The following is a 57251-nucleotide window of genomic DNA, read 5'->3' on the forward strand; positions in this document are numbered from 1 at the left end:
CTGGGGGCTTATCGAAAACTCGCGCGGGCCGGGGGCCGGTGCAGGGGCGGGACGGGCGAACCCCCCGCCGGCGGGGGGGGGGGCCCCCCCCCCACGCCCATTTCGGGGAAATCGTCGGAATGCGGATGGGCGTTACACCGGACTTCGGTCGCCACGACTTCGGGTGACAAGTGTGTGACAACCCGCTGTCGGGGTGCTAGCGTTGACCGCGGTTGCAGTTTTGGTTCCCAGAAGTACTAAAAAGTGCCTGCGAGACAAGTGTGGCGCAGGCGCTTTGTTGTGCCGGAGGCCATTCGGCCCGGGTGATCATCTCGGCGACTTGGGGTTGACGCAGTGTCGGCCCTGGCCATCTGAAGTAGGAGTAAAGAGAATGGCTACCGGTACCGTTAAGTGGTTCAACGCTGAAAAGGGCTTCGGCTTCATCACCCCCGACGGGGGTGGATCCGATGTGTTCGCCCACTACAGTGCGATTGACGCCTCCGGTTTCCGCACGCTGGACGAGAACCAGCGCGTGGAGTTCGAGATCGCCCAGGGCCCGAAGGGTCCGCAAGCTTCGCAGATTCGCGGCATCGCCTGAGTCAAGCCGATAGCGAGAGGCCCACGCCTGCCAGGCGTGGGCCTCTCGCATGTTCGTCGTGGGCGCCGGCCGCGACGCGGTAGGCTGCCCACCCCGCTGAAGTCGATCTTTGCGAGGTTCCGGGTGTCCCTTCGTGTGTTCGTCGCCGGAGCCACCGGCGTGGTCGGTACGACGCTGCTGCCGAAGCTGCGGGAACGCGGGCACCACGTGACCGCGCTGCTGCGCACCGCCGGCCGCGCGCAGGGCGTGACCGGTGCCGACGAGGTCGTGGTGGCCGACGTGCTGGACCTGCCGCGGCTGCGCCAGGTGCTGCAGCGCGCGGAGCCGGACGTGGTGGTGGCGCAGGTGTCCGGCTTCCGCGGACCGGACTTCGACGACGCGCTGGCCCGCACCTCGCGGCTGTGGGAGCAGGGCACCGGGAACCTGGTCGAGGCGGCGGCCGATGCCGGGGTGCGCCGCGTGGTGGCGCAGAGCATGGTCGCCGCGTACTGCCCGAACGGCCACGACGTGCTGGACGAGGACTCGCCGCTGTGGATCGACGCCCCGGGGCGCTGGGGCGAGGTGGTGCGGGCGGTGGCCGACATGGAGCGCGCGGTCGTGGAGCGCACCGACCTGGAAGGCGTGGTGCTGCGCTACGGTTCCCTGTACGGGCCGGACACCTGGTACGCGCCGGGCGGACTGGTGCACGAGCAGGTCCGGGGCAGCGCGCTGCCGCTGGTCGTGGACGGGGTCGGGCTCACCTCGTTCACCCATGTGGAGGACGCGGCCAGCGCCGTCGTGGAAGTGCTGGAGGCAGGGGAGACCGGCACCTACAACGTGGTGGACAACGAACCCGCGGAATACGCCGAGTGGTTACCGGCGTACGCCCGGATGATCGGGGGCCCGGCGCCGTTGTCGCTGACGTTGGACCAGGCCAGGGCGCAGCTGGATTGGCTCACCGTGCACCGGCTGACCGAGCAGCGGGGGGCGACGAATTTTCGGCTCCGGGAGACGTTGGGCTGGCGTCCGGGATGGCCCAGTTGGCGTGAGGGATTCGCGACGATGTTCGGCCTCTGGCCGGGCTGAGCGCCGGGGCGAGTTCGCACTGGAAATGGCGAGTTGCTTTCGCGCGTCCGGTGGCGCGGAAAGGCCGGGATCGCTCGTTCCAGGCGGTGCAGGTGATCGTGGTTAAGCTACCGGGTTCCGGAATGGTGCGGGGCAAGTTCTAGGAACTTTCCGAAAAGAACTTGACCTCCGTATCGGGTGCGACTAATGGGTCCGCAACGCGCCGCGCGCCGGAATCCGGCATTCGTCGTGATCGGCGCGCGGCGCGCGGGGATCCCGTCAGTCGCGTTCGTAGTCCTCGTCATCGGGGACCACCAGCTGCTGGTCCGCGAGATCGGCCGGATCGGCCTCCGCGGACGATTCGGCGGGGACGGTGAGGTCCTCGCCCGCGGTGTCCTCGGCGGGACGGTTCTGATCGGCTGCGTCGGCTTCCGGAGTCTCGGAGTTCACGGCGCTCCTTCCGCGGATCGGGCTTCTCGACGCCACCGTATCGGTCCCGGCCGCGTTCAGCCCCCGAGCGGCGGGAAGTCCGGCCGGCGCCGCTCGTGGAAGCTGCGCACCCCCTCGCGCACGTCGGGGCGGCCGAAGGCGGTGACCATCCGGTTGTTCGCGTCGGCCCGGGCCGTCTCCAGTCCGCTGTCCAGGCCGGAGTAGATCTGCTCCTTGATGTCGGCCAGCGACGCGGGGGAGCACTCGGTGGCCAGCACGTGCGCGTACTCCAGCGCCGCCGCCAGCACCTCCGAGGCGGGCAGCACCCGGTCCACCAGTCCCATCCGGTGCGCCTCGGTGCCCGGCAGGGTCCGGGCCGAGAGCATCAGGTCCAGCGCGGCGCCCGCGCCCACCAGCTTCGGCAGCAACCAGGAGATGCCGTGCTCGGCGACCAGGCCGCGCCTGCTGAACGCGGTGGTGAACTTGGCGTCCTCGGCCGCGAAGCGCACGTCCGCGAACAGGGCCGCGACCAGGCCGATCCCGGCGACCGGCCCGTTGATCGCGGCGATGATGGGTTTGCGGATCCGGATCGACAGCGAGATCGCCCGCTCGTCGACGTCCGGCTCGGGGGTGTCGCCCAGTGCGGAGAGGTCCGTGCCCGCGCAGAACCCGCGCCCGGCACCGGTGACGACCACCGCGCGCACGGACGGGTCGGCGTCGGCTTCTTCCAGCAGGTCGAAGTAGCGCCGCCGCATGCTCGGCGTCCACGCGTTGAGCCGGTCCGGCCGGTTGAAGGTCAGCAGCAGCACCGCATCCCGGTGCTCGACCAGGATCTCGTCGTCCTCCGGCACCTGATCACCTCCGTGGCGAGTGCTTTCGGAAACTACCGAGCCGCACCAGGGGGTTCAACCGGCGATCGAGCGACCCGGACGGGCGAGCAGAGATCACCACCCGTGATCGCTCCGGCGCGGACGAGATGCTCGGTCTCCGCGGTCGCCGACCACGTCGCGCCTGATGAAGTCGTGCAGGACCTGCCGCATCCGCGGGACCGAACGTTCCGGGCGGCCGGTGAGGACTCCGATGCCGAGTCCGTCGATCAGGGCGGTCAAGCGCACCGCGAGCTCCTCGGCGTCACCGCCGGTGAACACGCCCTGCCGCTGCCCCTGCCGGATGGTTCGCGCGATCGTGTCGTGCCACCGGGTGTAGGAATCGCCGTGCAGCCCGCGCAGCTCGGGGCGCAGCGCGCTCTCGTTCCACACCTGCAACCAGATCGACCACTCGCGGCGCAGCTCCGGGGAGCCGGGCAGCTGGAGCTCCACCAGGCGCAGCAGCCGCCGGTGCGCGTCGTCGATGCTGTGCAGCTCGGCGACCTGCCGGTCGAAGGCCTGGCGCACCGAGTGCCGCAGCGCCTCGGTCAGCAGGTCGTCGCGACCCGGGAAGTGGTAGTGGATCGCGGCCGCGCTCACCCCGCACGCCTCGGCGATGTCGGCGACCCGCACCGAGTGGTAACCGCGCTCGGCGATGAGCTCCCAGGCCGCGTCGAGGATCTGCTGGTAGCGGTCGCCGCCGGACCGTTCCGGTGGACGTGCCGCCCGCCGCGGTGCCGCGGCCACCGTCTCCGCGTCGTCCTGGCCGTTGATCAGCCAGTTCACCGTCACCTGGCCGAGCTCGGCGATGCGGGTGAGCTCGACCGGCGTGAACCGCCGGACCCCGCTCAGCGACTTGGACAGCTTGCTGGCGTCCAGCCCGATCCGGTCGGCGAACTCCCGGTGGCTGCCCTGGTGTGCGGCCACCACCTCGCGAACCCTGGCGCGCAAGGCGGCGGGTCCGGCGTCTTCGGGCGGTTCGGAGGTCATCGTCTCGTGCGGTCGTGGGGTCGGGGAGTCAGGCGCGGCGCGCGGGCAGGACGCTACCAGCGCCGCGGAAACCCTCGAACTGCGTGCGCGGCGGTTCCGGACGGTGACCGGGGACCGTTCCTTAGCACCTCACGGTCCGCTTGATCGGCCCCCCTCAGCCGAGACGAGCCGTCGGTGCACCGTCAGGATGTGGGAATGACGGGAACTACCGCCTCGACGACGACGCAGCGGTGGCAGGCGCTGGGGGTGTGCCTGCTGGCGGGATTCATGACCCTCCTCGACGTCAGCATCGTCAACGTCGCGCTGCCGTCCATGCAGCAGGGGCTGGACGCCCCGCCGGTGGCGCTGGGCTGGGTGGTGTCCGGCTACGCGTTGACCTTCGGGCTGGTGCTGGTGCCCGCCGGGCGGCTCGGCGACGACCGCGGGCGCAGCCGGATGTTCGTGCTCTCGCTGCTGCTGTTCACCGCGGCCAGCGCGGCCGCCGGCTTCGCGCCGTCGGCCCTCTGGCTGGTGGTCGCCCGGCTGGTGCAGGGCGTCGCGGGCGGCATGCTCAACCCGCAGGTCCTGGGCCTGATCCAGCAGCTGTTCCAGGGCCCCGAACGGGCGAAGGCCTTCGGCATGTTCGGCGCGGTCATCGGCGTGTCCACCGCGATCGGCCCGCTGCTGGGCGGGCTCATCATCGAGTTCGCGGGGAGCGAGCAGGGCTGGCGCTGGGTGTTCTTCGTGAACGTGCCGATCGGGCTGTTCGCGCTGGCGTTCGCCGCGAAGGTGCTGCCGAAGGACGAGGTGGAGGAAGGGCCGCGCAGCCTCGACCTGGTCGGGGTGCTGCTGCTGGCCGGGGCGTTGCTGGCGGTGCTGCTGCCGCTCATCCAGCAGGAGAGCGGGGCGGGCACGCCGTGGTACCTGCTGGGCGCGGCGCCGGTGCTGCTGGTGCTGTTCGTGCTGTGGGAGCGGTACTACCGCGGCCGCGGCCGGGAACCGCTGGTGGACCTGGGGCTGTTCAGCATCCGCAGCTACAGCTTCGGCACCGCGCTGGGGATGCTGTACTTCGCCGGGTTCACCAGCATCTTCTTCGTGCTGGCCCTGTACTTCCAGCGCGGGCTGGGGTATTCGCCGCTGCAGGCGGGGCTGGCGATGACGCCGTTCGCGATCGGTTCCGCCACGTCCTCGGCGTTGAGCGGGCGGCTGGTGAACAGGTTCGGCCGGTCGCTGGTGGTGCTGGGGCTGGTGGGGGCGCTGGCGGGACTGGTGGTGACCGATCTGCTGCTGTCGACGGGGCCGGGGGCGGCCGCGGGCCTGGTGGTGGCGGCACCGCTGCTGCTGGCCGGGGTCGGCAGCGGGCTGGTCATCTCGCCGAACCAGACCGTCACGCTCTCCAAGGTGGACGCGGCCCGGGGCGGGACCGCGGCGGGCGTGCAGCAGACGGGGCAGCGGCTCGGCACGGCCATCGGCACCGCCACCGCGTCCGGGTTGTTCTTCGGCGCGATCGCCACCGGCGGCTACGACGCGGCGATCTCGATCGGGCTGCTCGTCGCGGTCGGGTTCGTGACGCTGGCGCTGCTGCTGGCGGTGGCCGAGCAGCTCATCCTGACTCGGCGTCGCTGACCGGTTCGGCGGTGGCCAGCCGGGACTTGCGGTACCCGTAGAGCAGGTAGATCGCCAGGCCGACCACGAGCCACACGGCGAACCGCAGCCAGGTCAGCACGCTCAGGTTCGACATCAGGTACAGGCAGGCGACGGCGGTCAGCACGGGCAGCACCGGGGACCACGGCATCCGGAACGGGCGCGGCAGGTCCGGTTCGCGGCGGCGCAGCACCGGGATCGCGATGGCCACGATGACGAAACCGGACAGCGCGCCGATGCTGACCATGTCGGCGAGCTCGGAGATCGGGATGAACCCGCCGAGCAGCATCACCAGCACCGCGCCGCCGATCGTCACCCGGTGCGGGGTCCCCCACTTCCGGTGCACCTGGGAGAGCTTCGGCGGCAGCAGCCCGTCCCGGCTCATCGCGAACCCGATCCGGCCGATGGTCACCAGCTCCACCATCATCACCGAGGTCAGGCCGGTGACGGCGCCGAGCGCGATGAGCGCGGCGACCCAGTGCGCGCCGACCGAGTGGAAGGCGGCGGCCAGCGGTGCGGCTTCGTCGATCTGCCGGTAGTCGACCATCGCGCTGAGCACGAGCGCCACCAGCACGTACAGCACGGTGCACACGATCAGGCTGCCGAGCAGGCCCACCGGCAGGTCCCGCTTGGGCCGCTTGGTCTCCTCGCCGAGGTTGGCCAGCGCTTCGAAACCGGTGTAGGCGAAGAAGACGATCGCGGCCGCGGTGAGCACCCCGCCGAACCCGTACATCGACTGCTCCATGCCGAGCGCCGCGGACACCAGCGGCTGCTCCAGCACGCTCGCGCCCTGCTCGGCGGGCTGCGCGGGCGGCACGAACGGGGTGAGGTTCGCGCCGGTGAAGAAGAACAACCCGGCGATGACGACCAGCACGCAGACCGACACCTTGACCACGACCAGCACGTTGGTCAGCCAGGACGACTCGCGGATGCCGAGCACGGCCACGATGGTGAGCACGCCGATGATGAGGACGGCGCCGACGTTGACCGTCGCCTCCTCGCCGAACCACTCCGGCGGCAGCCCGAGCAGGCTGGAGACGTAGCCCGACCAGCTGCGGGACACCACCGCGGCGCCGAGCGCGAACTCCAGCAGCAGGTCCCAGCCGATGATCCAGGCGAAGATCTCGCCGAGCGTCGCGTACCCGTAGGTGTAGGCGCTGCCCGCCGTCGGCACCGCCGCGGCCAGCTCGGCGTAGCAGAGCGCGGCCAGCGCGGCGACCACGCCGCCGATCAGGAACGCCACCACCACCGCGGGCCCGGCGTGCTCCTTGGCCTCGACGCCCGCCAGCGTGAAGACACCGGTCCCGATGATGATGCCGATGCCGAAGCCGACGAGGTCGACACCGGACAGCCGCCGCGCGAGGCCGCTGCGTTCGGTGCGGTCCAGCACGTGCTGGACGGGAAGAGTTCGCAGAACACCCACGGGCAGCACGGTAGAAGCTCGCGGAGGTGAAAGCGAAACATCCGGCGCGGCGTGATGGACCTGGTACCGGAGTGGGACCGATCGGCGCAGCGCGGCGACCCGTGCGGGCCAGCGGCTGCGCCGATCGGGGGCTCAGGCCACGACCTGGGTGGTGTCCCGGTCCCACGCCCGGTGCCCGGCGAGCACCGCGGCGAACTCCTCGATGAACTCGGCGGGCAGTCCCGCGCCGCCGGGCACCGCGGTCACCACGCCCTGGTCGCTGACCACGTTGTCGCCCTCGCCGGCGTGCCGCACGAAGTCCAGCCCGGCGCGTTGCAGTAGGGCGAGCCCCTCGTCGCTGGCGCCGACCGGCTTGGCGTGTTTGAACGCCTCCGCCACGAAGTGCGCCGCGTAGCCGTCCTTGGACAGCGCCTGCACGCTGTCGGCGCCCCCGGGCACGATCACCGCGTCGTAGACCGCGGAGGACACCGTGGGGATCGCGCGGTCCACCTCGACCTGGCTCTCGTCGGCGCCGCGCACGCTGCCGTCGCGGGTGCCGAGCACCTCCGCGACCGCGCCGCGCTCGGCGAAGCCGTCGCGCAGCTGCGCCACCTCCGCCTGGTCGACCCCGTCGGAGACGAGCAGCGCGATGGTGCGGGTGGCGATGGTGTCCTGCACCGAGTTCGCCTGGCTCAGCGCGGGAGAGCGGTCGTCGTGGCCCGGTCCGGACGCGGCCTCGGGCGGGGTCACACCGATCCCCTCGGCGACGGCGACGGCGAGGTCGTGGTCGATGTGGTTGATCTGCGCGACCGCGCCCTCCCGCACGTGCATGTGCTCGACCTTGCCGAGTTCGAAGCGGAACGCGGCGATGATGTGCTCCCGCTCCCACCAGGCCATGCTGTTCCAGAACAGCCTCGCCTGGGTGTAGTGGTCCTGGAAGCTCTCGCTGCGTTGGCGGATCTTCGCGCCCTCCACCTTCTCCTGGTAGTGCTCGAAGGCGCCCTCGCCGGCCCCGGCGAGCACCGGGCAGCCGCCGCCGAGGCTGTTGTTCGAGTAGCTGGCCTGCCCGCGGTGGATCCGGTGCTGCTGGAACCCGTCGCGCTGGTTCGTGGAGACCTCCGCGACCGGCCGGTTCACCGGGATGTGCGCGAAGTTCGGTCCGCCCAGCCGGATCAGCTGGGTGTCCAGGTAGGAGAAGTTCCGCGCCTGCAGCAGCGGGTCGTTCGTGAAGTCGATGCCGGGCACCACGTTCGCGGTGTGGAAGGCGACCTGCTCGGTCTCGGCGAAGAAGTTGTCCGGGTTGCGGTCCAGCACCATCCGGCCGACCGGGCGCACCGGCACCTGCTCCTCCGGGATGATCTTCGTCGCGTCCAGCAGGTCGAAGTCGAAGTCGTGCTCCCGGGACTCCTCGACCAGCTGCACGCCCAGCTCCCACTCGGGGAAGTTCCCGGACTCGATGGCGTCCCACAGGTCGCGGCGGTTGAAGTCGGGATCCTTGCCCTGCACCTGCTGGCACTCCTCCCACACCAGCGAATGGGTGCCCAGCTTCGGCTTCCAGTGGAACTTCACGAACGTGCCGGTGCCCGCGGCGTTGACGAACCGGAACGTGTGCACGCCGAAGCCCTGCATCATGCGGTAGCTGCGCGGCAGCGCCCGGTCCGACATCAGCCACATGATCATGTGCAGCGTCTCGGGCTGCAGCTGCACGAAGTCCCACAGCGTGTCGTGCGCGGACTGCGCCTGCGGGATCTCGTTGTGCGGCTCCGGTTTCACCGCGTGCACGAAGTCGGGGAACTTGATGCCGTCCTGGATGAAGAACACCGGCATGTTGTTGCCGACCAGGTCGTAGTTCCCCTCCGCGGTGTAGAACTTCGTGGCGAAGCCGCGCACGTCGCGCACCGTGTCCGCCGAACCGCGCGAACCCGCGACCGTGGAGAAGCGGACGAACACCGGGGTGCGCCGCTGCGGATCGGTGAGGAACTTCGCGGCCGTGTAGTCGGCGAGGGAGGAGTCGTAGGCCTCGAAGTAGCCGTAGGCGCCCGCGCCGCGCGCGTGCACCACCCGTTCCGGGATGCGTTCGTGGTCGAAGTGGGTGATCTTCTCCCGCGCGTGGAAGTCCTCCAGCAAGGTGGGTCCGCGCGCGCCCGCGGTCAGCGAGTCGTCGGTGTGGCCGACGCGGACACCCTGCTGAGTGGTGAGGTAGGTGTCCTGCGGGTCGTGCCGCACTTCGTCGAGCTGGTCCTGCTTGTCGCGGTGAGAAGTCATGCCGAGCCTCCGGGAACGGGTAGTCCGTGCCCGATGGGTGCCCGCCCGGGCGGACCGGCATGCATCCGTGGCGGCGTCAGCCGAAGAACGGCAGCTGGTGGATGATCTCCGGGGCCGCCGCCAGCACCAGGAAGTGGATGGCGCGGCCGGCCAGGCTCACGCCGAGGAAGCCCAGCAGCGGCAACCCCGCCGCGCCGGAGAGGAAGCACAGCACGGTGAACGGCGGGAAGCTCGCCACCGCGCTCACGAACAGCACGCCCAGCCCCCACCACGGGTGCTGCTCGGTGCGGGCGTGGAACTTCTCCAGCCACGCCGCCCAGCGGCCGCCCTTGCGCGCCTCCGCCATCCGGCCGAGCCGGGTGCCGAGGCTGAACCCGCCCCGGCCCGCCAGGTAGAACAGCGTCTTGCCGGTCATCTGCCCGACCGCGGCGGCCAGCGCCAGCGCCCACCAGTTCAGCCCGTCCACGGTGGTGAGCACGCCGACGAGGTACAGCTCGATGTTGGCCAGCGGGAAGACGCTGCCCAGCAGCGCGGTGCCCGCCGTGGCCAGCAGCCACCCGATCATCGCGGGAACCCGGAGGTGGGTGCGCGCCTGCTGCCGAGGCGAGGGCGAGCGGGCATCGGGACGTACTCCACGGAACTCGGGCGCGGGACGGACCTCGAACGGGGACGGACCTCGAACGGGGGAACGGACCTCGAACGGGGGAACGGGCCGACCTTACCGGGCGGCGGATCGGCGCCGGTCAGCCCGGTTCGTCGGCGTCCGGGTTCCAGGAGAGCAACCGGACCCGGCTGACCGTGCGCAGGTGCCTGCGCATCGCGGCGGCCGCGGCCCGCGGCTGCCCGGCGCGGATGGCCTCGGCGATGCGCTCGTGCTGGGCCAGCGACTTCGGCGGGCGGTGCGGCTGGCGCAGCGATTCCTGGCGGCTCTCGGCGATCTCGGTGGCGATGGTGCGCATGAACTCGGCGAGCATCGAGCTGTGCGCGGCGGCGGTGACGGCCGCGTGGAACCGGCGGTCGCCTTCCCCGCCGAGTTCGCCGCGCTCCACCTGGGCGCGCATGTCGGCCAGCGCCGCGTCGATCTCGGCGAGGTCGGCGGTGGTGCGGCGTTCGGCGGCGAGCTCCGCGAGCTTGGTCTCCAGCCCTTCGCGGGCGTCGAGCACGTCCGGCAGCCGGTCGCGGCGGGCCACCAGCTCGTCCACCGGTTCGCCGTCCAGCTCGCGGCGCGCCAGGTAGGTCCCGCCGCCGTGGCGGACTTCGACGAGGCCCTGCACCTCCAGCACCACGATGGCCTGGCGCACGGAGGCGCGGCTGACCCCGAGCCGTTCGGCGAGTTCGCGCTCCGGCGGCAACCGGTCGCCCACGTCCAGGCCGGAGGCGGCGACGTGCTCGCGCAGGCGCAGCACGACCTGCTCGTAGAGCCTCGGCCTGGTCAGCGGCCGCAGCGCGTCGGACACCGGCGCCTCCCTCCCGCTTCGGCGCGGAATGGCCAGGTTAGCACCGGGAAAGCGGTCCAGTGGTCCGCGCGCCGGACCACTTCGGGTCTTGACGCCCCGGGGGCGTCGGCGCACAGTGGTCCAGCCAGTGAACCACTGTGTCCGGGCTCACCCGAGGCGCATGGACGGTGAGGAGACAACGGTGTCGCCCGAGCTGATATCCATCTACGCGCTCGTGGCCTGCTTCGTGCTGGCCACGACGATGTCGGTGAACATGGGGGTGCTGTCGTTCGCCGCGGCCTTCGCCGTCGGCAAGCTCGTCGGCGGCCTGTCCGACGACGACATCTTCGCCGGGTTCCCCGGCGACATCTTCGTGGTGCTCGTCGGCGTCACCTACCTGTTCGCGATCGCCCGCGCCAACGGCACCACCGACTGGCTGGTGCACTGGGCGGTGCGGCTGGTCGGCGGCAGGCTCGTGGTGATCCCGTGGGTCATGTTCGGCATCGCGGCGCTGCTCACCGCCATCGGCGCGGTCAGCCCCGCGGCCTGCGCGATCATCGCGCCGATCGCGCTGAACCTCGCTGCCCGGCACGGCATCAACCCGCTGCTGATGGGGGCGATGGTCGTGCACGGCGCGCAGGCAGGCGGTTTCTCGCCGATCAGCGTCTACGGCGTCATCGTCAACGGGGTCGTCGCCGACAACGCGCTGCCCGGCAGCCCGCTGGTGCTGTTCCTGGGCAGCTTCGCGCTGAACCTGCTGATCGCGGGCGTGGTGTTCGTCGTGTTCGGCGGGCTGCGCACCGCGCGGGCCGGTTCGCAGCCGGACGACGCCGCCGACGAACCGGAGGTGCTGCGCCTGGACCGGGACCGGATGCTGACGCTGCTCGGACTCGCCTCGCTGGTGGTGTGCACGCTGGTGTTCGAGCTCGACGCGGGCCTGGTCGCGATGACGGTCGCGGTGGTGCTGACCGTGCTGTCGCCGAAGGTCGCCGCGAACGCGCCCGCCGAGGTCACCTGGCCGACGGTGCTGCTGATCTGCGGCGTGCTCACCTACGTCGGGGTGCTGCAGGAGATGGGCACGATCGACTACGTGGGCCACGCCGTCGCCGGGGTCGGGCTGCCGCTGCTGGCGGCGCTGCTGCTGTGCTACATCGGCGGCGTCGTGTCGGCGTTCGCCTCCTCGGTCGGGTTGATGGGCGCGCTGATCCCGCTGGCGGTGCCGTTCCTGGCGACCGGCACGATCGGGCCGATCGGCGTGGTGACGGCGCTGGCGGTGTCGGCGACGCTGGTGGACGTCAGCCCGTTCTCCACCAACGGCGCGATCGTGCTCGCCAACGCCAAGGGCGTGGACCGCGAGGTGTTCTTCCGCCGCCTGATGGTCTACGGCGGGGTGGTGGTCGCGGTGGGCCCGCTGCTGGCGTGGCTCGTGTTCGTCGTCCCCGGACTGGGGTGACATGGAACCGGAGGTAGGCATGGAACTGTTCCCGACGCTGCGCAGGCCGGAGGAGAAGGAGGCGGTGCGCTTCGGCGACCGCGCCCTCACCTACCCGGAGCTGGCCGCCGCCGCGGCGGGCGTCGCCGAGCGCGTCGGCGGTGCCCGGCGGGTGGCGGTGTGGGCCACGTCGGAGCTGGAGACCGCGGTGGCGGTGCTCGGCGCGCTCGCTGCCGGTGCCGCGGTGGTGCCGGTGAACCCGAAGGTGGGGGAGCGGGAGCTCGCGCACATCGCCGGGGACAGCGAACCGGAACTCCTGCTCGCCGCGCCCGGTTTCGAGATCCCGGCGGCGCTGGCCGAGGTTCCGCTGCACGAGGTGGACCTCGCACCCGGCGGCGAGCTGCCCGCCGAACCGGACGAGGAGCAGCCGGCGCTGATCGTCTACACCTCCGGCACCACCGGCCCGCCGAAGGGCGTGGTGCTGCCGCGGCGGGCCATCCGGGCGAACCTCGACGCGCTCGCCGACGCGTGGGAGTGGACCGCGCAGGACGTGCTGGTGCACGCGCTGCCGCTGTTCCACGTGCACGGGCTGATCCTCGGCACCCTCGGGCCGGTGCGGCTCGGCGGGACCGTGCACCACCTCGGCCGGTTCTCCTCGGCGGCGGTGGCCGCGGAGCTGGCCGGCGCGGCGACGATGCTGTTCGGGGTGCCGACGATGTACCACCGCCTCGCCGACGACGCCGAACGCGATCCGGAGCTGGCGGCGGCGGTCGGCCGTGCCCGGCTGCTGGTGTCCGGTTCGGCCGCGCTGCCCGCGGTGGAGCACGAGCGGATCTCCCGGCTGACCGGGCAGCGCGTCGTGGAGCGCTACGGCATGAGCGAGACGATCATGAATTCGGGCGTGCGCGCCTCCGGGGACCGCAGGCCCGGCTACGTCGGCCTGCCCTTCGACGGGGTGGAGATCAAGCTCGTCGACGACGCGGGCGCCGACATCGAGGTCAGCGACGACGAGACCGTCGGCGAGATCCTGGTCCGCGGCCGGAACCTGTTCACCGGCTACCTGAACCGGCCGGACGCCACCGCCGCCGCGTTCGCCGACGGCTGGTTCCGCACCGGCGACGTCGCCACCCGCGCGCCCGACGGCTACCTGCGGATCGTGGGGCGCAAGGCCACCGACATCATCAAGAGCGGCGGCTACAAGATCGGCGCGGGCGAGATCGAGAACGCGTTGCTGGAGCACCCGGTCGTCGCCGAGGTCGCCGTCACCGGGCAGGCCGATCCGGACCTGGGCGAGCGGATCCTGGCCTGGGTGGTGCCGACCGCGGAGCCCGCGGACGCGGACGAGACCGGCCGCGAGCTCGCCGAGCACGTGGCCCGGCTGCTCACCCCGCACAAGCGCCCGCGCGAGGTGCGGTTCGTGGAGTCCTTGCCGCGCAACGAGATGGGCAAGGTCATGAAGAAGGCGCTGGGGTGATCCGGTGGGCGCGCGCGAGCTGATCACCGCGGTGTGCGCGGACTTCACCGAGTTCGCGCCGCGCCGCACCGGAACCCGCCCGGTGGACGGCCCGCTGGGCTGGGACGGCTACGGCGAGCAGCGGCGCCGGGCCGCCGAGCGCACCGGAGCGGCCGAATCCGTGCTGTGCGGGCACGGCGCGGTCGGTTCCGGTCGCGCCGTGCTGGTCGCGTTCGAGTTCGGCTTCCTCGGCGGTTCGGTCGGGGAGGAGACCGGGGCGCGGGTGGTGGACGCCTTCGACCGGGCCCGGGAGCTGCGGCTGCCGGTGGTCTCGCTGGTGGCCTCCGGCGGAAGCCGGATGCAGGAGGGGATCCGCGCGCTCGCCCAGCTGCAGACCATCGCGCGGGCCTGCGCGCGGACCAGGCGGGCGGGCCTCCCGCACGTGGCGGTGCTGCGCGATCCGACGACCGGCGGCATGTGGGCGGCGCTGGGCGCGGGCGCCGACGTGGTGCTCGCGGTGCCCGGCGCCGAGGTCGCGTTCGGCGGCAGCCGGGTGCGCCCCGCCGCGGAGTCCGGAGCGGCGTTCACCGCGGCCGGGAAGTTCGCCGCCGGCCAGGTGGACCGGCTGGTGGCGGAGGACGAGCTGCCCGCGGTGCTCCCCGGTCTGGTGGACCTGCTGCAACCGCGCCGCGCCGTCCCGGAACCCGTCGCGCCGCCCGTCCCGCCGCGGCCGGGCCCCGCCCCGGGCAGCGGGTGGGCGGCGGTGCGGCGCGCCCGCGCGGCGGAGCGCCCGCGCGCGACCGACTACCTGGACCGGTTCTTCACCGGCCGGTTCGCGCTCAGCGGCGACCGGGCGGGTGGTGCGGATCCGGGGATGCTGTGCGGGATCGGCGAGCACGAGGGCCGTCCGGTCGCCTACGCCGCGCAGACCGGTACCGCCAACACCCCGGCCGGTTTCCGCACGGCGGCCCGGCTGGTGCGGCTGGCGGACCGGCTGCGGCTGCCGGTGCTGACGCTGGTGGACACCCCGGGCGCGGCGAACGGCGCGGCCGCCGAACTCGCCGGGGCCGGGCCCGCGATCGGCGAGCTGTTCACCGCGGTCGCCGAGGCGCGGGTGCCGATCACCACGCTCGTGATCGGCGAGGGCGGTTCCGGGGGAGCGCTGGCGCTGGCCGCGCCCGGCTCGACGTGGATCACCGCGGACGCCTACTTCGCGGTCATCGCCCCGGAATCGGCCGCGTCGATCCTCAAGCTCCCGCCGGAGCAGGTGCCGGAGCTGGCCGAGTCGTTGCGGCTGCGCCCCCAGGACGTCGTGGACCTCGGTTTCGCCCGGGGCGTCCTCGGCGAGCCGCCGCGGTGACCGACGGCGGTCGCGCGCTCGCAAGAGAGCCAAGAGGGCAAGGCGGTGCGAGGTGTGATGGTCATCCCCTACCGAACCTCGCTGTGGTCAGGTTAGCCTAACCATACAGGGCTGAGCCGGTCTCGGTACAGGAGAGCGCGCCCGGTCGTGGCAGCAGTCGAGGGGAAGGACGAGATGGACCGCAGTGGCATCAGCGGCCGGGTCGCCGTGGTGACCGGCGCCGCCCACGGTATCGGTACCGCTGTGGTGCACGCGCTCGGGGAGCTGGGGGCGACCGTCGTCGCCGTCGACCTCGACGCCGAGGAACTCGCCGGAGTCGCCTCGACCGCGACCGGCAAGGGCCGCCGCGTGCTGGCCTGCCCCGCCGACGTCGCCGACTCCGCGGCCGTGGAATCCGTGATTGAGCGCGCCGAACGCGAAGCGGGACCGGTGGATCTGCTGGTCAACGTCGCGGGCATCCTGAGCCCCGGCACCGTGCAGGAGATCGACGAGGCGGACTGGCACCGCACCTTCGCGGTGAACACCACCGGCGTGTTCCACCTGTGCCGCTCGGTGTCGAAGCGGATGATCCCCCGCGGCCGCGGTTCCATCGTCACCGTCGGCTCCAACGCCGCGGGCGTCCCGCGCCAGGGCATGGCCGCCTACGGCGCGTCCAAGGCGGCGGCGACGCTGTTCACCAAGTCGCTCGGCCTGGAGCTCGCCGAGCACGGCATCCGCTGCAACGTGGTCTCGCCGGGTTCCACCGACACGCCGATGCAGCACCGGCTGTGGGACGAACGCGGACCCGCCCCGGTGATCGCCGGATCGCTGGAGACCTACAAGACCGGCATCCCGCTGGGCAAGCTGGCCACGGCCGAGGACGTCGCGGAGGCGGTCGTCTTCCTGCTCTCCGATCAGGCCGGGCACATCACGATGCACGATCTGTACGTCGACGGCGGCGCGACGCTGCGCGCCTGAGCCGCCCCTCGACCACCGCCCACGGAAGGCACACATGACCACGGACAGCGATACCACCATGCGCGGAGAATCCGACGATCTCGGCGAGCGCCTCACCCCGGGCGCCCTGCTCGACCGGTATTCGGCGGGTTCCTCGTTCTTCTTCGCCTCGCCGCGCGGTTCGATGCTGGCGCGCGGCGTCGACGCCGTGGTGCCGAAGGCTACCTGCTCCGGGGGGCGCGACCGGCTCCCCGGCCAGGTCGCCGAATTTTTGCGCCACGCCGAGGAGTTCGGCCGGGTGAACCCCGTCGTGGTCGGTGCCGTGCCGTTCGGCGACAACCTGCCCGCGCACCTGGTGCTGCCCGCCGCGGTGGACCGCGCCGAGCCGCTGTCCGAACCGGTGGCCGCGCCGGACGCGCCCCGGGTGGACTACGAGGTGAAGCACGTCCCGGCTCCCGCCGAGTACGAGCGCGCGGTGGAGCGGGTGCTCAAGCGGCTGCGCGACGAGGAGATGAGCAAGGTCGTGCTGGCCCGCTCCCTCGAACTGTCCACATCGGAGCCGGTGGATCCGGGGCGGATGCTGCGCAACCTCGCGGGCACCGATCCGGGCGGTTTCACCTACGCCGTGGACCTCCCGCGGCGCGGCCAGGACGGCACCCGCGACTCCTTCGGCGAACGGGCCGAGACGGGCCGCACCCTGCTCGGCGCCAGCCCGGAACTGCTGGTGTCGCTGGACGGCACCCGGGTGCGCTCCAACCCGCTTGCCGGTTCCCGGCCGCGCAGCGCGGACCCGGACGAGGACCGCCGCCGCGCCGAGGAGTTGCAGCACTCCGAGAAGGACCTCCGGGAGCACGCCGCCGTCGTCGACGCCGTGGTGGCCGCGCTGCGCCCGCTGTGCCGCGACCTCGTCGTCCCCGACGGGCCCTCGGTGGTGCACACCGCCGCCATGTGGCACCTGTCCACCGAGATCACCGGCGAACTCCTCGACCCCGGGACCACCTCGCTGCAGCTGGCCGTCGCGATGCACCCGACGCCCGCCGTGTGCGGCACCCCGCCGGAGGACGCCCGGGTCGCCATCGCCGAAGCGGAACCGTTCGAGCGCGGTTTCTACACCGGGATGGTCGGTTGGTGCGACGCCACCGGCGACGGAGAATGGGTCGTCACGATCAGGTGCGCCGAGATCGAGGACTCCGCGATCCGCTTCTACGCCGGCGCCGGGATCGTCGAAGGTTCCGACCCGGCCGACGAGCTCGCCGAGACCTCCGCGAAGTTCCGCACCGCGCTCTCGGCGATGGGCTGGACGGACGCGCTGTAGCCACCGGCCGCCCCTGCCGACCCCCGAACGAACAGGAACGACGATGCTGCCCGGATGCCCAACCTGGCCCGAGAAGGACGCCGCCCGGTACCGCGAAGCCGGGTACTGGCGCGGGGAGACCTTCGGCGAGATCCTCCGCGTCCGCGCCGCCGAGCACGGCGACCGGGTCGCGGTCGTGGACGCCGAGCGCTCGCTGACCTACGGCGAGCTCGACACCCGCGCCGACCGGCTCGCGGCCGGGCTGCGCGAGCTCGGCATCGGCGCGCAGGACCGGGTCGTGGTGCAGCTGCCGAACATCGCCGAGTTCTTCGAGGTGTGCTTCGCGCTGTTCCGCCTCGGCGCGGTGCCGGTGTTCGCGCTGCCCTCGCACCGGCTGACCGAAGTGGCCTACTTCTGCGAGTTCGCCGAGGCCGCCGCCTACATCACCTGCGACGTGGAGGCCGGGTTCGACCACCGCGCGCTCGCCGCCGAGGTGCGGGCGAAGGTGCCCGGGCTGCGCCACGTGCTCATCGCGGGCGACCCGGGGGAGTCCGGTTTCCCCGCGTTGTCCGGGATCGACGCCGAACCATCCGATGTGGACGGTCCAGGTCCGGGGGACATCGCGTTCCTCCAGCTCTCCGGCGGCAGCACCGGGGTGCCGAAGCTCATCCCGCGCACCCACGACGACTACGCCTACTCGTTCCGCGCCAGCAACGAGATCTGCGGCGTCACCGCGGACACCGTCTACCTGGTGGCGCTGCCCGCCGCGCACAACTTCCCGATGAGCTCGCCCGGCACCTTCGGCGTCCTGCAGGCCGGCGGCAAGGTGGTGCTCTCCCGCCGCCCCAGCCCCGACGAGGTCTTCCCGCTGGTGGAGCGGGAACGCGTCACGCTGCTGGCCGCGGTCCCGCCGCTGGCGCTGGTGTGGCTGGACGCGGCCGCGAACACCGCGCACGACCTATCCAGCCTGGAGGTGCTGCAGGTCGGCGGCGCCAAGTGCAGCGAGGAGGTCGCGCGCCGGGTCCGCCCGGTGCTCGGCGCCACCCTGCAGCAGGTGTTCGGCATGGCCGAAGGGCTCGTCAACTACACCCGGCTCGACGACCCCGAGGACGTCATCGTCACCACCCAGGGCAGACCGATCTCCCCGGACGACGAGGTGCTCGTCGTCGACGACGAGGACCGGCCCGTCGCCCCCGGCGGCACCGGCCACCTGCTCACCCGCGGGCCCTACACGATCCGCGGCTACTACCGGGCCGAGGAGCACAACGCCAAGGCGTTCACCCCCGAGGGCTTCTACCGCACCGGCGACGTCGTGCGGTTCACCGCCGAGGGCAACATCGTCGTCGAAGGCCGCGCCAAGGACCAGATCAACCGCGGTGGCGAGAAGGTCGCGGCCGAAGAGGTGGAGAACCACCTGCTGGCCCACCCCGCCGTGCACGACGCCGCCGTGGTGTCCATGCCCGACCCGTACCTCGGCGAGCGCACCTGCGCCTTCGTGGTGGCGCGCGGCGAGGCGCCGAAGGCCCGCGAGCTGATCAAGTTCGTCCGGCAGCGCGGCCTCGCCGGCTACAAGGTGCCCGACCGCGTCGAGTTCGTCGACGCGTTCCCGCAGACCGGCGTCGGCAAGGTCAGCAAGCGCGACCTGCGCGAAGCGATCCAGCGCGACCTGGTGCCGGGACTCGAACGTCGTTGACCGGCCGAGCGGCCCCGCGCGAACGGGGCCGGCCCGGCGATTCCCGGCCGGGGCGGCCCCGGACCGGACGTGGAGCAGGACAGGAGGACGCACAGGTGGGGTTGCCGACGATCGCGCCGTACCCGGTTCCGCGGCAGGACGAACTGCCCGCCAACCGGGTGGACTGGCGGCCGGACGCGGACCGGGCCGTGCTGCTCGTGCACGACATGGAGCGGCACTTCGTGGGCGTCTTCGAGCCCGACGCCGAACCGCTCACCGAGGTGGTGCCGAACATCCGCAGGCTCGCCGCGGGCGCCCGCGCCGCCGGGGTTCCCGTCGTGTACTGCGCCCAGCCCAGCGGGCAGACCCCGCAGCAGCGCGGTCTCCAGCTGGAGTGGTGGGGCCCCGGCGTCGCCGACGCCGAGCAGGAGGCGATCATCGACGAGCTCGCGCCGGAACCCGGCGACGTGCGCCTGACCAAGTGGCGCTACAGCGCCTTCCAGCGCACCGAGCTGCGGGAGATGCTGCGCGGCTGGGGCCGCGACCAGCTGATCATCACCGGCATCTACGCGCACATCGGATGCCTGATGACCGCGGCCGAAGCGTTCCAGCAGGAGGTGCAGGCCTTCCTGGCCGCCGACGCCGTCGCCGACTTCTCCGCCGAGGACCACCGGATGGCGGTGCAGTACGCGGCCAAGCGGTGCGCCGTGGTGGAGTCGACGCAGCGGCTCGTCGACGCGCTGGCGCCGCAGCCTTCCGCGGTGGCATGAGCGCCGCGACGAACGGACCGGGCTTCGCCGAAGCCGGTGGAGAACGGGTGCAGGAGGAGAACATGAGCGGGAAGCTGACCCTCGACGACGTGCGGGCCGACGTGGCCGAGCTGCTCTACGAGGACCCGGCCGAGATCAGCGACGAGGAGAACCTGCTGGACTGGGGCCTCGACTCGGTGCGGATCATGAGCCTGGTGGAGCGGTGGCGCACCAAGGGCGTCGAGGTCACCTTCGCCGACCTGGCGGAACGCCCCAGCCTCGCCGAGTGGTGGTCGGTGCTGGAGCCGAAGGCGGGCTGACCTCCGCCGCCCCGCGGCCGCGGCACCCGCTGCGCGACCCCGGTCAGGCCGGGTCGTGCAGCAGCCGGTGCAGGCGGGCCGCGACCGTGGGGCGGCGCCAGTCCTGCGCGGGCAGCACCACCAGCAGCGCCTCGTGCACCTCGATGTCGTCGCGGCCCGCGGCCCCGTCGGCCAGCCGCCACAGCAGTTCCGGGTCGCGCGCCGAGAGCACCGCGCCGCGCAACCCCGCCAGCAGGTCCTCCCGCTCCTCGCGGACCGCCGGTGCCTCCGAGCTCGGCAGCAGCGCTCCTCGGTGCAGCTCCAGCGCCGGGTCCAGCCGGCCCGCCCGCAGCGCGGCGCGCAGCTGCAGGAAGTCCGCGTCCACCTCGGCGGCGATCCGGTACGGCTTCGTCTGCACCACGTCGTGGCCCAGCTGGGTGCGCAGCCGGTGGATCTCGGCGCGCACGGTCACCGGGTTGCCCTGCTCGCCGTGCAGGGCCAGCGCCAGCTGCTCGGCGTTGAGGCCGTCGGGGGAGAGCGCGAGCACCGCCAGCAGCTCGGCGCGGCGCGGGCTCAGCGACACCTCGCGACCGCGCAGTTCCGCGGTCGGCCGGGAGGTGAGGAAGCGCAGCCGCAGCGTCGGCGGGAGCTGCCCGTCCCGGCCCGCGGCGGTCGACGACCGCGCACCGGTGGCGGCGGCCCGGGGAGCCCGCAGCAGGTAGCCGTCGTCCAGCGGCTCGATCCGCGCCTCCCGGCCGCCCAGCAGCAGCGCGCCCTCCGGGCGGTCCAGCTCGACCCGCTCCGGCAGCGCCAGGTCGCCCGGCTCGGCGGCGACCACCCGCCCGGTGGCGCTCAGCAGCGCTCCCGGCTCACCGCGCAGCGCCCGCAGCGCGCCCATGTTCCGTTCCCGCAGCCGCTCGTCGCGCCGGGCCATCCACTCCCGCAACGTGCTCTCCACCAGCGTCGTCGCCGCCGCGACCAGCGCCGCCAGCGCCGGGTGCATCGTGTGCAGCGGGCCGCTGATGTCGATCGAGCCGAGGATGCGGCCGGTCTCCGGGTCGTGCACCGGGGAGGCCGCGCACGTCCACGAGTGGTAGCGGCGCACCAGGTGTTCCGCGGAGTGGATCTGCACCGGACGCCCGGTGGCCAGCGTGGTGCCCATCGCGTTGGTGCCCATCGAGGTCTCCGACCAGGTGGTGCCCTCCGACAGCCGCACCCGGTCCGCGGCCCGGCACACGTTCGGATGCCCCTCGCGCCAGAGGATGTTCCCCTCCGCGTCGGTGATCACCATGATGTGCGTGGTGCCGTCGGCGGCGTCGAGCAGCGTGCGGCGCAGCAGCGGCACGCAGGCCGCGATCGGGTGCGCCGCGCGGATCTCCGCGAGCCGGTCCACGTCGAAGCTCATCGGCGGTTCGACGCGGTCCGGGTCGACGCTGGCCGCCAGCGAACGGCGCCAGGACTCGAACACCACCGGGCGCGGGGCGTGCGGCGCGCGCTCCCCGGCGAGCACCGCGCTGTGCACCCGCCGCAGCAGGCGGGCGCGTTCCATCGGATCGGCGGGAATGTCGTCGGTGCGCTTCATGACTCCGTGCTCACAACCGGGACGGGGCGGCCCACCGCCGGGGCGAGGGCCGCGGACGGGGCGGGGTCGACCGGAGCGGGCCGCGGGGGACGGGAGCTGCCGGGCGCGACGGCGTGGCCGGGTGCACCCCGCCGCGCGGGTGCGACCAGGCCGGGCGATGTCCGGACGCCACGGTGGACCAGCGTCGTCTCCTCTCCCCGCCGGGCGCCGCGGCCCGGCACCGCCGCTCGCGCGGCGATCGCATCGCTGAAGATCCAGAGCCGGTACGGTACCCAACCGCTCGCGCGCGGTCACGCTCGGAAGCTGCTCCACCGGTGCGGCGGAGCGCGCCCGATCGGCCCATCCTGGACCGTGACGCGCGCAACAGGCAAGAACGCTCACCCCATTGCCGCCGCCGGCCCGGCGCGCGTGGGCAACGTCACTGCAACGTCGCCGCCCGTAACTTCGCGCCCAACACCGCACAACGTCGTACGGGAGGCACCAGATGACGCTCTACGCAGCTCCGGGAACCGCCGGCTCGGTGGTCGAGTACCGCTCGCGCTACGACCACTTCATCGGCGGCGAGTACGTGGCCCCCGCGAAGGGCGGCTACTTCGAGAACCCCACGCCGATCACCGGCAAGGTCTTCACCGAGATCGCCCGCGGCACCGCGGACGACGTGGAGCGGGCCATCGACGCCGCGGAAGGCGCCGCACCCGCCTGGGGCCGCACCGCCCCCGCCGAGCGCGCCGGGGTGCTGCTGGCCATCGCCGACCGCATGGAGCAGAACCTGGAGAAGCTCGCGGTCGCCGAGAGCTGGGAGAACGGCAAGCCCGTCCGGGAGACGCTGGCCGCCGACATCCCGCTGGCGATCGACCACTTCCGCTACTTCGCGGGCGCGCTGCGCGCCCAGGAGGGCACCCTCTCGCAGGTCGACGAGGACACCGTCGCCTACCACTTCCACGAGCCGCTGGGCGTCGTCGGCCAGATCATCCCGTGGAACTTCCCGATCCTGATGGCGGTCTGGAAGATCGCCCCGGCGCTGGCCGGTGGCAACGCCATCGTGCTCAAGCCCGCTGAGCAGACCCCGGCGTCGATCCACGTGCTGCTGGAGGTCATCTCCGACCTGCTGCCGCCGGGCGTGCTCAACGTCGTCAACGGTTTCGGCGTCGAGGCGGGCAAGCCGCTGGCGTCGAGCTCGCGGATCCGCAAGGTCGCCTTCACCGGTGAGACCACGACCGGGCGGCTCATCCTGCAGTACGCCAGCGAGAACATCATCCCGGTGACGGTGGAGCTCGGCGGCAAGAGCCCGAACATCTTCTTCGACGACATCGCCGCCCAGCGCGACGCCTTCTACGACAAGGCGCTGGAGGGCTTCGCCATGTTCGCCCTCAACCAGGGCGAGGTGTGCACCTGCCCGTCGCGGGCACTGGTGCAGCAGGGCATCTACCGGGACTTCCTGGCCGACGCGGTCGCCCGCACCGAGAAGATCAAGACCGGGCACCCGCTGGACACCGACACCCAGATCGGCGCGCAGGCCAGCAACGACCAGCTGGAGAAGATCCTCTCCTACATCGACATCGGCAAGCAGGAGGGCGCCAAGATCCTCACCGGTGGCGAGCGCATCGAGCACGGCGGCGAACTCGCCGGCGGCTACTACGTGCAACCCACCATCTTCGAGGGGCACAACAAGCAGCGGATCTTCCAGGAGGAGATCTTCGGGCCGGTGCTGTCGGTGGCCTCGTTCACCGACTACGACGAGGCGATCAAGACCGCCAACGACACCCTCTACGGCCTCGGCGCCGGCGTGTGGTCCCGGGACGGCTCCACCGCCTACCGGGCGGGCCGCGACATCCAGGCGGGCCGGGTGTGGGTGAACAACTACCACGCCTACCCGGCGCACGCGGCCTTCGGCGGCTACAAGCAGTCCGGCATCGGCCGCGAGACCCACAAGATGATGCTGGACCACTACCAGCAGACGAAGAACCTCCTCATCAGCTACTCCCAGAGCGGTCCGGGGTTGTTCTGATGGGGGACGAGGACACGGGCACTCCCGCACGGGTGGCCGTGACGCCGGAGGCGGCGGATCTGATCCGCCGCCTCCGGGCGCAGCACGGCCCGGTGATGTTCCACCAGTCCGGCGGGTGCTGCGACGGCAGCGCCCCCATGTGCTATCCGCAGGGCGAGTTCCGCACCGGGGTGTCCGACGTGCACCTGGGCGACCTCGCGGTGGCCGACGAGAACGGCGACCCCGACCCGGTGCCGATGTGGATGTCCGGCGCCCAGTTCGAGTACTGGAAGCACACCCACCTCACCGTCGACGTGGTTCCGGGGCGGGGGAGCGGTTTCTCCTTGGAGGCGCCCGAAGGCGTGCGCTTCCTGATCCGGTCCCGGTTGCTCACCGACGAGGAGTGGGCCGGGCTCGGCGGACGGTGATCCGCGGTGCGGCCGGACGGGGGGCCCGGCCGCACCGGGATCGGCTCACGGCCAGTCGATCTGCGGGGAGCGGGTGAACCCGATGCCCGCCGCCTCCCAGCGCGGTCCCTGCTGTGCCAGCCGCGCCCGGAACGACTCCCAGTCGTGGGTGGCCGCGGGCGACCAGCCCAGCTCGGCGATCGCGGGCAGCCGCGGGAACGCCATCAGCTCGACGTGCTCGGAGGTCTCCAGCGTCTCCGTCCACATCGGAGCCTCCACGCCGTGCACCGCCTCGGCGGGCACGCCCGGCAGGTGCGTCGCCGGGTCCCAGCCGTAGGCGTCGGCCACCTCGACGTACCCGGCCCAGCTCAGTCCCAGCTCGGTGGACGCGTCGTACTTCATGTCCAGGTACGACCGGTCCGCGGGCGACAGCAGGATCCGGTTGCCGCGCTCGGCGGCCGCCGCCATCAGCTCCGCGTCGGCGCCCTCGGTGCCCCAGTACTGCACGACCGACCCGGCGGCCGGTTCGGCCTTGGCGTACTCGTGCCAGCCCACCGCGGTCTTGCCGTACTTGGCCACGATCGGCAGCGCGCGGTCCATGAACGCGCGGTACTGCTCGTCGGTGGTGGCGTCCGCCTCGTCCCCGCCGATGTGCAGGTACGGGCCGGGGGTGAGGGCGGCGATCTCGCGGATCACGTCGTCCAGGAACTCGTAGGTCACGTCTTCGTCCACGCACAACGAGCTGAACCCGACCTCGATGCCGGTGTACAGCGGCGGCGCCACCCCGTCGCAGTTGAGCTCCGCGTAGGAGGACAGCGCCGCGTTGGTGTGCCCCGGGGTGTCGATCTCCGGGATGAGGGTGATGTGCCGGGACTCGGCGTGCGCCACGATCTCCGAGTAGTCCTGCTGGGTGTAGAAGCCGCCGGGACCACCGCCGACCTCGGTGCTGCCGCCGTGCTCGGTCAGCCGCGGCCAATCGGTGATCTGGATCCGCCAGCCCTGGTCGTCGCTCAGGTGCAGGCGCAGGAAGTTCACCTTGTACCGCGCGAGCTGGTCGATGTAGCGCTTCACCGAGTCGACGTCGAAGAAGTGCCGGGCCACGTCGAGCCCGGCGGCGCGGTGCTCGTAGCGCGGCCGGTCGGTGATCTCCCCGCCGGGCACGGTCCACGGCACGTCCTGCACCTGCGGGCTCTCGATCTCGGCCGGGAGCAGCTGGCGCAGCGTCTGCACGCCGTGGAACAGGCCGGTGTCGGTGGCGGCGTGCAGCGTCACCGCGTCCGCGGTGACCTCCAGCCGGTAGCCCTCCGGCCCGGTCTCCGGCTCGTCGAGGCGCAGCGCGAGGGAACCGCCGTCGGCGACCGCCAGCAGGAACCCGGTGGCGGGCCGCAGCACCTCGGCGAGGCGGTCGGCCACCTCGGTCGCGCCGCGGTCGGCGGTGATCGCGCTGTCGGCGGTCAGCTCGAACGCGACGCCGGGGGCTTCCCGCACCGCTTCGGGAGCCGGGACGACCTGGTGCAGCCGCGCCTGCGGATCCGCGGCGGCGGCGGGGGTGAGGGTGCTCAGGACTCCGGCGGTGAGCACGCCGGTCAGCAGGGCCGCCGTCGCGGCGCGCACGGGGGTGAGGGGCATCGGCAACTCCCGGTCGGAAACGAGGTCCTAAAAGGTATAGACCACCCATCCGGCGCGGACAGCACCCGAACGGACCCAAAACGCCGCCTGCCCGCCCCCGATCAACGCCGGATGAACGGCCTGCCCGCCCGGGCGAACGGGCCGATCAACTCGGTCGCTGCCCGCGCAGCGCGCTTCGGAGGGCGTCGAGCACCGCCGGGTCCTCGATGGTCGAGGGCACCTTCGCCTCGCCGGTGTCGGCGATCTCCCGCATCGACTTGCGCAGCACCTTCCCCGACCGCGTCTTCGGCAGCCCGTCCACCACGTCCACGTCCCGGAACGCCGCGACCGGCCCGATCTGGTCCCGCACCGCGGCCACCAGCTCCGCCCGCAGCTCCGCCGGGTCGACCTCGACGCCGGACTTGAGCACCACGAAACCGCGCGGCACCTGGCCCTTGAGCGCGTCGTGCACGCCGATCACCGCGCACTCCGCCACCGCCGGGTGCGCCGCGAGCACCGCCTCCATCGATCCGGTGGACAACCGGTGCCCCGCCACGTTGATCACGTCATCGGTGCGGCCCATCACGAACACGTAGCCGTCCTCGTCCACGTGCCCGCTGTCGCCGGTCAGGTAGTAGCCGGGGTACCGGGACAGGTAGGACTCGCGGAACCGCTCGTCGTCGCCCCACAGCGTCGGCAGCATCCCCGGCGGCAGCGGCTGCTTGATGCAGATCGCACCGTCCACTCCCGGCGGCACCTCCGCGCCCGCTTGGTCGAGCACCCGCACGTCGAACCCGGGCACCGGCACCGTCGGCGATCCCGGCTTGATCGGCATCGGTTCCAGGCCGCGCAGGTTCGCGCAGATCGGCCAGCCCGTCTCGGTCTGCCACCAGTGGTCCACCACCGGCACGCCGAGGGTGCGCACCGCCCACTGGTAGGTCTCCGGGTCCAGCCGCTCCCCGGCGAGGAACAGCGTGCGCAGCGAGGACAGGTCGTAGTGCGCGAGCTCGGCCGCCTCCGGATCGACCCGCTTGATCGCCCGGAAGGCGGTCGGCGCGGTGAACAGCGCCTTCACCCCGTGCTCGGCGATGACCCGCCAGAACGCCCCCGCGTCCGGGGTTCCCACCGGCTTGCCCTCGTAGACCACGGTGGTCGCCCCGGCCAGCAGCGGGCCGTAGACGATGTAGGAGTGCCCGACGACCCAGCCCACGTCGGAGGCGGTCCAGAACACCTCCCCGGGCCCGATGTCGTAGATGGCGCCCATCGACCAGCGCAGCGCCACCGCGTGCCCGCCGTGGTCGCGCACCACGCCCTTGGGACGGCCGGTGGTGCCGGAGGTGTAGAGCACGTACAGCGGGTCGGTGGCCGCCACCGGCACGCAGTCGGCGGGCTCGGCGGCCGCCAGCGCCTCGGCGGCGTCGGCGTCGTCCGGGCCGAGCTCGGCGCGCGCCCGGTCGCGCTGGAACACCAGCACGCCGCCGGCCGGGCGGTGCTCGGCCAGCCGCAGCGCCTCGTCGACGATCGGCTTGTACTCCACGACCCGGTTCGGCTCCAGCCCGCAGGAGGCGGCCACCACGATCGCCGGGCGGGCGTCGTCGATGCGGGCGGCGAGCTCCTTCGGCGCGAAGCCGCCGAAGACCACCGAGTGCACCGCGCCGATCCGCGCGCAGGCCAGCATCACCACCAGGGCTTCCGGGATCATCGGCAGGTAGACGATCACCCGGTCGCCCTTGCCGACGCCGCGCGCCCGCAGCGCCCCGGCGAAGCGGGCGGTGCGGTCCAGCAGCTCGCGGTAGGTCCAGCGGGACACCTCGCCGGTCATCGCCGAGTCCCAGATGACCGCGGCCTGCTCGCCCCGCCCGTCGCGCACGTGCCGGTCCAGCGCGTTGAAGCAGGTGTTGAGCACCCCGTCCGGGAACCAGCGCCCGGACTCGTCCAGCGCCCTGCTCGGCGCCCGGTCCCAGTCGATGCCGGTCGCGGCCTCCAGCCAGAACCCGTCGGGGTCGGCGAGGCTGCGCCGGTGCGCGTCGGCGTGGGCACCCATGGTCGAGACCTCCCGCGGTATGTGTGGGACGGATGCCGGTGGTCTACCCGAAGGGGGCCGTTCGCGCCAGCACCCACGCGGCGCCGGCGAGCGGTGGCGGCGACGCGCCGGGTCCGCGGACGTGGCGCCCGCGTGCCCGACAGTCCACAATGGTCGATCGACGGGAGGGGTGGTTTCCGGTGCGGCGACCGAAGATCGCGGGTTCCTGCGACGAACGGTCGGTCGCGCTTCGGCCGCGCCGAACCCGTGCACTTTCAAGATCATCCATTCGGCGTCGGGTCGCTTCCGCTGGGCGCAGGCCAGGCGGATTCGGCGGAACTCCCGGTCGCCGGTCGAACACAATGCGTGGGTGGGGAGGCGGTCGGTCGACGAAGGGGTCGGTCCGGCCGACGACCGTGATGGAGGTGTCAAGCTTTGACCAGCGTGGAGACGACTCACCGGGACGGCATCACCGACGGTGACGACGACGCGGCGGAACTGCCCACCACCCCGTGCAGCGTGGTGTGGAGCGGTGGGCACTCGTTCGTCCTCGAAGGCGTGGGCGGCCGCGCCCGTTGGGCCGGCGTGGACGACCGCGGCCGGGCCCGCTTCCTGACCGACGCCGAGATGCGGCGCCGCGGCTGGAGCCACGACCGCCGCTGACCGGCCGCGCACCCCTGGCCGCCCCGGCCACCGCGAGGGGGGTGTGGCACCCTGATCGGTGCGGGCGCCCCCGGGCGCCCCGGAGCCGCAGGCGCAGGTGAGCGCTTCGCGGCGGAACGCACAACCGCGTCAGGGGAGGGCTGTGGTGCAGGACGCCGACGGCACCACGGCCGGATCCGAAGGCCGAGGTGGAGCGGGCGATCCCGCGTCCCCGGAGCCGGACGGCCCGCGGATCGGCACCGGCGGGCAGCCCGGGACCGAACCGGCCGCGGAGCCCGCCGCGGGCCGGGGCGAGGACCCCGCCCAGCCGCCCGACCCGGGCATCGCCCGGATCAAGGAAGTCGCCGCGAGCGTCTGGGACGACCCGTGGCTCACCTGGCCCAACCTGCTGAGCGTCGTGCGGCTCGCCGGGGTCCCGCTGTTCCTCTGGCTGCTGCTCGGCCCGCAGTCCGACCTGCTGGCGCTGCTGGTGCTGGTGGTCAGCGGCGCGACCGACTGGCTCGACGGCAAGCTCGCCCGCTGGCTCGACCAGTACAGCCGCGTCGGCGAGCTGCTGGACCCGGCGGCCGACCGGCTCTACATCGTCGCCACCCTCGTCGCGTTCGTGCTCCGCGACGTGATCCCGTGGTGGGCCGCGGCCGCGCTCATCGGCCGCGACGTGGTCCTCACCCTGTGCCTGCCGGTGCTGCGCTGGCACGGGTTCGAGCCGCCGGAGGTGCACTACCTCGGCAAGGCCGCCACGTTCTGCCTGATGTACGCGTTCCCGCTGCTGCTGCTCGTGCAGGAGGACTTCGCGTTCGCGGGCGTGGCGCGGCCGATCGCCTACGCGTTCACCTGCTGGGGCGGCGCGCTGTACGTCTGGGCGGGGGCGCTGTACCTGGTGCAGGTGATCGCCGCGGTGCGCGCGGCCCGCACGCTGAAGACCTGATCGTTCCAGGTCCGGCCGGTCCCGACCCGATCACGCTCGGCCGCCTTGCGGCCGGGAGCGGCCCCGACCTAGGCTCGCCTGGCCCGTGGCGATCATCGCGCGGGTGCGGCGGCACCTCGCCCCGCCCACGGCACGACGAGGAAGGCGGGACCCCAGTGGCCCCGGACGGGATCAAGTACACCCAGGAGCACGAGTGGGTGCGGCGCACCGGCGACGACACCGCGCGCATCGGGATCACCGACTACGCCCAGCAGCAGCTCGGCGACGTGGTGTTCGTGCAGCTGCCCGAGGTGGGCGAGACCGTCGAGGCCGGTGGCGGCATCGGCGAGGTGGAGTCGACCAAGAGCGTCTCCGACATCTACGCCCCGCTGGCGGGGGAGATCGTCGCCCGCAACGACAAGCTCGACCAGGAGCCGGAGCTGGTCAACTCCGACCCGTTCGGCGACGGCTGGATGATCGAGATCAAGCTCTCGGACCCGGCCGCGATCGACGGACTGCTCAGCGAGAGCGACTACCAAGGCATCATCGACCAGGGATGATCGTTGATCTCGGGTTCGCGAACGGCGTGAGGTGGGAGTCCCGCGTCTGCGGCCTGCGACGGCACGGTACGTTTGAACGCACTTGCACGACCCATCCGCGCAGAGGAGAGCTCAGGTGAGCCAGAACGACGGGCCCGGCGGCGTTCCGCCGGAGCAGTCACCGGAGACCACCTCGGTCTTCAGGCCGTTCCTCTCGGAGCCGGAGAGCACCGAGAGTGCGACCCCGGAGCCAGCGGCCTCCGGGGTCGATGCGCTGCCCGCCGGGGCTGCCTTGCTGGTGGTCAAGCGCGGCCCGAACGCCGGGTCGCGGTTCCTGCTCGACAGGGAGACCACCAGCGCCGGACGCCACCCGGACAGCGACATCTTCCTCGACGACGTGACGGTGTCCCGTCGGCACGCCGAGTTCCGGCGAGAGGGCAACGACTTCGTCGTCGTCGACGTCGGCAGCCTCAACGGCACCTACGTCAACCGGGAACCGGTGGACACCTCGGTGCTGGCCAACGGCGACGAGGTGCAGATCGGGAAGTTCCGGTTGGTGTTCCTGACCGGTCCCATCGACGATCAGGGCCGCTGAGCCGGACGTTCCGCGGACAGAGCGCATCGGGGCGACGCCATCCGGCGCCGCCCCGATCGTTCTCGGCGGTGATCGTTGCGAGCGATCTTCGAGCCGGTGGTTCCCGCACTCCGGAACGGGTTCTGCGGGATGTGCTGCGGTGTATCGTGACGGGGGACATCGTTCGCGTCGCGAGCGGTCGGCGCCCTCCCGGGTGCCGGGCGCCCGGATCCGGGGCGGTCCGCGGCGGAAACGTCGCGGGAATCGCGTCCGGTGAGCACCTGCGGGTGCCGCGGAACCGGTGCGCAACGGCGTCAACGACCGCCCCGGCCCGGGGCGGACAACGGAAAGGCCCGGTACCGGCGACACCGTCGGTGCGAGGCCGGGAACGAGCCGGAAAAGCCGTCCACCGAGCGGAAAATCCGGGCGGGGACGACGGCCGGAGGTCGGCGTGTCCGCCGTATCGCGGGTAGCGTCAGAGGCGTCGGTGCGCGATCCTCGACCAAGGATGTCACGCTTCGGCGCGCTGGAGGAGGCGATGTGTCGATGAGCAGCGAAATGCGCGTCGTCGGCGTGCGAGTGGAACTACCAGCCAACCAGCCGATCCTGCTGCTGCGCGAGACCGAGGGCGAGCGGTACCTGCCGATCTGGATCGGATCGGTGGAGGCCACCGCGATCGCGCTGGAGCAGCAGGGCGTGCGACCCGCCAGACCCCTCACCCACGACCTGCTCAAGGACGTCATCGGCGCCCTCGGGCGGGACTTGGAGCAGGTGCGGATCACCGACCTGCAGGAGGGCACGTTCTTCGCCGAGCTCATCTTCGACGGGGACGTGCGGGTCTCGGCGCGGCCGAGCGACTCGGTGGCGCTGGCGTTGCGGATCGGGGTGCCGATCCACGCCGACGAATCGGTGCTGGACGAAGCCGGGTTGATCATCCCGGACGAGCAGGAGGACGAGGTCGAGAAGTTCCGGGAGTTCCTGGACTCGGTCTCGCCGGAGGACTTCCGCGGCGCGGACACCTGATCGCGGCGGGCGGGCGCACGACCCGCCCCGCCGCCCGCGTCGTCGTGAGGGGGCTCCTGGTGCAGCTCGCACCGGGAGTCCCTTTCGCATGCCGGGGCCCGCGCGGGTGCGGCTTCGGGTGCGGTGCGTGCGCGAAGGCGGGGCGTGCGTCACACCCGGGGTGGGCGGGCGTCCCCGCGCGTCGCGTTGACCCGCCCACCGGGCGGGCTTACCTTCGGAGTGCGCGAATCGCCCCGATGTGATTTTCCAGGTCGGGGAAGGTCAAACCCCCGGTTCCATGATCGTCCTCGCGCTCGGGTGATGATCATGCGACGAGCCGGGTTCGGTGGTTCGCCGGCTTCGGCCGGGCGGAGGGAGGCAGGCGTGGTGGAGCGAGCACCTGGCGAGGATGCCGCCGCGGAGGGGTCGAAGCCGTTCCCGGAGACCGCGCTGCCGGACGAGCTCGTCGGCTACCGCGGTCCCGCGGCGTGCCAGATCGCCGGGATCACCTACCGGCAGCTGGACTACTGGGCGCGCACCAAGCTGGTCGGGCCGTCGATCCGCGGCGCCGCCGGTTCCGGGTCGCAGCGGCTGTACTCGTTCAAGGACATCCTGGTGCTCAAGGTCGTCAAGCGGCTGCTGGACACCGGGGTCTCGTTGCACAACATCCGGGTCGCGGTCGAGCACCTGCGCCACCGCGGGGTGGAGGACCTGGCCCGCATCACGCTGTTCAGCGACGGCACGACGGTCTACGAGTGCACCTCCGCCGAGGAGGTCGTGGACCTGCTGCAGGGTGGCCAGGGCGTGTTCGGCATCGCGGTCAGCGGTGCGATGCGCGAGATCACCGGCACCATCCACGAGTTCCCCGCCGAGCGCGCCGACGGTGCCGAGCCGGACGAGCCGGTCGCCGACGAGCTGTCGCGGCGCCGGGACCGCCGCATCGGCTGATCGCCGAGGCGCGCTAGGCCCGCCGTGGCCGCCGTGCCGTCCGGCGCGGGTCCGGCGGTCTTGCCGCCAGCAGGTGCGCGGGCCACCTATCGACCCGATCGGCCGCTCTCGCCGTGCGCGGGCCACCGTTCGGCCTGTTCTGGTCCCGCCCGTCGGGCGCAGGCGCCGATCGGTCTATCCGGTCCCGCTCGCCGTGCGCGGGCTGTCGGCGGATCCGGCCAGGCCGTCCTGGCGCCCGCGGCCGTCGGGTCACCGCCCGTCGATGTCACGCCCCGTGCCGCTGGGATGATCGGGCGGGATGAAGATCGCACCGTTCGGCCGTCACCGGATCGGGTAAGCTGCTGTGCATCGCCGACCCCGCGCGGGAGAGTTCGCCGTTGACCTGGTCAGCGGCGGCGCCGAAGGAGCAAACCCTCCCCGACAACCTCTCAGGCCTGCTGGACCGCACGGGCGAGATACCTCTGGAAAGCGGGACCACCGACGTGGTTCCCCGCCGACGGTGCAAGTCCGGTCCACGGACCGGGTGAAGCTCTCAGGCGTTCGCGTCGCGGACAGTGACAGAGGGGGAGAGCAGCACACGTGCTGCCGCCCTGTCCGTCGCGATGAATGAGGTGTGGCGATGACGACCGAAGACCGTATCCCGCTGGCCGCCCTGGAACACGGCACTCCGTTCGCCGACCGCCATGTCGGGCCGCTGCCCGCTGAGCTGGCCCGGATGCTCGACGTGATCGGCGTCGGCTCGCTGGAGGAGCTGGGGCAGTCGGCGGTGCCCGACGGCATCCGCGAGCGGGACCTGCAGCTGGCGTTGCCGGAACCGGCCACCGAAGCCGAGGCGCTCCAGCAGCTGCGCGACCTGGCCAGGCTGAACAGCCCGCACACCGAGATGATCGGCCTGGGCTACTACCCGACGATCACGCCGCCGGTGATCCGGCGCAACGTGCTGGAGAGCCCCGCCTGGTACACGGCGTACACGCCGTACCAGCCGGAGATCTCGCAGGGCAGGCTCGAAGCGCTGCTGAACTTCCAGACCATGGTGGCCGACCTGACCGGCGTGCCGGTCGCGAACTCGTCGATGCTCGACGAGGCCACCGCGGCGGCCGAGGGCATGACGCTGGTGCGCCGCGCGGGCCGGGCCAAGTCGCCGCGGTTCGTGGTGGACGCCGACGTGCTGCCGCAGACCCTCGCGGTGCTGCGCACGCGGGCGGAACCGCTGGGCATCGAGGTCGTGGTGGCGGACCTGTCCGCGGGCGCGTCGGCGCTGCCGGACGGCGAGTTCTTCGGGGCGCTGCTGGCCTACCCGGGTGCGTCCGGAGCGGTCCGCGACCACCAGGCGGTCATCGACGAGGTGCACGAGCGCGGCGGCATGGTGGTGGTCAGCGCCGACCTGCTCGCGCTGACGGTGCTGCGCGCTCCCGGTGAGCTGGGCGCGGACGTGGTGGTGGGCACGACGCAGCGCTTCGGCGTCCCGATGGGCTTCGGCGGCCCGCACGCCGGTTACATGGCGGTGCGCAAGGGCATCGAGCGGCAGCTGCCCGGCCGGCTGGTCGGGGTGAGCGTCGACGCGGACGGGAACCAGGCCTACCGGCTGGCGCTGCAGACCCGCGAGCAGCACATCCGCCGGGAGAAGGCCACCAGCAACATCTGCACCGCCCAGGTGCTGCTCGCCGTGGTGGCGGGCATGTACGGCGTGTACCACGGTCCCGCCGGGCTGCGGGCCATCGCGAAGCGGGCGCACCGGATGGCGGCGGTGCTGGCCGAGCGGCTGCGCCGCGGCGGGGTGCGCATCGTGCACGCCGAGTTCTTCGACACCCTCGTCGCCGAGGTCCCCGGCCGGGCCGCCGAGGTGGTCCGCGCCGCGCGGGACGGCGGCATCAACCTGCGCCACATCGACGACGACCACGTCGGCGTCAGCTGCGACGAGACCACCACCCGGGAAGCGCTGGTGCGGGTCGCGGAGGCGTTCGGCATCGCCGGGGGTTCGCTGGCCGGCATCGACGAGCTGGACGCCGAGACCGACGACGCGCTGCCGACCGCGCTGCTGCGCACCTCCGAGTACATGACGCACCCGGTGTTCCACGCGCACCGCTCGGAGACCTCGCTGCTGCGCTACCTGCGCAGCCTGTCCGATTCGGACGTGGCGCTGGACCGCAGCATGATCCCGCTGGGCTCCTGCACGATGAAGCTCAACGCGACCGCGGAGATGGAGCCGATCACCTGGCCGGAGTTCGCCGAGCTTCACCCGTTCGCGCCCGCCCAGGACGCCACCGGCCTGCTGGAGATCGTGCACGACCTGGAGCGCTGGCTGGCCGAGATCACCGGGTACCACTCGGTGAGCCTGCAGCCGAACGCGGGCAGCCAGGGCGAGTTCGCCGGGCTGCTGGCCATCCGCGCCTACCACCACAGCCGTGGTGCGGCGGCGCGGGACGTGTGCCTGATCCCGGCGAGCGCGCACGGCACCAACGCGGCCAGCGCCGTGATGGCCGGGCTGCGCGTGGTCGTGGTGCGCTGCGACGACCAGGGCAACATCGAGCTCGACCACCTGCGCGAAGTCGTCGACCAGCACCGCGACGACCTCGCCGCCATCATGATCACCTATCCGTCCACGCACGGCGTGTACGAGGACACCGTGGAACAGGTGTGCGGGCTGGTGCACGAGGCGGGCGGCCAGGTCTACGTGGACGGCGCGAACTTGAACGCGCTCATCGGCCTGGCGCGGATGGGCGAGTTCGGCTCCGACGTCTCGCACCTGAACCTGCACAAGACGTTCTGCATCCCGCACGGCGGTGGCGGTCCCGGCGTCGGCCCGATCGGGGTGCGCGAGCACCTGGCGCCGTTCCTGCCGAACCACCCGCTGCAGCCCGCCGCGGGGCCGGAGACCGGGGTCGGGCCGATCAGCGCCGCGCCGTGGGGCAGCGCCTCGATCCTGCCGATCTCCTGGGCCTACGTGCGGATGATGGGCTCCGACGGGCTGCGGCGGGCGACGCTGACGGCCGTCGCCGCGGCGAACTACGTGGCGCGGCGGCTCGACGAGCACTTCCCGGTGCTCTACACCGGCTCCGGCGGGTTCGTCGCCCACGAGTGCATCCTGGACCTGCGGCCGCTCACCAAGGCCTCCGGCGTCACCGTGGACGACGTGGCCAAACGGCTCGCCGACTACGGGCTGCACGCGCCGACGATGTCGTTCCCGGTGGCGGGCACGCTGATGGTGGAGCCGACCGAGAGCGAGAACCTCGCCGAGCTGGACCGGTTCTGCGACGCGATGATCGCCATCAAGGGCGAGATCGACAAGGTCGCCGGCGGCCACTGGCCGGCCGACGACAACCCGCTCGTGCACGCTCCGCACACGGCGGCCTCGCTGGCCGGGCCGTGGGAGCACCCCTACAGCCGGGCGGAGGCGGCTTACCCGATGGGCACCGGGGCGCCGAAGGTGTGGCCCGCGGTGCGCCGGATCGACGGGGCACGCGGGGACCGGAACCTGGTGTGCTCGTGCCCTCCGCTTTCGGCCTACGAGGGCTGACCGCGGCGCGGGGGTGAGCGGGAGCCGCCGCCGATGCACTACGGTGGGCGACTCCATCCGATCGCCTCCGAGAGGAGTGCAGCAATGCTCACGATCAGCGAGAGCGCAGCCGAGGTCATCAAGGTCGTGTTGGCCGGCGGTGACTCGCCCGAAGGATCGGGGCTGCGCATCGCCCCGGTCGCGGACGAGGCCGGGCAGGCCGAGTTGCAGGCGTCGATCGCCAGCGAGCCGCAGGGAGACGACCAGGTGTTGGAGGAATCCGGTGCCCGGGTCTTCCTCGAACCGCAGGCGGCGTCGCTGCTGGGCGACAAGGTGCTCGACGCCGAGCGCGACGACAACGGCGAGCTGAACCTGGCCGTCCGGGACTGAGCCGCAGCGACCCGCCGCGCGCGGGTCACCGAGCCGACGACAGCGCCGGCCGGGAGCGGGGGAGCGACCTTCCCCGGCCTGGTCGGCGCTGCCGCGTTCCGGGCTCAGCCCACCGGCTGCGAAACGGCCAGCAGCCGTTCGCAGTGTTCCACCAGCCGGTCCCGCAGCGGCGCGGCCCGCTCGGCGAACTCGCGCTGCGCGCGCACGTAGGCGGCGCGGCCCTCGGGCGTCTCCACCGCGACCGGCGGGTAGCCGAGGGCGGCGAGGTCGTAGGGGCTGGCGCGCATGTCCAGCTCGCGGATGTCCACCGCCAGTTCGAAGCAGTCGGCGACGAGTTCGGCGGGCACCAGCGGATCCAGTTTGTAGGCCCACTTGAACAGGTCCATGTTGCCGTGGAGGCATCCCGGCTGTTCCAGGGCGACCTGGTCCTCGCGGGCCGGTTGCAGCGCGTTCAACGGCCGCGCGGGCGGGGTGAAGAACCGGAAGGCGTCGTGGTGGGTGCACTTGATGGGCATCGACTCGACGACCGCGTCGGTGCCCGCGTGCCCGAGCCGCAGCGGCCAGGACTCGTGGCGCACGTCGCCGGGGGAGGTGCGGTAGACCATCGCCCACTCGTGCAGCCCGAAGCAGCCCAGCTGCGGGCTGCGGGAGCGCACCGCGGTGAGCAGCCCGTGCACGAAGCGCACCGACTCGCGGCGCTTCGCGGTGAGCACCGCCGGGTCCAGCGCCACGCCCTCGGGGACGCGCCGGTAGCCGCGGCGCTCCAGGAACTCGGCGCCGCCTTCGAGCGCGACGCCGAAACCGGGCTGCCAGCGCTCCAGCAGCGACGGGCGGTGCGAGTAGTAGGTGAACAGGAAGTCCATCACCGGGTGCTTCTCCCCGGCGCGCTGCCTGCGCCGGTGCGGTCCGGTCCAGCGCTCCACCCGCTCCCGGTGCGCGTTCGCGCGGTCCCGCCATTCCTGTTCGCCCAGCACTCGCATAGTGCCGCCAGGATAGGTCAGCCCTCGTCGGGGCCGGTCCGGCCGGGGCGCAGCTGCGCGATCAGCTCCCGCAGCCGCGGCGGGACCGGTGCCTTGGCGCCTTCCGGGTCGTGGCAGGCGAAGGTCATCCGGCCGTGGACGACGAGCTCGTCGTCCCGGGTGAACTCGAAGCCCAGCGAGTAGGAGGTGGTGCCGACCCGGTCCTGCACCACCTCGCAGGCCAGTTCGTCGAACACCCGCACCGGCGCCAGGTAGGTGGCCGCCGAGCGCACCCCGACCGTCCCGGTGCCCAGCTGCGCGGCCAGCTCCGCCGAGCGCAGCCCGCGGGCGTGCAGCCAGCTGCTGTAGGCCCGCTCCATCCACGGGTAGTAGATCGCGAAGTACGCGATGCCGAGCGCGTCGCAGTCCCCGTAGGACAGCCGGAAGCGCTGCACCTGGTCCACCGCCATCACCCTCCGATGTGGACGGACGCGGTGCCGGAGAGCACCGGATCGCCGCCGAGCACGTCGAGTCCGACCGCGCAGCACGCCACCAGGACACCGTCCTGTTCGGACACGCCGGTCACCGTGCCGTGCGCGCGCAACCGGTCCCCGGCGAACACCGCGCCGAGGTGGCGCAACCGCAGCTCCCGGATCCGGTGCGCCCCGCCCGCCCAGCGCGCCAGCATCGACACCACGTACGCCTGGTTCAGCGGCCCCTGGTTCACCACCCGATCGCCGAGCCCGAGGGCGCGCACCGCGGCCGGGTCGAAGTGGATCGGGTTCGCGTCCCGCATCAGGGCGGCCATCGTCTTCATCTTCTCCGCGCTGACCGGGCCGACCTGGTGGTCGGGCAGCACGTCCCCTGGCCGCACGCCGCTCATCGGGGCCGCCGCGGGAACAGGATCGAGCTGGTGCAGGACGCGGCCGCTGACCCGTCCGGTTCGTGCAGGTCCAGCCGGTACTCGACCAGGTCGAACACGCCGGTGCGAGCGCCGCGCTTGCGCCGTGCCGACTCGATCCGGCCCCGCACCGCGTAGGTGGCGCCGACCCGCAGCGGGCGGTGCAGCACGGTGTGCACCTCCCCGGCCATCGGGCCGTCCGACTCGCGGGCGCCGAACCAGCCCCAGAACCGCTCCCAGCTCACCCCCATCGCCGAGGTCGCGGCGAGGAACGCGAACACCGGGCTGCCGGCCCCGTCGTCCGGATCGGCGAGCGCGCAGTCGTTGACCAGCCGCACCCACCACGGCTCCACGGTGAACTCCCCGCCGGGGAACTCGGTGCCGACGAGCTCGGCCAGCGCCGCCTCGTCGGGTACGGCTGAGGTCATGTCCGCTCCTGATCCGCCCAGTAGGGGGCGCGCAGCTCGCGCTTGATCACTTTCCCGGTCGGGGCCTTGGGCAGGCTCGCGACGAAGTCCACCGACTTCGGCTTCTGGTAGGACGGCAGCCGCTGCCGGGCGGTGGCGATGATCTCGGCTTCGGTGGCGGTGGTGCCGGGTTTGAGCACCACGACGGCCTTCACGTTCTCGCCCCACTCCGGATCGGGCACGCCGATGACCGCGCACTCCAGCACCGCGGGGTGGGCCGCGACGGCCTCTTCGACGGCGACGCTGTAGATGTTCTCCCCGCCCGAGATGATCATGTCCTTGGCGCGGTCGACCACGTAGACGTAACGGTCCTCGTCCCAGGTCGCCACATCCCCGGTCCACAACCACCCGTCGCGCAGCGTGCGCGCGGTCAGCTCGGGCCGGTTCCAGTAGCGGGCCATGTTCGCCTCCGAGCGCACCACGATCTGGCCCGGCGTGCGGCCGTCCCGCGGCACCTCGGCACCCGAGTCGTCCAGCACCCGCAGCCGGGCCCCGAAGTCCTCCCGCCCGCAGGAGCGCAACCGGTGCGGGTGGTGCCCGGCGATCGCTGCCGCGTGGTCCTCCTGGGACAGGAACGCCATGCCCGGGCCCTCGGTCTGCCCGTAGCCCTGGATCAGCGAGCACGGGAACGACTCCAGCGCGGCCCGCACCACCGAGGTGGGCATCGGCCCGCCGCCGTACTGGATGTTGCGCAGGCTGCGCAGGTCGTAGCGGTCGAACCCCGGCACCGCGAGCATCCAGTTCAGCATCGTGGTGATGCCGAGGAACGCCGAGACCCGCTCCTGCTCGATGACCCGCAACGCCTGCTCGGCCGCGAAGTCCACCAGCACCAGCGGACAGCCGTGCCGCAGGTAGTTCATCGCCAGCACGATCGGGATGTGGAACATCTGCCCGGTCAGCAGGTACACGTCGCCCGGCACGATCCGCTCGGCGACGGTCTGGTGCACGCCGCCCGCCTCGGCGCTGCGGTGGGTGTGCAGCGCGCCCTTGCTGCGGCCGGTGGTGCCGCCGGTGTGGAGGATGAAGAACGGGTCGTGGTCGCCGACGTGCTCGCTACCGGGCGGTTCGGCGGCGGAGGCGACGGCCAGCAGCTCCTCGTAGCCGCCGTCACCGCCGAACTCCAGCCAGTGCGCCAGGTCGCAGGTCCGCCGCAGCTCCGCGGCCTGCGCGGACCACTCGGCGGCGGTGATCAGCGCCCGCGGCGTCGCGTCCCGCAGCAGCCGGGCCAGCTCCGCGGTGTCGAGCCGCCAGTTCAGCGGTTGCAGCACCAGCCCGGCCCGGCCGCAGGCGAAGTACAGCTCCAGCAGCTCCACCCGGTTCCGGGACAGCGCCGCCACCCGGTCGCCGCGGCGCAATCCGAGCCCGAGCAGTCCGTTGGCGAGCCGCCGCACCCGCTCGTCCAGCTCAGCCCAGCGCACCCGCCGTCCGGTCGGCACGTCGTGCACGGCGAGCGCGCGCGGCGCCAGCGCCGCCCACTTCGCCGGGATGAGGCCCTGGTTGAGCGTCACGAGAACGGCAGGTCCAGCTCGACCCGCAGGTTGCTGATCCGCCAGCCCCCGGCTCCGTCCGGCGCTCCGCGCAGCTCGGCGAGGTAGCGGCCGGTGGTGACCGCGCGCAGCGCGCCGTCCGCCACCACGAACAGGGTCAGGTAGTTGCGCGCCCGTGCCCGGTCACCGGCGTGCTCCAGCACCAGGTTGCTCAGCACGTGCCTGCGCCGGTCCCGCTGCGAACGCGCCGTCCCCCGGACCAGCTCGACGATGGCGTCGCGGCCGCGGACCGGGCCCGTCACCGCGCCGTCCGCCACGTGCACCGACAGCTCGGCGTCGGCGGTGAAGCAGTCCGCGAGCAGCTCCAGATCGCCCTCGTCGTAGCCGAGCGCGTACCGCGCCAGCACGTCCTCGACGGCGGAGCGGACCGCCGCGCTCACCGGACGCCGACCCCGGCGTCGACGGGGAACGCCGCGCCGGTCACGAACCGCGCCTCGTCGCCCGCGAGGAACGCGACCGCGTCGCTGACGTCGGACTCGCGCACCCACGGCGTCGGCAGCACGTGCATCGCCCGCATCGCCGGTTCCGCGTTCTCCAGCGTCGGTTCCGCGCCGGGCGGGCTGAACATCCCGTAGAAGGTCGGGTGCTGGATCATCGGCGTGCTCACGTTCGTCGGGTGGATCGTGTTGACCCGGATGCCGTGCTCGCCGAGCTCACCGGCGAGGCTCTGCATCAACCCGACCACGCCCTGCTTGGCGGCCGAATAGTGCGCCAGCCCGCCGCGGCCCTTCAACCCGGCGACCGAGGAGATGAGCAGCAGGCAGCCGCCGTCGCCCTGCTCGATCATCGTCGGGATCGCGGCCTTCGCAGTGTGGAAGACCCCGGTGAGGTTCACGTCGATCATGTCCTGCCACTGCTCGGCGGTCAGCTCCCAGCTGCGGCCGAAGGAGACGATGCCCGCGTTGGCGATGACGACGTCGACCCTGCCGAGCTCGGCCACGCCCGAGTCGAACGCGGCCTGCAGCCCGTCGAAGTCGCGCACGTCGGCGATCCGGGCCACCGCGCGCCTGCCCAGCTCCTCGACGCGGCGGGCGGTCTCGGCCAGGTCGTGCTCGGTGGGCATCGAGTAGACCGGCGCGACCGAGTCGATCTCGGCGCACCGGTCGACGGCGATGACGTCGGCGCCCTCGGCGGCCAGCCGCAGCGCGTGAGAACGTCCCTGCCCCCGCGCCGCCCCGGTGATGAACGCGACCTTGCCGGCCATCCGATCGGCCATCCGTCCGCCCTTCTTCGCGCGCCCCGCGGCGCGCGGTGCGCGTGCTGCCGGGAGCCCGCGGCCTCGGTCCGGAGCCCCGGCTCCGTAGCGGAGTATGGCCGTGCCGATCTTGCTGTCAAGGCACCAGAAACCGCTCCTGAACAGCCCCCGCGGCCCGCGCCGGACCGGTCGCCGGGGCCGTTCGCTGCGCAGTTGCGGCGATCGCGCACGGTGTTGCGGGCATCACCGCGCGTGCCCGGGAGTCGCGAATTCACGCGTTCGGCGCAGGACAGCACCGCCGCGCTCGTCACCCGTTCGGCGGGAGACCGGGCGCGAAGACGGCGACGCGGGCCGCCCCCGAGGGGACGACCCGCGTCGATCGAGCTCCGCGCCGGTCAGGCGGTGACGTGCGTGCCGTCCCGGACGGTGCCCACGTACTCCTCCACCAGGTCCTCCAACGCGACCACGCCGTGCGAGGCGCCGTCCGAATCGACCGCGACCGCCAGGTGGCTGCGCGCCCGCCGCAGCGAGGTCAGCGCCTGGTCCAGCCGGGCCGTCACCGGAACCGACGGCAACCTGCGGATGCGGGTGGACGCGATCGGGGTGGACGGTTCGCCGCCGGCCTGGTCCAGCACGTCCTTCACGTGCAGGTAGCCGAGCAGCTCGCCGGAGTCCGCGCGCACCGGGAAGCGGGAGAACCCGGTGCTGGAGACCGCGTGCTCCACGTCGCCCAGCGTCGGCGCACCGGGCAGGCTGGTCACCTGGTCCAGCGGTACCAGCACGTCGGCGACGGTGTGCTCCACCGAGGACAGCGTCTGCGCGAGCCTGCGGTGCTCGGACTGCTCCAGCAAGCCCTCCCGCCGCGACTCCACCAGCAGCTCGGCCAGCTCGGAGGACGTGTACGCCGTGTCCAGCTCGTCCTTCGGCTCCACCTTCAGCGCCTTGAGCACGCCGTTCGCCATCATGTTGAACAGCGCGATCAGCGGCCGCGCCAGCTTCACGAACGCCACCAGCGCGGGCACCAGCCACAGCGCGAGCCGCTCCGGGTCCGCCAGCGCCAGGTTCTTCGGCACCATCTCGCCGATCAGCACGTGCAGCACCACCACGATCGCCAGCGCGATCGTGAAGCCCAGCGCGTGCACCACGGGCGCGGGCACCGAGAACGGCTGGATGAGCAGCTCCAGCCGGTGCGCCACGGCCGGTTCGCCGAGCCGGCCGAGGCCCAGCGAGCACAGCGTGATGCCCAGCTGGGCGCTGGTGAGCATCAGCGAACCCTCCTGGCTCGCCTTGATCACGGTGCGGGCCCGGCTCACGCCCTGGTCCAGCAGCGCCTCCAGCCGGTCCCGGCGGGAGGACAGCAGCGAGAACTCCGCGCCCACGAAGAACGCGTTGAGCAGCAGCAGCAGGACGCCGAGCAGGATCGCCACGGTGTCGCTCATCGGGTCCCCCCAGAGGTGCCGGTGGAGTCGGCCGGGCGGTGCGCCCGGGTCAGGCGCAGCTCGGCGATGCGGTGGCGGTCCATGCTCGCGACGGTGAGCCGCCACGGGCCCACCTCGACCTGGTCGCCGTAGGCCGGGATGCGGCCCAGCCGCGCCAGCACCAGACCGGCGACGGTCTCGTACTCGCCCTCGGGCATCTCGAAGCCGGTGGCCTCCTCGATCTCGTCGGCGCGCAGCAGCCCGGAGACGATCCAGGTGCCTTCGGTCAGCGGGCGCACCGCGGCGGTCTCCCGCCGGTCGTGCTCGTCGCGGACGTCACCGATGATCTCCTCGACCACGTCCTCCAAGCTCACCAGGCCCGCGGTGCCGCCGTACTCGTCGACGACCAGGGCCAGCTGCAGCCCGGAACCGCGCAGCCGGTTCAGCAGCGAATCGCCGTCCAGCGTCTCCGGCACCGTCGGCACCGGGCGGGCCAGCGACCCGACCCGGGTGCTGTCGCGCTGGTCGGCGGGCACGCCGAACGCCTGCTTCACGTGCACGACGCCCTGCACGCCGTCCAGGTCGTGGTCGTGCACCGGGAACCGGGAGAACCCGGTGCGCCGGGCCAGCGTCAGCAGGTCCAGCACCGACGCGTCCGAGGACAGCGACTCGACCTTCACCCGCGGCGTCATCAGCTCGTCCGCGGAGCGGTCGCCGAAGCGCAGCGAGCGGTCCATCAGGACCGCGGTGGACTCGTCGAGCGTGCCGTGCTCGGCGCTGGAGCGGACGATCGAGCCGAGCTCGTCGGGGGAGCGCGCCGAACGCAGCTCCTCCTGCGGCTCGATGCCGAAGCGGCGCACCGCCCAGTTCGCGCTGTTGTTCATGCTGTCGATCAACCAGCGGAACACCTGCGAGAAGCGGGAGTGGTAGCCGGAGACGGCGCGGGCGGTCGGCAGCGGGCGCGCGATGGCCAGGTTCTTCGGCACCATCTCGCCGAACACCATCGACAGCGTGGTGGCCAGCAGGATCGCCACCACCAGCGAGATCGGTGCCGCCACCGCGTTCGGCAGGCCGACGGCCAGGAACGCCGGGCGCAGCAGCTCACCGATCAGCGGTTCGGCCACGTAACCCGTGATCAGGGTGGTCAGGGTGATGGCGACCTGCGCGCCGGAGAGCTGGAACGAGAGGGTGCGGTGCGCGCGCTGCACCGCTTTCGCCCGGCGGTCGCCGACCTGGCTGACGTGGGCGTCGACGGTGCTGCGTTCCAGCGAGGTCAGGGAGAATTCCGCGGCCACGGCGAGCGCGGTGCCCAAGGTGAGCACGGCGACGAACAGGAGTCCGAGGACGGAGAGCACGATGGCCATCAGCGATCACCTCGCCGCAGGCCGGTAGTGAGCGGAAAGCCGGGACCACGTCCCGGCTCGGTACTTTCTTCAGGGGACTGTGCCGTGGGCACCGAACGTGTCACTCCTCGGGAGGAAATCGGAAATAAGCGACCCGAGTATATCCCGATCGGAGCACCGGAACCGCGCATCGTGACTCCGGCGACGCGCGGAGGGGTGGCGGAGCCGGGCGGTGCGACGGCGCCGCCACCCGCGGTCACGCCGCCGCGTCCGCCGCCGCGACCTGTCGGAGGGACGCGGCGGGAAGGGCCGCGGGGAGCGGTGGATGCGGTGGGTTGCGTCCGATCGGCGGTAGCGCGACCGCGCCGAGTGCTCGCGGAACAGCGCTGCGTACGCCGCTGCGGATGATCACCCCACCGATTTTCACCGTATTTCCAGGTTGCGGTTCACACCATTTGGGCAAGGCGTAACCTCTGCGCAGTTCCGCACGCGGCCACCCGCCGCATCCAGCACCAGAGAGGTCGTGATCGTGAGTACCCCCACGGTTGCGGACGCGCCGCAGCAGGGCTTCTTCGGCCAGCCACGGGCACTGTCCACGCTGTTCTTCACCGAGATGTGGGAGCGGTTCTCCTACTACGGGATGCGCGGGATCCTCGCGCTCTACCTGTACACGGCCGTGCAGGACGGTGGTCTCGGGCTCCCGGAGACCACCGCCACCTCGCTCGTCTCCGCCTACGGCGCCTCGGTGTACCTGACCGGTGTCGCGGGTGGCTGGATCGCCGACCGGATCTTCGGTGCTCGCCGCGCCGTGTTCTGGGGCGGCGTCCTGATCATGTTCGGGCACATCGCGATGGCGGTGCCCGGCGGGCTGGCCACCACCGGCATCGGCATCGTGCTGATCATCGCCGGTACCGGCTTGCTCAAGCCGAACGTCTCGAAGATGGTCGGCGACCTCTACGCGCAGCAGGACAAGCGCCGCGACGCCGGTTTCTCGATCTTCTACATGGGGATCAACCTCGGCGGGTTCGCCGGGCCGCTGATCGCCGGGTTCCTCCAGTCCGAGATCGGCTTCCACTGGGGCTTCGGCGCCGCCGCGGTCGGCATGGCGCTGGGCCTGGTGCAGTACGTGCTGGGCAGGCGCAACCTCTCCAGCGTCAGCGAGGTGCCCGGCAACCCGCTGCCCGCCGAGCACAAGGGCGCCGTGCTGGGCCGGGCCGGCGGTATCGCCGCGGTGTTCGTGATCGGGCTGGTGGCGCTGGTCGGCACCGGGGTCATCGGCCTCGCCGGCCTGGTCAACGTGGTCACGGTGATCTCGGCCGTGCTGCCGATCGCCTACTTCGCGGTGATGCTCAGCAGCAAGCAGATCAACAAGGTGGAGCGGGAGCGGCTCGTCGCCTACATCCCGCTGTTCCTGGCGACCGCGCTGTTCTTCATGCTCTTCGAGCAGCAGGCCAGCACCCTGGTGATCGTCACCGACATGCAGACCACCCACGAGGTGTTCGGCTGGGAGTTCCCGGTCAGCTGGTTCCAGTCGATCAACTCGCTGGCGATCATCGTCCTGGCACCGGTGTTCGCCGCGCTGTGGCTGAAGTTGGGCGACCGGCAGCCGAGCACGCCGATCAAGTTCGTCGGCGGTCTGGTGTTCGTCGGGCTGGGCTTCCTGTGGGTCGTGGTGTCCGGGTTCATCACCGACTCCAGTGGCAAGCAGCTGGCGCTGGTGGTGGCGCTGGTGTTCGTCATCCTCACCATCGGTGAGCTGATGATCTCGCCGGTGGGCCTGTCGGTGACCACGAAGCTGGCGCCGCCGGTGTTCTCCTCGCAGACGATGGGCCTGTACTTCCTGGCCCCGGCGCTCGGGCAGGGCATCGGTGCGCAGGTGGTGAAGCTCTACGACCCGGCGAACCAGACGCTGTACTTCGGCGTGATCGGGTTGGCGACCATCGCCTGCGGCGGGCTGCTCGCGCTGGGCGCGCCGAAGATCAAGAAGTTGATGCACGGGGTTCCGTGATCGAGTTCCTCGGCGGCGGGCGGTCCGGTTCGGGTCGCCCGCCGCGTCATGCCGGGGCCCGTTCCGGGGTGCTGCCGAGCCCGGTCTCCTCGGCGAGGTCGTCCAGCAGCCCCCGCAGCCGGTCCAGGGTGGCGAGCGTGCGGTGCAGCGACGTCGGGTCCTGCGGCAGCGACTCGGCCAGGTCGCGCAGGTCGTCGGCCCAGGACTGCGCGGACTCGCGGGCCTCCCGGAGGCCCTGGGTGGCCTCCGCGGTCATCGACGCCGCCGTCTCGGCCATCGCCCACAGCAGCTCGGCCAGCCGGTCCCGGGTGTCCTCGTCGAGCATGTCCACGGTCGGCGGCAGCACCGCCGCCAGGTTGCGGGTGGCGTAGGCGCAGCCGGTGAGCACCGTGAGGGACCGGTCCAGCGCGCTGCGCCGCGACGGCATCCGGTAGGCCACCAGCGGCCGGGCGCTGGAGAGCGCGCTGTGCAGCGCGTCGTCGACCTCCCGGACAGCTTCGCGCAGGCCGTCGCCGCAGTCGCCCGCGCCGACCGCGGTGCCGGTGGAGCGCAGCAGGTCCCGCAGCCGCAGCAGGAAGTCCTCGGTGTTGTCCCGCAGCAGCCGCCGGGTGCGGGTGGGCAGCACCACGGTCGCCGCCAGCACGCCCGCGCTCGCACCGATCGCGGTCTCGGCCAGGCGCACGCCCAGCACGTTCACGTCGAACGTGCCCAGCACGCCGTAGAGCGCCCCGAGCATCGTGGTGATGAAGAACGTCATCCCGGCGTAGGACACCCCCGCCAGGTAGAACGCGGCGAACACGCAGCACAGGATCATCAGCAGCTCCGCCGTGGCGTCACCGGTGATGCGGGAGGCGACCAGCACCCCGGCCACCACCCCGAGCATCGTGCCCGCGGTGCGCTGCCAGGCGCGCACCAGCAGTTCGCCGCGGCTGTTGGCGCTGATGAACACCACGAACGCCGTGATCACCGCCCAGTACCAGCGGTTCGGCGAGACCAGCTGGCCGAGCACGATCGCCATCGCCGCGGCGCAGGTGACCTGCACGGCGGCGCGCAGCTCGGGACGGCGCAGCCCGGTCTCCTCGCGGTCGGTCCGGTCCTCGTCGGGTTCGCGCTCGTCGCCGGAGCGCTGCCCGGTGCCCTCGTCATCGGTGTCGTCGGTGCGCGGCCCGACGCGGCCGAGGTCTCCGTACGCGGTGGTGAGCTCGGCGAGCGCGGCGCCGAGCCTGCGGATCGCCATCGCCAGCTCCACTGAACCGTCCCGCCGCCGCGGCCGGGACGCGCCGTCGTCCGGCTGCCCGGCGGCGCGCACCCCGTCGCGTTCGATGCGGTCGGCGAGCGAACGCGCTGCCGCCCGCACCTCGGAGGCGTCGCTGCGCACCACGGCCAGCAGGCCGGCCACCGCCTGCGGCACCGCCGTCCCGCCGCTGGGGTGGTCGAGCACCCGCATCAGCGGGTTCAGCAGGTTCTCCGCGGTCAGCTCGACGCTGAGGATGCGTCGCCGCAGCAGTTCCCGGCCCGCCTCGTCCAGCCCGTCGAGCTCGGCGACGGTGCCCTCCAGCATCCGGGCGGTCTCGTTGAGCCGCACCGAGCGGTGCCGCAGCCGCTTGCGGTGCCGCTCGGCCTCCGGCTGCTGGGCCAGCGCGCGCACCTCGTGCAGCAGGCCCTGCACCTGGGCGCGCAGCGTGCGCCGCCCCCGCTCCAGCACGCCGCGCGGGTCGTCGCGCAGCACCACGAACCGCAGGAGGAACGCGCTGCCCGCCCCGCACACCGCGGCCCACAGCAGGTCCGGCAGCTGCGGCAGCTGCGGGCGCAGGAACATCGCGAAGAAGTACCCCATGAACGCGACCATCCCGAACGCGAAGTACCGCGGGCCGAACCGCCGGATGTAGGTCGCCGCGAATACCACGGGGAGGAACAGCGCCACGTGCAGTACCGGCGCGCTCGCCGTGGCGGTGGCCAGGGTCAGCGAGAGCGCGGCGGGCACCGGCATCAGCAGCGTGGTGCGGCGGCGCTCCCGGTCGGTGGGGTCGTTCACCGCGGTGATCGAGTTGATCGCCACCACCGCGGCGACCATTCCGCTGGTCACCGGGCGGTGCAGCAGCACCAGCACGCCCATCGCGGCGCCGATCGCGCAGGCCGTGGCCAGCGTGACGCGGGTGGCGTTGCGCAGCCGGCGCAGCGCCGGGTCGGACGCGAGGAAGCGGTTCCACCACTCGCTGACCACGTGCGCTCGCTCCTTCCCGCCGCTCGCCGCGGCCGCCGCCGCGACCCTACGCCGCGCGTCCCCCGGACGGGCGGGGCGCGCCGGGCCGGCGGGGGAGCGGTCAGGCGCCGCGGTGGCGGCGCACGCTCTCCTCGACGACGTCGAGCACGGGGCCCAGGTCGTCGGCGGGCAGTCCCATCGCCAGGTGCGAGACGAGTCCTTCGAGGACCAGTTCGAGGTAGGCGGTGAGCACGTCCACGTCCACGTCGTCGCGCAGGTTCCCACCGTCGCGCTGCCACTGCAGGCGGGCCTTGGTGGCGGCGGTGAGCTGTTCGGAGCGCTGCGCCCAGCGGGCCCGGAACTCGGCGTCGGTGCGCAGCCGCCGGGACACCTCCAGCCGGGTGCCCAGCCACTCGGCCTCCGGTTCGCTGCCGCCGCCGGGGGTGCGGTCGGCGAGCAGGTCGCGCATCACCTGCACCAGGCCCTGCTCGGCGACCACGTCGGCCATCCGGGCGGCGTCGTCCTCGGCGAGCGCCAGGAACAGGGATTCCTTGTCCTTGAAGTGGTGGAAGATCGCGCCGCGGGACAGCCCGGTGGCCTCTTCGAGCCTGCGGACGGTGGCGCCTTCGTAGCCGTTGCGGGCGAAGCAGCTGCGGGCACCGTCGAGGATCTGGCGGCGCCTGGCCTGGAGGTGATCCTGACTGACCCTGGGCATGGGTTGATCGTCCCAGCTCCGTCGCGCCGCATGCAATCCGTACGTACGTATTGTTGGCAACCGTCCACCTGTTGGGGAATTATCGCGCAGAGGCACTGGACTTTTCCGCACACCTGCGCACCGAATTCGACCCGCCCGCGCACTTCGCCCGATTCCGGGCGTTCCCGCCGGCTCCGGTCGGGCAGGCACCGCGCCCGGACGGTCCCGGCGGCCCCGCGACGGGCCCCGGTGACGCCGGTGCCCCATCCAGGTGGTGATGATCCGCATGACCGCTTCGATCGATTCCCCCACGGCGGCGCACCCGCCCGCCGAGGTCCCCAGCTCCCGCATCCGCACCCGCGCCGAGGCGGAGGCCTACGTGGCCTCGGTCTGCTTCAAGCACGGCCCTCCCCGGCTGCTCGGCGTCGAACTCGAATGGACCGTCCACCACGCGGCCGACCCGCGACGACCGCTCGATGCCGAGGCGCTGATCGCCGCGCTCGGCCCGCACGCCCCGCGCTCCCTGGTCCCGGACAGCCCGCAGCGCCCGCTGCCGAACGGCTCCGCGCTCACCGTCGAACCCGGTGGCCAGGTCGAGGTCTCCAGCCTGCCGTCCCCTTCGCTGCGCACCCTGCTCGACTCCACCGCCGCCGACGCCGCGCACGTCCGGAGCCGGCTCGCCGACGGCGGACTGCTGCTCGGCGAGCGCGGCACCGACCCGTGGCGCATCCCGCACCGGCTGCTCGACGTCCCGCGCTACGCGGCGATGGAGTGCGCGTTCGACCGCATCGGCATCGGCGGCCGCCTCATGATGTGCAGCACCGCCGGGGTGCAGGTGTGCCTGGACGCCGGTGAACCGCACCGGATCGCGGCGCGCTGGGCGGCGCTGCACGCGCTCGGGCCGGTGTTCATCGCCGCGTTCGCGAACTCCCCGCAGCTGTTCGGCGACCCCACCGGCTGGGCGTCGGTGCGCACCCGCTCGCTGCTGCGTACCGACATCCCGCGGATGCGGCCCGGACCGGCGACGGCCGACCCTGCCGCGGACTGGGCGCGCCGGGTGCTGGACACCGCGCTGCTGTGCCTGCGCCGGGACGGCACCGACTGGCGGGCGCCCGGCGGGGTGACCTTCGCCGAGTGGATCTGCGGCGCGCTGCCGTGGCCACCGACCTTCGACGACCTCGACTACCACCTGAGCACCCTGTTCCCCCCGGTGCGCCCGCGCGGGTACTTCGAGGTCCGCTACCTGGACGCGCAGCACGGCGACGACTGGATGCTGCCCACCGCCGCGCTCGTCGCCCTGTTCGCCGACGAGTCCACCGTGGACCGGGTGCTGGAACTCGCCGTCCCCGCCGGCGGCCGCTGGGTCGACGCCGCTCGGCACGGCCTCGCCGACCCGGCGCTGGCCCGGACCGCGGCGGCCGTGCTGGAGCTGGCCTGCCGCGAGCTCGACCGGCTGGACGAGACCCCGGAACTGGTGGAGCCGCTCGCCGACGTGGTGCCCCGGCGGCTCACCGAAGCCCGCTGATCGGCGCGCAGTCGTCCCGCGCGCCGCGGCGGCGGCCCGGCGCGCCCGTTCCCGCGATCATGGAGGTGACCCGGTGACCACCAGGTCCCAGGCAGGTACCGAATCCCAGGACGCCCCGCGGCCCGGCCGCGGTGACCTCGCCGAACTCGGCGTCGAAGGGCTGCGCTCGCGCGTGGCCGAAGAACTCGTCCGCACCCGCGAGCGCAGCGAGGTGCTCACCGGCAGCGTCGACGACGACGACCTGACCCGGCAGCACTCGCCGCTGATGTCGCCGCTGGTCTGGGACCTCGCGCACATCGGCAGCCAGGAGGAGCTGTGGCTGGTGCGCGACGTCGGCGGGGCCGAGGCGATCCGCCCCGACATCGACGACCTCTACGACGCGTTCCAGCACCCGCGCCGCGACCGGCCGCAGCTGCCGCTGCTGGGCCCGGCCGAGGCCCGCTCCTACGTGGGGGAGGTGCGCACCAAGGTGCTCGACCTGCTCGACCGCACCCCGCTGGAGGGCAGGCGGCTGGTGGAGCAGGCGTTCGCCTTCGGCATGATCGTGCAGCACGAGCAGCAGCACGACGAGACGATGCTGGCCACCCACCAGCTGCGGAAGGGCCCGCCGGTGCTCACCGCCGACGACCCGCCCGCGGCCAGGGCGGAGGCGCTCCCGGCGGAGGTCCTGGTGCCGGGCGGGCCGTTCACGATGGGCACCTCCACCGAACCGTGGGCGCTGGACAACGAGCGCCCCGCCCACCCGGTGCACGTGCCGGATTTCCTCATCGACACCACCCCGGTCACCAACGCCGCCTACCGCCGCTTCGTCGAGGGCGGCGGCTACGACCAGCCCCGCTGGTGGAGCGAGGAGGGCTGGGCGTACCGGCAGCACGCGGAGCTCACCGCGCCCCGGTTCTGGCGCCGCGACGGCGACGGCTGGCTGCGCCGCCGCTTCGGGCACGTGGAACCGCTGCCGCCGGACGAACCGGTGCTGCACGTCAGCTTCCACGAGGCCGAGGCCTACGCGCGGTGGGCCGGCAAGCGGCTGCCCACCGAGCAGGAGTGGGAGAAGGCCGCCCGCCACGACTCGCGCACCGGCCGCTCGCTGCGCTACCCGTGGGGCGACGGGGACCCGGGGCCCGAGCACGCGAACCTCGGGCAGCGGCACCTGCGGCCCGCGGCGGCGGGCGCCTACCCGCTCGGTGCCGCGCCGTGCGGCGCGCGCCAGCTCATCGGGGACGTGTGGGAGTGGACCTCCTCGGACTTTCTGCCGTACCCGGGTTTCGGCGCCTTCCCGTACCGGGAGTACTCCGAGGTGTTCTTCGGGCCGGGGCACAAGGTGCTGCGCGGCGGCTCGTTCGGCACCGACGCGGCGGCCTGCCGCGGCACCTTCCGCAACTGGGACCTGCCGATCCGGCGGCAGATCTTCAGCGGTTTCCGCTGCGCGCGCACCCCGCGCCCGGGCGAGTTCGGCTGAGCGCGGCATGTGCAGGCACCTGGGATACCTCGGGCCACCGCTGCCGCTGGCGGAACTGCTGCTGGACCCGCCGCACTCGCTGCTGCAGCAGACGTGGGCGCCGCGGGACATGCGCGGCGGCGGGACCGTCAACGTCGACGGGTTCGGCGCCGGCTGGTACGAGGACGGCGGCGAACCCGCCCGGCACCGGCGCGCCGTTCCGATGTGGACGGACCGCTCGTTCGCCGAGCTCGCCCGCAGGCAGCGCTCCGGCGCGGTGCTGGCGGCGGTGCGCTCGGCCACGGTCGGCATGCCGGTGAGCGAGGCGGCGTGCGCCCCGTTCACCGACGGGCGGTGGCTGTTCAGCCACAACGGCGTCGTCGCGGGCTGGCCCGAGTCGCTGGCGAAGGCCGCGGCCGACCTGGACGTCGTGGACCTGATGACCTTGGAGGCGCCGACGGACTCCGCGGTGCTGTGGGCGCTACTGCGGCACCGGCTGCACCGCGGCGAGGACCCGGCGCGGGCGGTGCGCGCCGTGGTCGGGCAGGTGGTGCGCACCCGGCCCGAATCGCGGCTGAACCTGCTGCTCACCGACGGTTCCGCGCTGGTCGCCAGCACCTGGGGCCACGCGCTGTCGGTGCGCCGCACCGCCGACTCGGTGCTGCTGTCCTCCGAACCGTTCGGCGACGACGCGCGGTGGGAGCCGGTCCCGGGCCGGCACCTGGTCGTCGCCCGGCCCGGATCCGTGCACGTCGCACCACTACTCGACGAGGGGGAAACGCCGTGACCGAACCCGAACTGGTCGTGCACTTCACCGAGCAGGACGCGGCCCGCGAACTGCGCGCCGACGTCCGCGCCGGTCTGACCGACCGGCCGAAGTGGCTGCCGCCGAAGTGGCTCTACGACGCGGCGGGCAGCGAGCTGTTCGAGCGGATCACCGCGCTGCCGGAGTACTACCAGACCCGCGCCGAGCACGGCATCCTCAGCAGGCACGCCGTGGACGTCGCCGAGCTCACCGGGGCGGGCACCCTCGTCGAGCTCGGCTCCGGCTCCTCGGAGAAGACCCGGCTGCTGCTGGACGCGCTGCGCAAGACCGCGACGCTGCGGCGGTTCGTGCCGCTGGACGTCTCGGAGTCCGCGCTGCGCCAGGCGATCACCGCGATCGCCGTGGACTACCCGGAGCTGCCGGTGCGGGGCATCGTCGGCGACTTCACCACCGAGCTCGCCGCGGTGCCCGCGGGCAGCGGGCGGCTGGTGGCGTTCCTCGGCGGCACCATCGGCAACTTCCCGCCCGCCGAGCGCGCCCGGTTCCTCGCCGCGGTGCGCGCCGCGCTGCGGCCGGGGGAGTGGTTGCTGCTGGGCACCGACCTGGTGAAGGACCCGGACCGGCTGGTGCGGGCCTACGACGACGCCCAGGGCGTGACGGCCGAGTTCGACCGCAACGTGCTGCGGGTGCTCAACCGGGAGCTGCGCGCCGGGTTCGACCCGGACGCGTTCTCGCACGTGGCCCGGTGGGACGCCGAGCAGGAGTGGATCGAGATGCGGTTGCGGGCGAGCCGGGCGATGCGGGTGCCGATCGAGGATCTAGGCCTGACCGTGGAGCTCGCCGCAGGCGAGGAGATCCGCACCGAGGTGTCGGCGAAGTTCCGCCGCACCCGCGTCGAGGGCGAACTCGCCGACGCCGGGTTCGAGCTCACCCGCTGGTGGCTCGACGACGCGGGCGACTTCGCGCTGTCCCTGGCCACCGCGGTCTGAACCCCGCCCGCACCGTGGCCGCGATCACGACCGCGGGTCGCGGCCGCGGTGCGGTGTGACAGGGTTGGCCGGGTGAGCGGCATGATCAAGGTTGCGCAGTGGCTGGGTCGCAAGCAGTGGTTCGCCTCGGCGGGCCGGAAGCTGGTGCCCGTCGACCTCGCCGTGCAGCGGCGTACCGGTGGCCGGCTCGGCCTGGCGCGGCTGGCCGGGTTGTCCTCGATGCTGCTCACCACCACCGGGCGGCGCAGCGGCCTGCCGCGGGAGGTGCCGCTGCTGTACGTGCCGCACGGCGACGACTTCCTGGTGGTCGGCTCGAACTGGGGCCAGGCGTCGCACCCGGCCTGGTCGGCGAACCTGCTCGCGCACCCGGAGGCCGAGGTGGACGTGATCTCCCGCCGGGTTCCGGTGCGCGCGGTGCTGCTCACCGGCGAGGAGCGGGAACGGCTGTGGCACGAGGTGGTCCTGCCGTTCTGGCCCGCCTACGCGGACTACGCCCGCCGCGCCGGCGGCCGCGAACTGCGCGTCTTCCGCCTCACCCCGCGCTGAGGCGAGCGGGTCCTCAGCGGCGTTCGCCGATGAGGACCGACCAGCCGAGCGACCCGCGTTCCCGGGTCAGGTAGTCGTTGCGGAACCGGCGCGAGTCGCCCAGCATCCGCTCCCGGTCGGGGTGCTCGGGGTTGCGCCTGGCCCAGGTGTGGGCGTTCTTCCACTGCCCGGACTCGTAGCGGTCCCAGTCGTCGAGCGAAGCCGACACCAGGCCGGTGACCTCCACGTCGAACTCCTCGGCGACGTGCACCAGCTCGATCAGCGACGGCAGCTCCTCGGTGGAGGAACCGTCGACGGAGTGCACGTCGCCGATCGCGAACCGGCCGTGCTCCACCAGCGCCGCGACCATCCACTCCATCGACGCGCGGAACCCGCCGAGCGCGAAGCTCGCGCCCAGGCAGGTCGCGACCGCGTACCCGCCGGGCTCCGGCTCGAACTCCAGCGCGGGCCCGTGCACGTGCCGCACCCGGTCGGTCAGCCCGGAGGCCGCGGCGCGGTCCCGCGCGGCCCGCACGAACTCCTCGTTGTTCTCCAGCCCCACCACTTCGGCGCCCATCGCGGCGAGTTCGGCGGCCCACCAACCGCGCCCGGCCCCGACGTCGAGCACCCGGTCACCGGCGCCGATCTCGAGGTGTTCGGCGACCTCGCGGAGCTTCGCGGGGCTGATCGGGTTCTGCACGTCGTGGGTGGATTCGACGATGGAGAAGTAGTCGCTGTCGCTCATCGGCGGCAAGGGTAGCGGACCCGGAGATCACCCCCGCCCGGTGTTTCGTCCCCCGGCTGCGGCGGGCGGAACTGCCGGGATGGATCTTGGGCGCGCCCCGGGACCGGAGCAGAGTTGCGGCCGTGCGCGCAGTCGGACCGCGAGGAGGGCCGATGACCCGTGCGAGCCGACCCGGCTTCGGGGGAGGCCGCCCCGCGTGGCGCAACCCGACCGGCCGTCGCGGGAGCCGCACGGGGACGAGTGCCCGGCGGGCGGTGATCACGTGCTGATCCCCGAGCAAGGGGGCCGGATGGTGTGCGTCAAGTGCGACCAGGTCCGCCGAGCACCGCCCGCAGGCGGCCCGTGTCAGGCGCGGCCGGGTGCGGGGAGACCGACGAGGCAGCGCAGGCACGGCATGCCCGCCGGTCCCGGCGAGACCTCGGCGACGTCGGCGGGGATCAGCTCGCCGCACGCGGTCGTCCAGCGCACGACGTCCGCCACCGGCCCGTCGGCTTCGGCCAGGTGCGCCTGTCGGCGGGATTCGGCGACGGCGCCCGGCGCGTAGCGGACGGCCACGACCCGGGTGGTGCGGGCGGGTGTTCGTTGGCCACCGGACGGGGCGTTCTCCGATGCGTCGGGCAAGCCGGTTCACCTCCGGGGGTGGGACGCGGCCGCCGACGCGGGTGACGCGGGGTAGGCGGCGCCGCTACCCGAGCAGGGTAACGACAGCGGGCGGAGGGCGGAACCTCCGATCCGCGGGCGGGTTCGGCGCAGCGGACGGTGACCGCGGCCGGACGTTCCCGGTGCTGCGCGCGGGTGTTCGGCGGAACGGAGCACGTCCGCCGATGCGGCAGTGGGCCGTCGGCGCACGGCTGAACGGGGCAGCCGCGGCTAGCCTGACCAGCGGTCCGCGCAATCCAGGGGGTGGCTCGTTGGGTCGAGAATCACGCGCGTTCGACGCGCCGCGGCTGCCGCACCGGTCGCGGGCTTCGACGGTGGCCCGGGTCGGTGCGGCCCTGCTGTCGGCGGCGGTGCTCGCGGTGACCGGCTACGGCTGGGCGAACTACGGCGACCTGCGGTGGGCGCTGAGCACCAGCGCCGCCACCGAGGGCGCGACGGCCGACGGGGCCACCGACATCCTGCTGGTGGGCTTGGACAGCCGCACCGACGCGCAGGGGCGGCCGCTGCCGGACGACGTGCTGCGCCGGCTGGGGGCCGGGCGGAACCCGGCGAGCCTGACCGACACGCTGATCCTGGTGCACGTGCCGGAGGACGGGTCGCGGGCCACCGCGTTCTCCATCCCGCGCGACACGTACACGACCATCCCGGGGCACGGCGAGCACAAGATCAATTCGGCGTACGGGCGGGGGAAGGCGGCGGCCGCGGCGCGCCTGGTCGGGCTCGACCCGGCGGAGCGGGAACGGCGTTCCGCCGACGCGGGCCGATCGCTGGTCACCGACTCGGTGCAGCGGCTGACCGGGGTGCAGGTCGACCACTACGCGGAGGTGAACCTGCTGGGCTTCGCGCGGCTCACCGAGGCCGTCGGCGGGGTGCCGGTGTGCTTGAAGCGGCCGGTGCGCGATTCCTACTCGGGGGCGGAGTTCGCCGCGGGGCACCAGCGGATCGCCGGTGCGGAGGCGCTGGCTTTCGTGCGCCAGCCCCACGGCCTGCCCCGCGGGGACCTGGACCGGATGGTGCGCCAGCAGGCGTTCCTGGCCGGGCTGGTGCGGACCGCGACCTCCGGCGGGGTGCTCGCGCAGCCCGCGCGGCTGAGCGAGCTGATCGACTCGGCGCGGCAGTCGATCGTGCTGGACCGGGAGTGGGACGTGCTGACCTTCGCCCAGCGGATGCAGGGGCTCACCGCGGGGGCCGTCGAGTTCTCCACCATCCCGATCCGGGACGCGAACTTCGACACCCGCGACGGCCAGGCGGTGCGGGTCGATCCGGTCGAGGTCGGTCGCGCCGTGCAGGGCGCCGCGCACGGCAGGCCGGTGCCGCGCCAGGCCGATCCCACGGGCGCGCGCTCCACCGGGGAGCACACCGCGGAGACCGGCCGGTCGACGTCCACCCGCAGCACCCGGGAGGCCGACGAGACCGGCGCGTCCACGAGCTCGCCGCGAACCTCGACGACCCGCACGTCCCGGTCGAGCGAGGAGACCACGAGCCCCTCCAGCAGCACCCGCTCGTCGAGCACCCGCTCCACGACCTCGGAGACCACGCGGACCTCGGAGCCGACGACGAGCCGCACGGGCACTTCGGCGCCCCGCCAGGAGCAACCCATCGCCCCGGAACCGCTCACCGCCGACGGCATCAACTGCATCAACTGACCCGGAACGCGCGACGGCCCCCGCACGCTTGTGACGTGCCGGCCCCGCCGATCAGCTACCTGCCGGATCGGCAGGTGATCAGGAGCGGATCATCTTGCGCAGCACGTACTGCAGGATGCCGCCGTTGCGGTAGTAGTCCGCCTCACCGGGGGTGTCGATGCGCACCTTGGCGTCGAACTCGACGGTGGAACCGTCGCCCTTGGTGGCCACGACCTTGACCGTCTGCGGGGTCTCGCCGTCGTTGAGCGCGGTGATGCCCGACAGGTCGA

At 72.9% G+C, this 57251-nt stretch carries 52 protein-coding genes and 1 riboswitch (1 of these 53 running past the window's edge); of the genes, 28 read left to right on the forward strand and 24 right to left on the reverse strand.

What is annotated here, in order from left to right; genetic code table 11:
* Positions 1 to 370 precede the first annotated feature (370 nt).
* Both LCD35_RS04855 and LCD35_RS04860 read left to right on the forward strand, forming a co-directional pair.
* Positions 371 to 577 (forward strand): cold-shock protein, encoded by a 207-nt coding sequence (locus LCD35_RS04855; RefSeq protein ID WP_224958093.1) that lies wholly within the window; start codon positions 371 to 373, stop codon positions 575 to 577.
* Between the two features lie 123 nt (positions 578 to 700).
* Positions 701 to 1642: an NAD(P)-dependent oxidoreductase gene (locus LCD35_RS04860; protein ID WP_224958091.1), complete on the forward strand. Its 942-nt coding sequence runs from the start codon at positions 701 to 703 to the stop codon at positions 1640 to 1642.
* Positions 1643 to 1900: 258 nt separating this feature from the next.
* Here LCD35_RS04860 and LCD35_RS04865 read toward each other — a convergent pair whose 3' ends face one another.
* From LCD35_RS04865 to LCD35_RS04875, 3 genes are all read right to left on the reverse strand, one after another.
* A complete protein-coding gene (locus LCD35_RS04865; RefSeq protein ID WP_225043774.1) occupies positions 1901 to 2071 on the reverse strand; it encodes a hypothetical protein in 171 nt (56 codons plus the stop codon).
* Between the two features lie 56 nt (positions 2072 to 2127).
* On the reverse strand, positions 2128 to 2901 hold the full coding sequence (locus tag LCD35_RS04870; protein ID WP_224958087.1) for an enoyl-CoA hydratase-related protein: 774 nt from the start codon (positions 2899 to 2901) through the stop codon (positions 2128 to 2130).
* Between the two features lie 93 nt (positions 2902 to 2994).
* Complete coding sequence (locus LCD35_RS04875) at positions 2995 to 3906, reverse strand: TetR family transcriptional regulator C-terminal domain-containing protein (protein ID WP_224958085.1); 912 nt, start codon at positions 3904 to 3906, stop codon at positions 2995 to 2997.
* A gap of 195 nt (positions 3907 to 4101) precedes the next feature.
* Here LCD35_RS04875 and LCD35_RS04880 point away from each other — a divergent pair, with 195 nt between their 5' ends.
* Positions 4102 to 5511: an MFS transporter gene (locus LCD35_RS04880; protein ID WP_224966165.1), complete on the forward strand. Its 1410-nt coding sequence runs from the start codon at positions 4102 to 4104 to the stop codon at positions 5509 to 5511.
* Here LCD35_RS04880 and LCD35_RS04885 read toward each other — a convergent pair.
* The 4 genes from LCD35_RS04885 to LCD35_RS04900 form a co-directional block, all read right to left on the reverse strand.
* Entirely contained in the window at positions 5489 to 6952 is a 1464-nt protein-coding gene (locus tag LCD35_RS04885) for an amino acid permease (protein WP_224958081.1), read from the reverse strand. The two genes, LCD35_RS04880 and LCD35_RS04885, sit on opposite strands and share 23 nt — an antisense overlap.
* Before the next feature lie 132 nt (positions 6953 to 7084).
* Positions 7085 to 9196: a catalase gene (locus LCD35_RS04890; protein ID WP_224958079.1), complete on the reverse strand. Its 2112-nt coding sequence runs from the start codon at positions 9194 to 9196 to the stop codon at positions 7085 to 7087.
* A gap of 76 nt (positions 9197 to 9272) precedes the next feature.
* On the reverse strand, positions 9273 to 9761 hold the full coding sequence (locus tag LCD35_RS04895) for a VTT domain-containing protein (protein ID WP_224958077.1): 489 nt from the start codon (positions 9759 to 9761) through the stop codon (positions 9273 to 9275).
* Between the two features lie 178 nt (positions 9762 to 9939).
* Positions 9940 to 10653: a FadR/GntR family transcriptional regulator gene (locus LCD35_RS04900; RefSeq protein WP_224958075.1), complete on the reverse strand. Its 714-nt coding sequence runs from the start codon at positions 10651 to 10653 to the stop codon at positions 9940 to 9942.
* Positions 10654 to 10834: 181 nt separating this feature from the next.
* On the opposite strand from LCD35_RS04900, the gene LCD35_RS04905 reads away from it, so the two are divergent.
* The 8 genes from LCD35_RS04905 (at position 10835) to LCD35_RS04940 (ending at position 19848) form a co-directional block, all read left to right on the forward strand.
* A complete protein-coding gene (locus LCD35_RS04905; RefSeq protein ID WP_224966164.1) occupies positions 10835 to 12085 on the forward strand; it encodes an SLC13 family permease in 1251 nt (416 codons plus the stop codon).
* A gap of 1 nt (position 12086) precedes the next feature.
* Complete coding sequence (locus tag LCD35_RS04910; protein ID WP_224966163.1) at positions 12087 to 13538, forward strand: acyl-CoA synthetase; 1452 nt, start codon at positions 12087 to 12089, stop codon at positions 13536 to 13538.
* A 4-nt stretch (positions 13539 to 13542) separates the two neighbouring features.
* On the forward strand, positions 13543 to 14877 hold the full coding sequence (locus tag LCD35_RS04915; RefSeq protein ID WP_374108034.1) for a carboxyl transferase domain-containing protein: 1335 nt from the start codon (positions 13543 to 13545) through the stop codon (positions 14875 to 14877).
* A 174-nt stretch (positions 14878 to 15051) separates the two neighbouring features.
* Positions 15052 to 15834, forward strand: coding sequence for a 2,3-dihydro-2,3-dihydroxybenzoate dehydrogenase (locus LCD35_RS04920; RefSeq protein ID WP_224958139.1), 783 nt, complete (start codon positions 15052 to 15054; stop codon positions 15832 to 15834).
* A 34-nt stretch (positions 15835 to 15868) separates the two neighbouring features.
* On the forward strand, positions 15869 to 17128 hold the full coding sequence (dhbC, locus tag LCD35_RS04925; RefSeq protein ID WP_225043775.1) for an isochorismate synthase DhbC: 1260 nt from the start codon (positions 15869 to 15871) through the stop codon (positions 17126 to 17128).
* Positions 17129 to 17171: 43 nt separating this feature from the next.
* On the forward strand, positions 17172 to 18800 hold the full coding sequence (locus tag LCD35_RS04930; RefSeq protein WP_225043776.1) for a (2,3-dihydroxybenzoyl)adenylate synthase: 1629 nt from the start codon (positions 17172 to 17174) through the stop codon (positions 18798 to 18800).
* Between the two features lie 95 nt (positions 18801 to 18895).
* Positions 18896 to 19549 carry an isochorismatase family protein gene (locus tag LCD35_RS04935; protein ID WP_224958070.1) on the forward strand — a complete coding sequence of 218 codons (654 nt, stop codon included), beginning with the start codon at positions 18896 to 18898 and terminating at the stop codon, positions 19547 to 19549.
* The gene (locus tag LCD35_RS04940) at positions 19546 to 19848 is read left to right on the forward strand and encodes a phosphopantetheine-binding protein (protein WP_374108035.1); all 303 of its coding nucleotides are present in this window, start codon (positions 19546 to 19548) and stop codon (positions 19846 to 19848) included. The genes LCD35_RS04935 and LCD35_RS04940 overlap by 4 nt, the downstream gene beginning before the upstream one ends.
* A 43-nt stretch (positions 19849 to 19891) precedes the next feature.
* Here the strand turns inward: LCD35_RS04940 and LCD35_RS04945 are convergent, their stop codons facing one another.
* Complete coding sequence (locus LCD35_RS04945; RefSeq protein ID WP_224958069.1) at positions 19892 to 21409, reverse strand: helix-turn-helix domain-containing protein; 1518 nt, start codon at positions 21407 to 21409, stop codon at positions 19892 to 19894.
* A gap of 484 nt (positions 21410 to 21893) precedes the next feature.
* Here LCD35_RS04945 and LCD35_RS04950 point away from each other — a divergent pair, with 484 nt between their 5' ends.
* Positions 21894 to 23417 carry an aldehyde dehydrogenase family protein gene (locus LCD35_RS04950; RefSeq protein ID WP_224977926.1) on the forward strand — a complete coding sequence of 508 codons (1524 nt, stop codon included), beginning with the start codon at positions 21894 to 21896 and terminating at the stop codon, positions 23415 to 23417.
* Positions 23417 to 23824, forward strand: coding sequence for a DUF779 domain-containing protein (locus LCD35_RS04955; protein WP_224977925.1), 408 nt, complete (start codon positions 23417 to 23419; stop codon positions 23822 to 23824). The genes LCD35_RS04950 and LCD35_RS04955 overlap by 1 nt, the downstream gene beginning before the upstream one ends.
* 45 nt (positions 23825 to 23869) lie before the next feature.
* Here the strand turns inward: LCD35_RS04955 and LCD35_RS04960 are convergent, their stop codons facing one another.
* Both LCD35_RS04960 and LCD35_RS04965 read right to left on the reverse strand, forming a co-directional pair.
* Positions 23870 to 25432, reverse strand: a complete 1563-nt coding sequence (locus LCD35_RS04960; protein ID WP_225043777.1) for a beta-N-acetylhexosaminidase — start codon at positions 25430 to 25432, stop codon at positions 23870 to 23872.
* Between the two features lie 145 nt (positions 25433 to 25577).
* Positions 25578 to 27455: a propionyl-CoA synthetase gene (locus tag LCD35_RS04965; RefSeq protein WP_224966158.1), complete on the reverse strand. Its 1878-nt coding sequence runs from the start codon at positions 27453 to 27455 to the stop codon at positions 25578 to 25580.
* A gap of 423 nt (positions 27456 to 27878) precedes the next feature.
* Here LCD35_RS04965 and LCD35_RS04970 point away from each other — a divergent pair, with 423 nt between their 5' ends.
* From LCD35_RS04970 to LCD35_RS05005, 8 genes are all read left to right on the forward strand, one after another.
* Positions 27879 to 28097: a hypothetical protein gene (locus tag LCD35_RS04970; protein WP_224957459.1), complete on the forward strand. Its 219-nt coding sequence runs from the start codon at positions 27879 to 27881 to the stop codon at positions 28095 to 28097.
* Positions 28098 to 28419: 322 nt separating this feature from the next.
* The gene (locus LCD35_RS04975) at positions 28420 to 29025 is read left to right on the forward strand and encodes a CDP-alcohol phosphatidyltransferase family protein (protein ID WP_224957460.1); all 606 of its coding nucleotides are present in this window, start codon (positions 28420 to 28422) and stop codon (positions 29023 to 29025) included.
* Between the two features lie 155 nt (positions 29026 to 29180).
* Entirely contained in the window at positions 29181 to 29564 is a 384-nt protein-coding gene (gene gcvH / locus LCD35_RS04980; RefSeq protein WP_224977923.1) for a glycine cleavage system protein GcvH, read from the forward strand.
* A gap of 115 nt (positions 29565 to 29679) precedes the next feature.
* Positions 29680 to 30138: a glycogen accumulation regulator GarA gene (gene garA / locus LCD35_RS04985; protein ID WP_224977922.1), complete on the forward strand. Its 459-nt coding sequence runs from the start codon at positions 29680 to 29682 to the stop codon at positions 30136 to 30138.
* A 525-nt stretch (positions 30139 to 30663) separates the two neighbouring features.
* Positions 30664 to 31140, forward strand: a complete 477-nt coding sequence (locus tag LCD35_RS04990; protein WP_224957385.1) for a bifunctional nuclease family protein — start codon at positions 30664 to 30666, stop codon at positions 31138 to 31140.
* Between the two features lie 306 nt (positions 31141 to 31446).
* On the forward strand, positions 31447 to 32067 hold the full coding sequence (locus LCD35_RS04995; protein WP_255614343.1) for a MerR family transcriptional regulator: 621 nt from the start codon (positions 31447 to 31449) through the stop codon (positions 32065 to 32067).
* A gap of 352 nt (positions 32068 to 32419) precedes the next feature.
* Positions 32420 to 32522, forward strand: a riboswitch (glycine riboswitch).
* Positions 32523 to 32686: 164 nt separating this feature from the next.
* Complete coding sequence (gcvP, locus tag LCD35_RS05000) at positions 32687 to 35584, forward strand: aminomethyl-transferring glycine dehydrogenase (protein ID WP_224957387.1); 2898 nt, start codon at positions 32687 to 32689, stop codon at positions 35582 to 35584.
* 84 nt (positions 35585 to 35668) lie between these two features.
* Entirely contained in the window at positions 35669 to 35953 is a 285-nt protein-coding gene (locus LCD35_RS05005) for a HesB/YadR/YfhF-family protein (RefSeq protein WP_224957388.1), read from the forward strand.
* 104 nt (positions 35954 to 36057) lie between these two features.
* On the opposite strand, the gene LCD35_RS05010 is transcribed toward LCD35_RS05005, so the two are convergent.
* The 9 genes from LCD35_RS05010 to LCD35_RS05050 all read right to left on the reverse strand — a co-directional run bounded on the left by LCD35_RS05010 (position 36058) and on the right by LCD35_RS05050 (position 43804).
* Positions 36058 to 36933: a 3-methyladenine DNA glycosylase gene (locus LCD35_RS05010; RefSeq protein WP_224957389.1), complete on the reverse strand. Its 876-nt coding sequence runs from the start codon at positions 36931 to 36933 to the stop codon at positions 36058 to 36060.
* 17 nt (positions 36934 to 36950) lie between these two features.
* A complete protein-coding gene (locus LCD35_RS05015) occupies positions 36951 to 37376 on the reverse strand; it encodes a thioesterase family protein (RefSeq protein WP_224957390.1) in 426 nt (141 codons plus the stop codon).
* A gap of 5 nt (positions 37377 to 37381) precedes the next feature.
* Entirely contained in the window at positions 37382 to 37786 is a 405-nt protein-coding gene (locus LCD35_RS05020) for a MaoC family dehydratase (protein ID WP_374108036.1), read from the reverse strand.
* Between the two features lie 5 nt (positions 37787 to 37791).
* Positions 37792 to 38241 carry a hypothetical protein gene (locus LCD35_RS05025; RefSeq protein WP_224977920.1) on the reverse strand — a complete coding sequence of 150 codons (450 nt, stop codon included), beginning with the start codon at positions 38239 to 38241 and terminating at the stop codon, positions 37792 to 37794.
* Positions 38238 to 39788 (reverse strand): AMP-binding protein, encoded by a 1551-nt coding sequence (locus tag LCD35_RS05030; protein WP_225043778.1) that lies wholly within the window; start codon positions 39786 to 39788, stop codon positions 38238 to 38240. The genes LCD35_RS05025 and LCD35_RS05030 overlap by 4 nt, the downstream gene beginning before the upstream one ends.
* Positions 39785 to 40207, reverse strand: a complete 423-nt coding sequence (locus tag LCD35_RS05035; RefSeq protein ID WP_225043779.1) for a nuclear transport factor 2 family protein — start codon at positions 40205 to 40207, stop codon at positions 39785 to 39787. The genes LCD35_RS05030 and LCD35_RS05035 overlap by 4 nt, the downstream gene beginning before the upstream one ends.
* Positions 40204 to 41043: a mycofactocin-coupled SDR family oxidoreductase gene (locus LCD35_RS05040; protein WP_224957399.1), complete on the reverse strand. Its 840-nt coding sequence runs from the start codon at positions 41041 to 41043 to the stop codon at positions 40204 to 40206. Before LCD35_RS05040 ends, LCD35_RS05035 begins: the two co-directional genes overlap by 4 nt.
* 374 nt (positions 41044 to 41417) lie before the next feature.
* Positions 41418 to 42461: a hemolysin family protein gene (locus LCD35_RS05045; RefSeq protein WP_224957401.1), complete on the reverse strand. Its 1044-nt coding sequence runs from the start codon at positions 42459 to 42461 to the stop codon at positions 41418 to 41420.
* Positions 42458 to 43804, reverse strand: coding sequence for a hemolysin family protein (locus LCD35_RS05050; RefSeq protein WP_224957403.1), 1347 nt, complete (start codon positions 43802 to 43804; stop codon positions 42458 to 42460). The genes LCD35_RS05045 and LCD35_RS05050 overlap by 4 nt, the downstream gene beginning before the upstream one ends.
* 508 nt (positions 43805 to 44312) lie before the next feature.
* Here LCD35_RS05050 and LCD35_RS05055 point away from each other — a divergent pair.
* Positions 44313 to 45791 carry a peptide MFS transporter gene (locus LCD35_RS05055; protein ID WP_308011277.1) on the forward strand — a complete coding sequence of 493 codons (1479 nt, stop codon included), beginning with the start codon at positions 44313 to 44315 and terminating at the stop codon, positions 45789 to 45791.
* 46 nt (positions 45792 to 45837) lie between these two features.
* On the opposite strand, the gene LCD35_RS05060 is transcribed toward LCD35_RS05055, so the two are convergent.
* Positions 45838 to 48015: an FUSC family protein gene (locus LCD35_RS05060; RefSeq protein ID WP_224957404.1), complete on the reverse strand. Its 2178-nt coding sequence runs from the start codon at positions 48013 to 48015 to the stop codon at positions 45838 to 45840.
* Between the two features lie 100 nt (positions 48016 to 48115).
* Positions 48116 to 48709, reverse strand: a complete 594-nt coding sequence (locus LCD35_RS05065) for a TetR/AcrR family transcriptional regulator (protein WP_224966146.1) — start codon at positions 48707 to 48709, stop codon at positions 48116 to 48118.
* A gap of 256 nt (positions 48710 to 48965) precedes the next feature.
* Between LCD35_RS05065 and egtA the strand changes: the two genes are divergently transcribed.
* From egtA to LCD35_RS05090, 5 genes are all read left to right on the forward strand, one after another.
* Positions 48966 to 50213, forward strand: coding sequence for an ergothioneine biosynthesis glutamate--cysteine ligase EgtA (gene egtA / locus LCD35_RS05070; RefSeq protein ID WP_374108037.1), 1248 nt, complete (start codon positions 48966 to 48968; stop codon positions 50211 to 50213).
* Positions 50214 to 50373: 160 nt separating this feature from the next.
* Entirely contained in the window at positions 50374 to 51672 is a 1299-nt protein-coding gene (gene egtB, locus LCD35_RS05075; RefSeq protein ID WP_225043788.1) for an ergothioneine biosynthesis protein EgtB, read from the forward strand.
* Positions 51673 to 51679: 7 nt separating this feature from the next.
* Entirely contained in the window at positions 51680 to 52438 is a 759-nt protein-coding gene (gene egtC / locus LCD35_RS05080; protein ID WP_225043781.1) for an ergothioneine biosynthesis protein EgtC, read from the forward strand.
* Complete coding sequence (egtD, locus tag LCD35_RS05085; RefSeq protein ID WP_224957408.1) at positions 52435 to 53406, forward strand: L-histidine N(alpha)-methyltransferase; 972 nt, start codon at positions 52435 to 52437, stop codon at positions 53404 to 53406. Before egtC ends, egtD begins: the two co-directional genes overlap by 4 nt.
* Positions 53407 to 53487: 81 nt before the next feature.
* A complete protein-coding gene (locus tag LCD35_RS05090; protein ID WP_224957409.1) occupies positions 53488 to 53952 on the forward strand; it encodes a nitroreductase/quinone reductase family protein in 465 nt (154 codons plus the stop codon).
* A gap of 13 nt (positions 53953 to 53965) precedes the next feature.
* On the opposite strand, the gene LCD35_RS05095 is transcribed toward LCD35_RS05090, so the two are convergent.
* A complete protein-coding gene (locus LCD35_RS05095; protein WP_224966143.1) occupies positions 53966 to 54676 on the reverse strand; it encodes a cyclopropane-fatty-acyl-phospholipid synthase family protein in 711 nt (236 codons plus the stop codon).
* Between the two features lie 345 nt (positions 54677 to 55021).
* Positions 55022 to 55297, reverse strand: coding sequence for a hypothetical protein (locus LCD35_RS05100; protein WP_224957412.1), 276 nt, complete (start codon positions 55295 to 55297; stop codon positions 55022 to 55024).
* Between the two features lie 290 nt (positions 55298 to 55587).
* On the opposite strand from LCD35_RS05100, the gene LCD35_RS05105 reads away from it, so the two are divergent.
* Positions 55588 to 56982, forward strand: coding sequence for an LCP family protein (locus tag LCD35_RS05105; RefSeq protein ID WP_224966141.1), 1395 nt, complete (start codon positions 55588 to 55590; stop codon positions 56980 to 56982).
* Positions 56983 to 57060: 78 nt separating this feature from the next.
* Here LCD35_RS05105 and LCD35_RS05110 read toward each other — a convergent pair whose 3' ends face one another.
* Positions 57061 to 57251, reverse strand: the final stretch of a protein-coding gene (locus LCD35_RS05110) for an aconitate hydratase (RefSeq protein WP_225043782.1). 2620 nt of this gene lie beyond the right edge of the window; the window shows 191 of its 2811 coding nt (coding positions 2621–2811); its start codon lies off the right edge, out of view; it ends in the stop codon at positions 57061 to 57063.

It is taken from the genome of Saccharopolyspora sp. 6V, assembly GCF_020176785.1.
GTDB classification, from domain to species: domain Bacteria; phylum Actinomycetota; class Actinomycetes; order Mycobacteriales; family Pseudonocardiaceae; genus Saccharopolyspora_C; species Saccharopolyspora_C gregorii.

Coding starts and splice junctions, on each gene's coding strand:
- LCD35_RS04995 (WP_255614343.1), top strand. CDS start 31,447: ATGCGACGAGCCGGGTTCGGTGGTTCGCCGGCTTCGGCCGGGCGGAGG.
- LCD35_RS04875 (WP_224958085.1), bottom strand. CDS start 3,906: ATGACCTCCGAACCGCCCGAAGACGCCGGACCCGCCGCCTTGCGCGCC.
- LCD35_RS04965 (WP_224966158.1), bottom strand. CDS start 27,455: ATGGGTGCCCACGCCGACGCGCACCGGCGCAGCCTCGCCGACCCCGAC.
- LCD35_RS04930 (WP_225043776.1), top strand. CDS start 17,172: ATGCTGCCCGGATGCCCAACCTGGCCCGAGAAGGACGCCGCCCGGTAC.
- LCD35_RS04990 (WP_224957385.1), top strand. CDS start 30,664: ATGAGCAGCGAAATGCGCGTCGTCGGCGTGCGAGTGGAACTACCAGCC.
- LCD35_RS04955 (WP_224977925.1), top strand. CDS start 23,417: ATGGGGGACGAGGACACGGGCACTCCCGCACGGGTGGCCGTGACGCCG.
- LCD35_RS04960 (WP_225043777.1), bottom strand. CDS start 25,432: ATGCCCCTCACCCCCGTGCGCGCCGCGACGGCGGCCCTGCTGACCGGC.
- LCD35_RS05005 (WP_224957388.1), top strand. CDS start 35,669: ATGCTCACGATCAGCGAGAGCGCAGCCGAGGTCATCAAGGTCGTGTTG.
- LCD35_RS04910 (WP_224966163.1), top strand. CDS start 12,087: ATGGAACCGGAGGTAGGCATGGAACTGTTCCCGACGCTGCGCAGGCCG.
- LCD35_RS05090 (WP_224957409.1), top strand. CDS start 53,488: ATGATCAAGGTTGCGCAGTGGCTGGGTCGCAAGCAGTGGTTCGCCTCG.
- LCD35_RS05050 (WP_224957403.1), bottom strand. CDS start 43,804: ATGGCCATCGTGCTCTCCGTCCTCGGACTCCTGTTCGTCGCCGTGCTC.
- LCD35_RS05095 (WP_224966143.1), bottom strand. CDS start 54,676: ATGAGCGACAGCGACTACTTCTCCATCGTCGAATCCACCCACGACGTG.
- LCD35_RS04880 (WP_224966165.1), top strand. CDS start 4,102: ATGACGGGAACTACCGCCTCGACGACGACGCAGCGGTGGCAGGCGCTG.
- LCD35_RS04950 (WP_224977926.1), top strand. CDS start 21,894: ATGACGCTCTACGCAGCTCCGGGAACCGCCGGCTCGGTGGTCGAGTAC.
- LCD35_RS04855 (WP_224958093.1), top strand. CDS start 371: ATGGCTACCGGTACCGTTAAGTGGTTCAACGCTGAAAAGGGCTTCGGC.
- LCD35_RS05010 (WP_224957389.1), bottom strand. CDS start 36,933: ATGCGAGTGCTGGGCGAACAGGAATGGCGGGACCGCGCGAACGCGCAC.
- LCD35_RS05065 (WP_224966146.1), bottom strand. CDS start 48,709: ATGCCCAGGGTCAGTCAGGATCACCTCCAGGCCAGGCGCCGCCAGATC.
- gcvP (WP_224957387.1), top strand. CDS start 32,687: ATGACGACCGAAGACCGTATCCCGCTGGCCGCCCTGGAACACGGCACT.
- LCD35_RS05040 (WP_224957399.1), bottom strand. CDS start 41,043: ATGGCCGATCGGATGGCCGGCAAGGTCGCGTTCATCACCGGGGCGGCG.
- LCD35_RS05025 (WP_224977920.1), bottom strand. CDS start 38,241: ATGACCTCAGCCGTACCCGACGAGGCGGCGCTGGCCGAGCTCGTCGGC.
- LCD35_RS05045 (WP_224957401.1), bottom strand. CDS start 42,461: ATGAGCGACACCGTGGCGATCCTGCTCGGCGTCCTGCTGCTGCTGCTC.
- LCD35_RS04920 (WP_224958139.1), top strand. CDS start 15,052: ATGGACCGCAGTGGCATCAGCGGCCGGGTCGCCGTGGTGACCGGCGCC.
- dhbC (WP_225043775.1), top strand. CDS start 15,869: ATGACCACGGACAGCGATACCACCATGCGCGGAGAATCCGACGATCTC.
- LCD35_RS04945 (WP_224958069.1), bottom strand. CDS start 21,409: ATGAAGCGCACCGACGACATTCCCGCCGATCCGATGGAACGCGCCCGC.
- LCD35_RS04940 (WP_374108035.1), top strand. CDS start 19,546: ATGAGCGCCGCGACGAACGGACCGGGCTTCGCCGAAGCCGGTGGAGAA.
- egtA (WP_374108037.1), top strand. CDS start 48,966: ATGATCCGCATGACCGCTTCGATCGATTCCCCCACGGCGGCGCACCCG.
- egtC (WP_225043781.1), top strand. CDS start 51,680: ATGTGCAGGCACCTGGGATACCTCGGGCCACCGCTGCCGCTGGCGGAA.
- LCD35_RS04890 (WP_224958079.1), bottom strand. CDS start 9,196: ATGACTTCTCACCGCGACAAGCAGGACCAGCTCGACGAAGTGCGGCAC.
- LCD35_RS04895 (WP_224958077.1), bottom strand. CDS start 9,761: ATGATCGGGTGGCTGCTGGCCACGGCGGGCACCGCGCTGCTGGGCAGC.